The organism is Flavobacterium sp. FG68, from assembly GCF_057808895.1.
The window spans coordinates 57,672-115,342 of the sequence record NZ_JBMDIY010000005.1 but is presented as its reverse complement, the minus strand read 5'-3'; the positions used below and the strand labels follow the sequence as shown (position 1 = coordinate 115,342).

65 protein-coding genes (1 of these 65 only partly in view) are annotated in these 57,671 nt (G+C 32.3%); 59 read left to right on the top strand and 6 right to left on the bottom strand.

Annotated elements, in window-relative coordinates:
- From ACODSB_RS05045 to ACODSB_RS05025, 5 genes are all read right to left on the bottom strand, one after another.
- Nucleotides 1-595: the 5' portion of a DUF2490 domain-containing protein gene (locus ACODSB_RS05045; RefSeq protein ID WP_488936214.1), read on the bottom strand. The gene continues 206 nt to the left of window position 1, outside the view; the window shows 595 of its 801 coding nt (coding positions 1-595); it begins with the start codon at nt 593-595; its stop codon lies off the left edge, out of view.
- Nucleotides 596-636: 41 nt separating this feature from the next.
- Nucleotides 637-1,371, bottom strand: coding sequence for a 23S rRNA (guanosine(2251)-2'-O)-methyltransferase RlmB (gene rlmB / locus ACODSB_RS05040; protein WP_073486710.1), 735 nt, complete (start codon nt 1,369-1,371; stop codon nt 637-639).
- A gap of 85 nt (nt 1,372-1,456) precedes the next feature.
- Nucleotides 1,457-2,935 (bottom strand): SusD/RagB family nutrient-binding outer membrane lipoprotein, encoded by a 1,479-nt coding sequence (locus ACODSB_RS05035; protein ID WP_488936213.1) that lies wholly within the window; start codon nt 2,933-2,935, stop codon nt 1,457-1,459.
- A gap of 3 nt (nt 2,936-2,938) precedes the next feature.
- Entirely contained in the window at nt 2,939-6,235 is a 3,297-nt protein-coding gene (locus ACODSB_RS05030; protein ID WP_488936212.1) for a SusC/RagA family TonB-linked outer membrane protein, read from the bottom strand.
- Nucleotides 6,236-6,319: 84 nt separating this feature from the next.
- Complete coding sequence (locus tag ACODSB_RS05025) at nt 6,320-8,023, bottom strand: BamA/TamA family outer membrane protein (RefSeq protein ID WP_488936211.1); 1,704 nt, start codon at nt 8,021-8,023, stop codon at nt 6,320-6,322.
- 183 nt (nt 8,024-8,206) lie between these two features.
- On the opposite strand from ACODSB_RS05025, the gene rpsL reads away from it, so the two are divergent.
- The 37 genes from rpsL to ctlX all read left to right on the top strand — a co-directional run bounded on the left by rpsL (nt 8,207) and on the right by ctlX (nt 31,783).
- The gene (gene rpsL, locus ACODSB_RS05020) at nt 8,207-8,590 is read left to right on the top strand and encodes a 30S ribosomal protein S12 (protein ID WP_007136570.1); all 384 of its coding nucleotides are present in this window, start codon (nt 8,207-8,209) and stop codon (nt 8,588-8,590) included.
- Between the two features lie 23 nt (nt 8,591-8,613).
- Nucleotides 8,614-9,090 (top strand): 30S ribosomal protein S7, encoded by a 477-nt coding sequence (gene rpsG / locus ACODSB_RS05015; RefSeq protein WP_026727879.1) that lies wholly within the window; start codon nt 8,614-8,616, stop codon nt 9,088-9,090.
- A gap of 10 nt (nt 9,091-9,100) precedes the next feature.
- A complete protein-coding gene (gene fusA / locus ACODSB_RS05010; protein WP_053470826.1) occupies nt 9,101-11,257 on the top strand; it encodes an elongation factor G in 2,157 nt (718 codons plus the stop codon).
- Nucleotides 11,258-11,267: 10 nt separating this feature from the next.
- Complete coding sequence (gene rpsJ / locus ACODSB_RS05005; protein WP_007803605.1) at nt 11,268-11,573, top strand: 30S ribosomal protein S10; 306 nt, start codon at nt 11,268-11,270, stop codon at nt 11,571-11,573.
- A gap of 392 nt (nt 11,574-11,965) precedes the next feature.
- Nucleotides 11,966-12,583, top strand: a complete 618-nt coding sequence (gene rplC, locus ACODSB_RS05000; protein WP_007803612.1) for a 50S ribosomal protein L3 — start codon at nt 11,966-11,968, stop codon at nt 12,581-12,583.
- Nucleotides 12,583-13,212 carry a 50S ribosomal protein L4 gene (gene rplD, locus ACODSB_RS04995; RefSeq protein ID WP_053470827.1) on the top strand — a complete coding sequence of 210 codons (630 nt, stop codon included), beginning with the start codon at nt 12,583-12,585 and terminating at the stop codon, nt 13,210-13,212. Before rplC ends, rplD begins: the two co-directional genes overlap by 1 nt.
- A 7-nt stretch (nt 13,213-13,219) precedes the next feature.
- Nucleotides 13,220-13,510 (top strand): 50S ribosomal protein L23, encoded by a 291-nt coding sequence (gene rplW / locus ACODSB_RS04990; protein ID WP_012022489.1) that lies wholly within the window; start codon nt 13,220-13,222, stop codon nt 13,508-13,510.
- Between the two features lie 9 nt (nt 13,511-13,519).
- Nucleotides 13,520-14,344: a 50S ribosomal protein L2 gene (rplB, locus tag ACODSB_RS04985; protein ID WP_035650459.1), complete on the top strand. Its 825-nt coding sequence runs from the start codon at nt 13,520-13,522 to the stop codon at nt 14,342-14,344.
- A gap of 6 nt (nt 14,345-14,350) precedes the next feature.
- On the top strand, nt 14,351-14,629 hold the full coding sequence (gene rpsS / locus ACODSB_RS04980; protein WP_012022488.1) for a 30S ribosomal protein S19: 279 nt from the start codon (nt 14,351-14,353) through the stop codon (nt 14,627-14,629).
- Between the two features lie 6 nt (nt 14,630-14,635).
- Nucleotides 14,636-15,049 carry a 50S ribosomal protein L22 gene (rplV, locus tag ACODSB_RS04975; protein WP_007803631.1) on the top strand — a complete coding sequence of 138 codons (414 nt, stop codon included), beginning with the start codon at nt 14,636-14,638 and terminating at the stop codon, nt 15,047-15,049.
- A gap of 5 nt (nt 15,050-15,054) precedes the next feature.
- On the top strand, nt 15,055-15,813 hold the full coding sequence (gene rpsC / locus ACODSB_RS04970; protein WP_012022487.1) for a 30S ribosomal protein S3: 759 nt from the start codon (nt 15,055-15,057) through the stop codon (nt 15,811-15,813).
- A gap of 19 nt (nt 15,814-15,832) precedes the next feature.
- Complete coding sequence (gene rplP, locus ACODSB_RS04965; RefSeq protein ID WP_017495016.1) at nt 15,833-16,258, top strand: 50S ribosomal protein L16; 426 nt, start codon at nt 15,833-15,835, stop codon at nt 16,256-16,258.
- Nucleotides 16,259-16,270: 12 nt separating this feature from the next.
- On the top strand, nt 16,271-16,462 hold the full coding sequence (gene rpmC / locus ACODSB_RS04960) for a 50S ribosomal protein L29 (RefSeq protein WP_008464297.1): 192 nt from the start codon (nt 16,271-16,273) through the stop codon (nt 16,460-16,462).
- Between the two features lie 17 nt (nt 16,463-16,479).
- On the top strand, nt 16,480-16,740 hold the full coding sequence (gene rpsQ / locus ACODSB_RS04955; protein ID WP_007803646.1) for a 30S ribosomal protein S17: 261 nt from the start codon (nt 16,480-16,482) through the stop codon (nt 16,738-16,740).
- Nucleotides 16,741-16,742: 2 nt separating this feature from the next.
- Nucleotides 16,743-17,111, top strand: a complete 369-nt coding sequence (gene rplN / locus ACODSB_RS04950) for a 50S ribosomal protein L14 (protein ID WP_007803649.1) — start codon at nt 16,743-16,745, stop codon at nt 17,109-17,111.
- An 11-nt stretch (nt 17,112-17,122) separates the two neighbouring features.
- Nucleotides 17,123-17,437 (top strand): 50S ribosomal protein L24, encoded by a 315-nt coding sequence (rplX, locus tag ACODSB_RS04945; RefSeq protein WP_053470828.1) that lies wholly within the window; start codon nt 17,123-17,125, stop codon nt 17,435-17,437.
- A 2-nt stretch (nt 17,438-17,439) separates the two neighbouring features.
- The gene (gene rplE / locus ACODSB_RS04940) at nt 17,440-17,991 is read left to right on the top strand and encodes a 50S ribosomal protein L5 (RefSeq protein ID WP_017495015.1); all 552 of its coding nucleotides are present in this window, start codon (nt 17,440-17,442) and stop codon (nt 17,989-17,991) included.
- 3 nt (nt 17,992-17,994) lie between these two features.
- Nucleotides 17,995-18,264, top strand: coding sequence for a 30S ribosomal protein S14 (gene rpsN / locus ACODSB_RS04935; protein WP_008464305.1), 270 nt, complete (start codon nt 17,995-17,997; stop codon nt 18,262-18,264).
- 78 nt (nt 18,265-18,342) lie between these two features.
- On the top strand, nt 18,343-18,741 hold the full coding sequence (rpsH, locus tag ACODSB_RS04930; protein ID WP_029272051.1) for a 30S ribosomal protein S8: 399 nt from the start codon (nt 18,343-18,345) through the stop codon (nt 18,739-18,741).
- Nucleotides 18,742-18,759: 18 nt separating this feature from the next.
- The gene (gene rplF / locus ACODSB_RS04925; RefSeq protein ID WP_053470829.1) at nt 18,760-19,302 is read left to right on the top strand and encodes a 50S ribosomal protein L6; all 543 of its coding nucleotides are present in this window, start codon (nt 18,760-18,762) and stop codon (nt 19,300-19,302) included.
- Between the two features lie 11 nt (nt 19,303-19,313).
- Complete coding sequence (gene rplR / locus ACODSB_RS04920; RefSeq protein ID WP_053470830.1) at nt 19,314-19,664, top strand: 50S ribosomal protein L18; 351 nt, start codon at nt 19,314-19,316, stop codon at nt 19,662-19,664.
- A gap of 3 nt (nt 19,665-19,667) precedes the next feature.
- Nucleotides 19,668-20,192: a 30S ribosomal protein S5 gene (rpsE, locus tag ACODSB_RS04915; protein ID WP_085950926.1), complete on the top strand. Its 525-nt coding sequence runs from the start codon at nt 19,668-19,670 to the stop codon at nt 20,190-20,192.
- 12 nt (nt 20,193-20,204) lie between these two features.
- The gene (gene rpmD / locus ACODSB_RS04910) at nt 20,205-20,387 is read left to right on the top strand and encodes a 50S ribosomal protein L30 (protein ID WP_017495010.1); all 183 of its coding nucleotides are present in this window, start codon (nt 20,205-20,207) and stop codon (nt 20,385-20,387) included.
- Between the two features lie 11 nt (nt 20,388-20,398).
- Nucleotides 20,399-20,851: a 50S ribosomal protein L15 gene (gene rplO, locus ACODSB_RS04905; RefSeq protein ID WP_017495009.1), complete on the top strand. Its 453-nt coding sequence runs from the start codon at nt 20,399-20,401 to the stop codon at nt 20,849-20,851.
- A gap of 13 nt (nt 20,852-20,864) precedes the next feature.
- Complete coding sequence (secY, locus tag ACODSB_RS04900) at nt 20,865-22,211, top strand: preprotein translocase subunit SecY (RefSeq protein ID WP_053470831.1); 1,347 nt, start codon at nt 20,865-20,867, stop codon at nt 22,209-22,211.
- A gap of 7 nt (nt 22,212-22,218) precedes the next feature.
- The gene (infA, locus tag ACODSB_RS04895; RefSeq protein WP_007136545.1) at nt 22,219-22,434 is read left to right on the top strand and encodes a translation initiation factor IF-1; all 216 of its coding nucleotides are present in this window, start codon (nt 22,219-22,221) and stop codon (nt 22,432-22,434) included.
- A gap of 12 nt (nt 22,435-22,446) precedes the next feature.
- Nucleotides 22,447-22,563 (top strand): type B 50S ribosomal protein L36, encoded by a 117-nt coding sequence (ykgO, locus tag ACODSB_RS04890; protein ID WP_002987490.1) that lies wholly within the window; start codon nt 22,447-22,449, stop codon nt 22,561-22,563.
- 2 nt (nt 22,564-22,565) lie between these two features.
- Nucleotides 22,566-22,940 (top strand): 30S ribosomal protein S13, encoded by a 375-nt coding sequence (gene rpsM, locus ACODSB_RS04885; RefSeq protein ID WP_012022478.1) that lies wholly within the window; start codon nt 22,566-22,568, stop codon nt 22,938-22,940.
- Between the two features lie 8 nt (nt 22,941-22,948).
- Nucleotides 22,949-23,332, top strand: coding sequence for a 30S ribosomal protein S11 (gene rpsK, locus ACODSB_RS04880; RefSeq protein ID WP_053470832.1), 384 nt, complete (start codon nt 22,949-22,951; stop codon nt 23,330-23,332).
- Between the two features lie 89 nt (nt 23,333-23,421).
- Complete coding sequence (rpsD, locus tag ACODSB_RS04875; protein ID WP_029272055.1) at nt 23,422-24,027, top strand: 30S ribosomal protein S4; 606 nt, start codon at nt 23,422-23,424, stop codon at nt 24,025-24,027.
- A gap of 21 nt (nt 24,028-24,048) precedes the next feature.
- Nucleotides 24,049-25,041 (top strand): DNA-directed RNA polymerase subunit alpha, encoded by a 993-nt coding sequence (locus ACODSB_RS04870; RefSeq protein ID WP_008464329.1) that lies wholly within the window; start codon nt 24,049-24,051, stop codon nt 25,039-25,041.
- A 62-nt stretch (nt 25,042-25,103) separates the two neighbouring features.
- Nucleotides 25,104-25,595, top strand: a complete 492-nt coding sequence (gene rplQ / locus ACODSB_RS04865) for a 50S ribosomal protein L17 (protein WP_053470833.1) — start codon at nt 25,104-25,106, stop codon at nt 25,593-25,595.
- 241 nt (nt 25,596-25,836) lie between these two features.
- Nucleotides 25,837-26,955 carry a glutamine-hydrolyzing carbamoyl-phosphate synthase small subunit gene (gene carA, locus ACODSB_RS04860; protein WP_488936210.1) on the top strand — a complete coding sequence of 373 codons (1,119 nt, stop codon included), beginning with the start codon at nt 25,837-25,839 and terminating at the stop codon, nt 26,953-26,955.
- 102 nt (nt 26,956-27,057) lie between these two features.
- A complete protein-coding gene (gene eno / locus ACODSB_RS04855; protein ID WP_053470835.1) occupies nt 27,058-28,350 on the top strand; it encodes a phosphopyruvate hydratase in 1,293 nt (430 codons plus the stop codon).
- 156 nt (nt 28,351-28,506) lie between these two features.
- Nucleotides 28,507-29,784, top strand: a complete 1,278-nt coding sequence (locus tag ACODSB_RS04850) for a citrate synthase (protein WP_053470836.1) — start codon at nt 28,507-28,509, stop codon at nt 29,782-29,784.
- Nucleotides 29,785-29,847: 63 nt separating this feature from the next.
- Nucleotides 29,848-30,762, top strand: coding sequence for a dimethylarginine dimethylaminohydrolase family protein (locus ACODSB_RS04845; RefSeq protein ID WP_180861035.1), 915 nt, complete (start codon nt 29,848-29,850; stop codon nt 30,760-30,762).
- Between the two features lie 85 nt (nt 30,763-30,847).
- On the top strand, nt 30,848-31,783 hold the full coding sequence (ctlX, locus tag ACODSB_RS04840; protein WP_488936209.1) for a citrulline utilization hydrolase CtlX: 936 nt from the start codon (nt 30,848-30,850) through the stop codon (nt 31,781-31,783).
- Nucleotides 31,784-31,863: 80 nt separating this feature from the next.
- On the opposite strand, the gene ACODSB_RS04835 is transcribed toward ctlX, so the two are convergent.
- On the bottom strand, nt 31,864-32,490 hold the full coding sequence (locus ACODSB_RS04835; RefSeq protein WP_053470839.1) for a MarC family NAAT transporter: 627 nt from the start codon (nt 32,488-32,490) through the stop codon (nt 31,864-31,866).
- A 150-nt stretch (nt 32,491-32,640) separates the two neighbouring features.
- Here ACODSB_RS04835 and ACODSB_RS04830 point away from each other — a divergent pair, with 150 nt between their 5' ends.
- The 22 genes from ACODSB_RS04830 to ACODSB_RS04725 all read left to right on the top strand — a co-directional run bounded on the left by ACODSB_RS04830 (nt 32,641) and on the right by ACODSB_RS04725 (nt 57,630).
- Nucleotides 32,641-33,006, top strand: a complete 366-nt coding sequence (locus tag ACODSB_RS04830; RefSeq protein ID WP_053470840.1) for a CoA-binding protein — start codon at nt 32,641-32,643, stop codon at nt 33,004-33,006.
- A gap of 187 nt (nt 33,007-33,193) precedes the next feature.
- On the top strand, nt 33,194-33,814 hold the full coding sequence (gene recR / locus ACODSB_RS04825; protein ID WP_256636080.1) for a recombination mediator RecR: 621 nt from the start codon (nt 33,194-33,196) through the stop codon (nt 33,812-33,814).
- 70 nt (nt 33,815-33,884) lie between these two features.
- Complete coding sequence (locus tag ACODSB_RS04820) at nt 33,885-34,673, top strand: polysaccharide biosynthesis/export family protein (protein WP_488936208.1); 789 nt, start codon at nt 33,885-33,887, stop codon at nt 34,671-34,673.
- Nucleotides 34,674-34,689: 16 nt separating this feature from the next.
- Nucleotides 34,690-37,140 (top strand): polysaccharide biosynthesis tyrosine autokinase, encoded by a 2,451-nt coding sequence (locus ACODSB_RS04815; protein ID WP_488936207.1) that lies wholly within the window; start codon nt 34,690-34,692, stop codon nt 37,138-37,140.
- Between the two features lie 10 nt (nt 37,141-37,150).
- Nucleotides 37,151-38,134, top strand: coding sequence for an SDR family oxidoreductase (locus tag ACODSB_RS04810; protein ID WP_488936206.1), 984 nt, complete (start codon nt 37,151-37,153; stop codon nt 38,132-38,134).
- A gap of 22 nt (nt 38,135-38,156) precedes the next feature.
- Nucleotides 38,157-39,548, top strand: coding sequence for a UDP-glucose 6-dehydrogenase (locus ACODSB_RS04805; RefSeq protein WP_488936205.1), 1,392 nt, complete (start codon nt 38,157-38,159; stop codon nt 39,546-39,548).
- A gap of 86 nt (nt 39,549-39,634) precedes the next feature.
- Nucleotides 39,635-40,099, top strand: a complete 465-nt coding sequence (locus tag ACODSB_RS04800; protein ID WP_488936204.1) for a UpxY family transcription antiterminator — start codon at nt 39,635-39,637, stop codon at nt 40,097-40,099.
- 921 nt (nt 40,100-41,020) lie between these two features.
- Nucleotides 41,021-42,028, top strand: coding sequence for a mannose-1-phosphate guanylyltransferase (locus tag ACODSB_RS04795; RefSeq protein WP_488936203.1), 1,008 nt, complete (start codon nt 41,021-41,023; stop codon nt 42,026-42,028).
- An 11-nt stretch (nt 42,029-42,039) separates the two neighbouring features.
- Nucleotides 42,040-43,086: a dTDP-glucose 4,6-dehydratase gene (gene rfbB, locus ACODSB_RS04790; protein ID WP_488936202.1), complete on the top strand. Its 1,047-nt coding sequence runs from the start codon at nt 42,040-42,042 to the stop codon at nt 43,084-43,086.
- A 43-nt stretch (nt 43,087-43,129) separates the two neighbouring features.
- Nucleotides 43,130-45,553 (top strand): SLBB domain-containing protein, encoded by a 2,424-nt coding sequence (locus tag ACODSB_RS04785; protein WP_488936201.1) that lies wholly within the window; start codon nt 43,130-43,132, stop codon nt 45,551-45,553.
- Between the two features lie 6 nt (nt 45,554-45,559).
- The gene (locus tag ACODSB_RS04780) at nt 45,560-46,624 is read left to right on the top strand and encodes a lipopolysaccharide biosynthesis protein (RefSeq protein ID WP_488936200.1); all 1,065 of its coding nucleotides are present in this window, start codon (nt 45,560-45,562) and stop codon (nt 46,622-46,624) included.
- The gene (locus ACODSB_RS04775) at nt 46,624-47,592 is read left to right on the top strand and encodes an SDR family oxidoreductase (protein WP_488936199.1); all 969 of its coding nucleotides are present in this window, start codon (nt 46,624-46,626) and stop codon (nt 47,590-47,592) included. Before ACODSB_RS04780 ends, ACODSB_RS04775 begins: the two co-directional genes overlap by 1 nt.
- A gap of 50 nt (nt 47,593-47,642) precedes the next feature.
- Nucleotides 47,643-48,917, top strand: a complete 1,275-nt coding sequence (locus ACODSB_RS04770) for a nucleotide sugar dehydrogenase (RefSeq protein ID WP_256636073.1) — start codon at nt 47,643-47,645, stop codon at nt 48,915-48,917.
- A gap of 18 nt (nt 48,918-48,935) precedes the next feature.
- The gene (locus tag ACODSB_RS04765) at nt 48,936-49,334 is read left to right on the top strand and encodes a sugar 3,4-ketoisomerase (RefSeq protein WP_180860983.1); all 399 of its coding nucleotides are present in this window, start codon (nt 48,936-48,938) and stop codon (nt 49,332-49,334) included.
- A complete protein-coding gene (locus ACODSB_RS04760; RefSeq protein WP_073486661.1) occupies nt 49,331-49,753 on the top strand; it encodes a sugar 3,4-ketoisomerase in 423 nt (140 codons plus the stop codon). Before ACODSB_RS04765 ends, ACODSB_RS04760 begins: the two co-directional genes overlap by 4 nt.
- Nucleotides 49,746-50,303: an acyltransferase gene (locus tag ACODSB_RS04755; protein ID WP_180860981.1), complete on the top strand. Its 558-nt coding sequence runs from the start codon at nt 49,746-49,748 to the stop codon at nt 50,301-50,303. The genes ACODSB_RS04760 and ACODSB_RS04755 overlap by 8 nt, the downstream gene beginning before the upstream one ends.
- Nucleotides 50,304-50,323: 20 nt before the next feature.
- Nucleotides 50,324-51,427 (top strand): DegT/DnrJ/EryC1/StrS family aminotransferase, encoded by a 1,104-nt coding sequence (locus ACODSB_RS04750; protein ID WP_180860979.1) that lies wholly within the window; start codon nt 50,324-50,326, stop codon nt 51,425-51,427.
- Between the two features lie 2 nt (nt 51,428-51,429).
- On the top strand, nt 51,430-52,914 hold the full coding sequence (locus ACODSB_RS04745; protein WP_180860976.1) for an O-antigen translocase: 1,485 nt from the start codon (nt 51,430-51,432) through the stop codon (nt 52,912-52,914).
- Nucleotides 52,915-52,957: 43 nt separating this feature from the next.
- Complete coding sequence (locus ACODSB_RS04740; protein WP_488936198.1) at nt 52,958-54,178, top strand: glycosyltransferase; 1,221 nt, start codon at nt 52,958-52,960, stop codon at nt 54,176-54,178.
- Nucleotides 54,179-54,245: 67 nt separating this feature from the next.
- A complete protein-coding gene (wecB, locus tag ACODSB_RS04735) occupies nt 54,246-55,367 on the top strand; it encodes a non-hydrolyzing UDP-N-acetylglucosamine 2-epimerase (protein WP_180860970.1) in 1,122 nt (373 codons plus the stop codon).
- Complete coding sequence (locus tag ACODSB_RS04730) at nt 55,368-56,492, top strand: glycosyltransferase family protein (protein WP_180860967.1); 1,125 nt, start codon at nt 55,368-55,370, stop codon at nt 56,490-56,492. It abuts the gene before it with no gap.
- Between the two features lie 7 nt (nt 56,493-56,499).
- The gene (locus ACODSB_RS04725; protein WP_488936197.1) at nt 56,500-57,630 is read left to right on the top strand and encodes an EpsG family protein; all 1,131 of its coding nucleotides are present in this window, start codon (nt 56,500-56,502) and stop codon (nt 57,628-57,630) included.
- Nucleotides 57,631-57,671: the final 41 nt, after the last annotated feature.

The following is a 57,671-nucleotide window of genomic DNA, read 5'->3' as shown; positions in this document are numbered from 1 at the left end:
AAAAACTAAGACCGGTAACTTTTGTTCCCGATTTAAAAAATAATTCATCAGAAGCAATAGCATAAATAACACCTTCTCGTAAAACTTTACTGTTAATAGGTTGTAAGTATTTAATTTGCTGGCGATATCGAATTACGTTTTCGTAACTATCATCTTCATTTTTCATATGACGAAGTTCCGTTCGCATCCTTGTACTTAAAGTATATCCGGTTTTATGGAAGTAATAAATGCCCTGCAAAGCAAATCGCCATTCTGGAGATTCAAATTGACCTATTTCAGGAACATCTTTATTGTTAAAGTATGCTATAAATGATGACAACTTCCATCGTGGAGACAAGTAATAATGCCCCCAGGCTCTAAATGATCTTTGTGTGTTTTGCTCAAAAATATTTGGGGATGATTCTGTACTGCTGTAACTTGTTCCTAAATTAAGTTCAGTTGACCACTTTTTATTTATAGTTCGGCTAAATTGAATCTCACCCCAAAATTGATTGTACTTTGTTGTTTGCCCATAACTTATCATTGTAATTAGAAAAATTACAATTGAAGAACAGATTTTTCTAAGTACTATATTTTGAGCAAGTTTTGAAGACATTTAATAGTTATTAAGTTGTCATTCTACTTCGGTATGCTTTGTTAACTTCTCTGGCGAACTGTTTCGTATAAAAATGCACCGCATGCAACAGATACGTTAAGTGATCCTATGGAACCAAACATTGGTAATTTTGCTTTTTCATCTACAATTTTCAAAACAGAAGGATTTATACCTCTGTCTTCAGATCCCATTATAATAGCTAAAGGCTCATTTAATGATAAGTCATAAATATTTTGATCTGTTTTTTCAGTAGCGGCTACAGTTTTTATTCCAGATCCCTGAAGATAGAATATAGCATCTTTAATATGTTCAACTTTGCAAATAGGCACATTGAATACTGCACCCGCAGATGTTTTAACTGTGTCACCGTTTACTGGTGCAGAACCTGCTTTTTGAACGATAATTCCATTAACTCCTGTACATTCTGCAGTTCTGATAATAGCACCAAAATTTCTAGCATCTGAGATTTGGTCTAATATTAAAAATAAAGGTTTTGAACCCGAAGCAATAGTTGATTCTACTAAATGTTCTATATCAATAAATCCAATAGGGGAGATTGTTGCAACGGCACCTTGATGATTATTTGGTGTTAATCTATTTAGTTTTTCAACTGGAACATAAGAAAAATTAATGTTGGCACGTTTCATTACCTTCATTAAATCTTTCATTAATTCTCCAGAAATTTCTTTTTGTATAAATACTTTGTCAACTTCCTGACCAGCTTGTATCGCTTCTATAATGGCTCTAATACCAAATATTTGATGTTCTTTTTCCATGAGGCAAATATAGGTATAATGTTTATATAAAAAAAAACCACCCCGAATGAACGGAGTGGCTTTTAGTATTTGATTTAGAATAAAATTAGAATTTATCCCAGAAAATACGTTTTGAAGTACCATTACTTCCAAGTTTAGCTGCTGCTGCTGCGTAATTGACAGCATTAAGTGTTTGCTCGTTACCTGGATAAGAATAGCGTCTAGGAACAATAGTAGTTGGACCATCAGCATCATCAAATGTAACAGGAGGTGCTACTAATACAGGGAAGTCTAATCTTCTGTATGAAGTCCATGCTTCAAAACCTCTGTTGTATAATGCAATCCAAGATTGCTCACCAATTTTTTGTTTCCAAGTTCCTGTTGCAGTTGTATAAGCTACAGTTGGTTTAGCTAAATAAGTTGTAATGTCAGCTGCCGCTACACCCCAATCCTGCATAGATAATGTAATTGCAGAGTTGTAGTGAGATTCTGCAGTACCACCTACGGCAATACCTCTTTCTACAGCTTCAGCTAATAAGAATTGAACTTCAGAAGCAGTTAATAAAACTCCAGGGTATTCAGGATCTTTAAGTGTTGCTGCAATATGTGAATAATTAGTATAAACATTAAGAACACCATATACACCACCGGCATAATTTCCTGATCCTACTGGGTAGTCTGTGAAAAATTTAGGACGTCTTGGGTCAGCAAGAGTATTCATTTTGTTTACTAAAGTATTTGCAGGAACAAAGTCATCACGATTAGAAGCTACTAAATCAACATACAAAGGGTTAGCGTTTGGCTGAACGGCAGCATAGTTTAAATAAGCACTATCTGCATTGTTTATAATAACACCATCAGCAAGAGCAGCTAAGGCTTGTGTACTTGCATAAGCATGATCCACATCATCCATATTAATAGCCATTCTTAAACGAAGAGTGTTCGCAAATTTAGCCCATTTCGCAGTGTCTCCGCCATATACAAGATCTGCATCACCATAACTGTCGCTGCTTTGATCTAAACCATTAAATGCAGCTGTTAATTTCGATATAAGATCTTTGTAGATAGTCTGAGCGTCATCATATTTAGGCTGTGGATTACCAAGGATATCTAAAGCTTCTGTATAAGGAATGTCACCAAAAGTATCAACTAAAATCCCATAAGAATATGCAGTTAAAATATCAACTATGTATATCTTGTTTTCAAGAACCTTTAAATCAGCTGGGCTTCCTGTAAAATTAGCTTTTTGGTCTTGTAAAATACTTTTAGCTTCTTTAAAATCTTTTAATACATCACGATAGTATGTAGCCCAATGTCTGTCTGGGATACTACGACCAGTTAGATCATATTGAGATTCTTGTGGATATGATGTCTCAGTCCACTGTTGAGCATATAATCTAAATACATTAAAGTTTACACTTGTACTTGTTACTTGATCCATCATTGCATGTTCAGCACTAGTGAACAAGAACTCTGGCTTTGTAGTGGTAGGACGTTTAACATCCTGGTTTAGTCCTGTAATGTCATCAGTACATGATGCAAACAAAGCTAAAAGGGGGATAAATATAAGCAGTCTATTTTTCATAGCTTAGAATTTTATTGTTAAGTTACAACCAATATTTCTGGTTGTTGGTAAAGATCCGATAGATAGTCCCATAGAACCAGTATTTGAACCAAGTCCACTTTCAGGGTCTGCATCTGGAAGGTTTTTATGGATGATCCATAAGTTAGATCCAACAAGAGATATTTTAGCATCAACTAAATGGATTTTTTGAACTAAAGAAGTTGGTACATTATAAGTAATATTTACCTCTCTTAATTTTACAAAACTTGCATCATAAACATATCCTTTAGTAGCACCACCAGAGTAAGAGTTTGTGATTGCTCCAGCCTCAGGTCTGAAATAAGCAGTTCTACGTGTATTAACTGCTCCATCAGGAGTAACTCCGTCAAAAATTACACCACCACCATTTGCTACAGTATTTCTAATAGGATTACCTAAGTCGTTATTTCCAGCAGTTTGAACACCTAAACCAGTTCCTACACCGTACCATTGGTCAGTTGAGAAAATATCTCCACCTTTTTTCATATCAATTAAGAAACTTAAAGATAGGTTTTTGTAAGCAAATTTGTTACGGATACCACCAATCCAATCTGGATTAACATTTCCAACAATATTGTTTGTAGAAGTATTGATTACGTATCTTCCAGTTGTAGCACTTACAACTCTTGGGCCATTTTTATTAACTTCTCCTGGGTAGCTAGGAACGAAATTTGGATCATAGTATGTGTAATCTGTACCTTTTATTACTCCAAATGGTTGTCCAACTACTGCATTTAAAGTTCCTGAACCTGGGTAAGTAGTGATAAGTAAGTTTGAGATACCATCAGCTAATTTTGTTACCATGTTGTCATTTTTAGACCAGTTTACATTGATATCCCAAGAAAAATCATTTGTTTTAAGAGGGGTCAAATTAAATTGAACCTCAATACCTTTATTTTCTACAGTTGCAGCATTGATATAACGAGAAGTATATCCAGTTGCAGTAGAGTAAGGAACGTTTACAGCTTCACCATTGTTTACGTTTTTGTAAACACTCACATCAAATCCAACTCTTCTTTTTAAGAACTGCATTTCAAGACCAAGCTCTTGAGTTTTAGTTTTAATTGGCTCTAAGTTCGGATTGTTTTTGATGTTGTTAACAGAATATTGTTGCTGTTCATTAAAAGCATCAATTTTAGTATAAGTATCTACTAATGCTAATCCAGGAGTTCCAAGCGGGCTTTCAGAATAACCAGCTCTTACTTTACCAAAAGTTAACCAATCAGCTTTTAAATTGTTTGAGAATACCCAGCTGCCAGAGATAGAGTTACTCCATAAGTAGTTGTTGTCTACAGGAAGATTTGAGAATGCGTCTCTTCTTGTAGTACCGTCAACATATAAGAAATCTTTGTAGCCTAACGATGCTGAAGCATAGTAGCTATTTACACCAAGTTTTTGAGCTCTTTCATATGGGAAAGGGCTTGTTTGAAGCGAGTTTGATAAAGCATATAATCCAGGAACAATTAATCCTCCTTGTGTTGATGCTGTAATTGATGTGAATTCATTTCTTTTTACAGTACCTCCAATAATTCCAGTTAAACTAAAGTCTTCACCAAAATTCTTCTTAAAGTTAAGAAGTAAATCATAGTTTTGTTCAGAAAAATTACCATTATATCTTTGGTAACCAGATGATTCATCCAATAAGTTAATACCAAATGTTTTAGTTACAGATCCAACTGCTACTCTTTCTTCACGAAGCTCGGCATATGTATCTGTTGAAATTTTTCCAGTTACAGATAACCATTCTGCAACTTTGTATGTTAAGTTAGCATATCCAACAAAACGATTTCTGCTGTCATTTTGGTAATTTTGGTAACGTTCAAAATATGGGTTATTCCAATAGTTTGGTGCTCCATTAGCAGATGTTTTTCTATTCCAAGTAATGTTTTGGTGTCCAGAATTGTTGTAAGCTTCTTCTAATTGTTTGATGTCAACATTCGTCTGCCACCATTGACGGAATCCAGTAACAAAGTTATCACTGTATCCAGTAATGTTTCTACCTATAGTTGCCTGGTTAGAAAAGTTAGCAAATGTTGCAAGAGATAATCTGTCAGTAAATTGGTGATTCAATTTTAAACTGAAGTTGTTTTTGTTTAATTCACTATTTGGCAGAATACCAGTTTGTTTAGTGTTTGTGTAGTTGAAAACTACATTTGTTTTGTCGTTTGCATCTTCAAAAGAGATTCCATTAACTAAAGAAAGAGAATTTTTGAAGAATTTTGTTGGATCATTTTTAGCAGCTACCCATGGAGTCGCTTTTCCATAATTGTTGTTACCTGGGTAAGCAGAAAAAGCATCCCATTGGTATACATTTAATGATGGATCAAAAGCATCACCTGCAGAAGCATCATCCCCCATTGCAACAACTTGATCAGGAATACCATCACCGTTAACGTCTTCACTTCCAAAAGAAGCACCATATCCAGCTCCGTATTGTTTTTGGTATTTTACAAAAGTATCTTTGTCAATAGTTCCTGTTACAACTTCAGATGAAACTGTAATTCCAAGACCTTTTTTAGCTTTGCCTTTTTTAGTAGTAATCATCAATACTCCATTTCCAGCTAAGTATCCGTATAATGCAGATGCAGCAGCACCTTTAAGTACGTTAACGCTTTCTATGTCGTCAGGGTTGATGTCCATACCATTGTTACCATAATCATAACCAGTAGCTCCTCTTTGTTGATTTGTTGTTCCATCAACAGAAGTATTACTGTTGTTGATTGGCATACCATCTATTACGATAAGCATCTCATTACTTTGTCCGATAGCTTTAATACCACGAGAAACTGCACTTGTAGAACCTCCAAAGTTTTGGTTTCTTGTGATGTTAACACCGGCAACTTTTCCAGAAAGTTCATTTAAGAAGTTTCCACTTGAAGTTCCTGCTTTCAGGTCTCCACCTTTTACCTCTTGTGTTGCATAACCAAGAGATTTTTTCTCTCTTTTAACACCTAAAGCTGTTGTTACAACAACGCTTTCAAGTTCTTGCGCATCTCCAGCTAATTTTACGTTAACTGTTGATGAAGTTGCAGCTATTTCCTGGGTTTTCATCCCAATGTAGCTAAATACCAAAATTTGGCTTGATGAAGCTTTGATAGAATATTTACCATCAAAATCGGTTTGCGTTCCAGATTTCGTTCCTTTGACGATTACACTAACACCTGGTAAAGGCATTCCTGCATTGTCAGAAACTGTTCCCGAAACAGCTCTTTCTTGCGCAAAAGAAAGTTGCGCAACTAGTACTAATAAAAGCACTAAGAATCCATTGAACTTTAGTTTCATTTTTAAATATTTTGAATTAGTATCGCAAAACTCTTAATAATTTGTTAACTTTCCTAGTAAAATATTTTTTTTTTTCGTTAAAGGTCAAAATTTAACATTATAACATATGTTTATGATAGTGTTATATAATTGTAATTCCTGTGTTTTGTTTGCTCCGTTTGTGAGATTAATATTTATTAATCCGTTTGGTGTTTGTATTGAGGTTCCAATTCCAATTCCTATTAATTTTTTTATTTTGTTTGGGTCTGTAACGCTTGTCAGGTCTTGGTATATTCCATAATCCAAGATCGAATTAATGTAGAGATTCGAAGAAACAATATATCGGTACTCTGTAAGAATGGAGGCTGTGAAATTTGCCTGGAGACTATTTTCTAAAAAACCTCTTATTGACCTGATTCCCCCAAATCTGAATAATTCGTTTGAAATGTAGTTTTTGCTATGCAGGTAAAAATTTTGTGAATTTATGTTAATATAGTTTTTGTTGTTGAGTTCAAAATTATAACCGGCATTTAAATTTGTGTAAAATTGTTTGCTGGATCCTGCTGTTTCTAAATCATTATTTGTGTTCCTTTTTCCATAGCCAGCTGCTAAGTTTAAAAATGCTTTTTTGGGCATAAGGTAATTGTTGTAGTCTGTTTTTTTATATTCGTAAGTTGATGTGAAATACGAATTGTTAAAATCGCTAATGGTTGAGTTATTTGTGTTTTGGATATCGCTTGATTCTGTAGCTTGATATCCGAGATACACTTTGGAATTGTAATTAATGTAATACCCTAAATCGATAGCTGTTTTTGTGTTTTGAAAAGTACTGTCTTGTTTGAATATGTTTAATTGGGCTTTTATTCCGAGTGATGATTTGAATATATATGGAATTTCGAGTTTGGTGCTGAAAGTCTTTTGTTGGTTTCCATCGCTTTTCCAGTATAATGAAAATTGCTCTCCGGCATGGAGTGTGTTGATTAATTGAACATCAAGATATCCATTAAGCGTTACTTTTTTGTTTTCGTCATTTGAAAATCCAATAAAACCGTCAAAAGTGTTTGCTTTTCTTTTTTCTATGTAAATATAGATTTTAGTAGAGTCATTTGTAAAAAGTATTTCGGGGTATTTTGTTTGGGAAACAAACTCGAAATTATTAATGTCTTCGTAAAGCTGTTTTGTGATTTCCTGATTAAATGTTTTGTTCAGGTATTTTTTATTAAGCTGCTTTAAATGGCCTTTAGGGAAAAAGTTGCCAGAATTACTATTTGCATAATTTAGGATAATTGAATTTACATTGCGTTTTTTTTCGGATTTAAAATTTAAGTTGGCATAAATTGTCAAATTCTTTCTTCGAATATTTTCGAGTTTAATTTTGCTCAGCGCAAAACCTTCTTTTTCGGCTTGGATTATTTTGGTATTTAAATAATTTTCAATTTCAGAATAAGGGAGAATTATGGAATCATTTTGGTTTTTATGAGGGCTAAAAAAATGATTATTTATACCTATATATATATGTATACTTTTTATTCGCTTTTTTAGACTGAAAAGTACGGTATATGTGCTATCGTTTATTTTGTTGTTTTCTAGTGTTTTATTATCTAGAAAGCCTTTTTTTGAAAGTCTACCGGAAGTGTTTTTTATTTCGTCAAATAAAGATTTGATATTGGGATGGGTTATATTATAGTTTAAGGAGTCGATAATTTTATTTTCAACATCATTTGACCCATTTATTTTTAGATAAAAGGTTTGAGTATAGGCGGAAAAGCTTATAAGTAAAAAAAACAATGTATTAAAAAACTGTTTCAAGAGAAAATGTTTTATTTAATTAAAGTGTATGCAAATATCTATTGTTTGTTTGTAAAAACATACTAATAAATAATGTTGTTGAAAATTAATAGATTAACGTTTGTATAGTGAAAATTATTTTATACATTTGCAACCCCGTAAAAAGCGGGAATTTAATAAACATAATAATTTTTAGTATTAATTATGCCAACAATTCAACAATTAGTAAGAACAGGAAGAACTCAGATAACTAAGAAGAGTAAATCGGTTGCTTTAGATTCTTGTCCTCAAAGAAGAGGGGTTTGTACGCGTGTTTACACTACTACACCAAAAAAACCAAACTCAGCAATGCGTAAAGTTGCGCGTGTACGTTTGACAAATGGTAATGAGGTGAATGCTTACATTCCTGGAGAAGGACACAATCTACAAGAGCACTCGATAGTATTAGTTAGAGGCGGAAGGGTAAAAGATTTACCAGGTGTTAGATATCATATCGTTCGTGGAGCGCTTGACACGTCAGGAGTTGCAGGAAGAACGCAAAGAAGATCTAAGTACGGTGCTAAACGCCCAAAAGAAGCAAAAAAGTAATTTAAAACTTTTAAGAAAAAGACATGAGAAAAAGAGCGGCAAAGAAAAGACCACTTTTACCGGATCCAAGGTTTAACGACCAGTTGGTAACACGTTTTGTAAACAACTTAATGTGGGATGGTAAGAAATCTACAGCTTTCAAAGTATTTTATGATGCAATTGATATCATTGAAACTAAAAAGCAAAATGATGAGAAAACTTCATTAGAGATCTGGAAAGATGCTTTAACAAACGTTATGCCTCACGTAGAAGTACGTAGCCGTAGAGTTGGTGGAGCTACATTTCAAATTCCAATGCAGATTCGTCCAGATAGAAAAATTTCTATGGCAATGAAGTGGTTAATACTTTATTCTAGAAGAAGAAACGAAAAATCTATGGCACAACGTTTAGCGTCAGAATGTTTAGCTGCTGCTAAAGAAGAAGGTGCTGCGGTTAAGAAAAGAATGGATACTCACAAAATGGCAGAGGCTAACAAAGCATTCTCTCACTTTAGATTTTAATTCGTAAGAAATGGCTAGAGATTTAAAATATACAAGAAATATCGGAATTGCTGCTCACATTGATGCTGGTAAAACAACAACTACTGAGCGTATTCTTTTTTATACTGGAAAGTCACACAAAATTGGTGAGGTACACGATGGTGCTGCAACAATGGACTGGATGGCGCAAGAGCAGGAAAGAGGTATTACAATTACTTCTGCTGCTACAACTTGTACTTGGAATTTTCCAACAGAGCAAGGTAAAGCACTTCCAGAATCATTGCCTTACCATTTTAATATTATTGATACTCCTGGACACGTTGACTTTACTGTAGAGGTAAACCGTTCTTTACGTGTACTTGATGGTTTGGTTTTCTTATTTAGTGCTGTTGATGGTGTTGAGCCTCAATCAGAAACTAACTGGAGACTTGCTGATCAATATAGAGTTCCTCGTATGGGATTCGTAAATAAAATGGACCGTCAAGGTGCTAACTTTTTAGCTGTATGTGGACAGGTTAAAGATATGTTGAAATCGAATGCGGTTGCAATTACTTTGCCTATTGGTGATGAAGCTGATTTTAAAGGTATTGTTGACTTAGTGAAAAATCAAGCTATTGTATGGCATGATGAAACTCAAGGTGCTACTTTTGATATCGTTGATATCCCAGCGGATATGATTGATGATGTTAAGCATTACCGTTCTATTCTTATCGAAGAGATTGCAACTTATGATGAAAATCTTTTAGATAAATACATGGAAGATGAAAACTCTATTACAGAGGAAGAAATCAACAATGCATTAAGAGCTGCTACTATTGATATGGCTATTATTCCAATGCTTGCTGGTTCATCTTTCAAAAACAAAGGTGTTCAGTTTATGTTGGATGCGGTTTGTAAATATTTACCATCTCCTTTAGATAAAGAAGGTATTGAAGGAATTCATCCTGATGATGCTGATTTATTAGAAGAAGATCAAACGAAAATTTTACGTAAGCCAGATGTTAAAGAGCCGTTTGCTGCTTTGGCATTTAAAATTGCTACCGACCCATTCGTTGGGCGTTTAGCTTTTTTCCGTGCATATTCTGGACGTTTAGATGCAGGTTCTTATGTTTTAAATACTCGTTCTGGTAATAAAGAAAGAATTTCTCGTATTTACCAAATGCACGCTAATAAACAAAATCCAATTGAATTTATTGAAGCTGGAGATATTGGTGCTGCTGTTGGATTTAAAGATATTAAAACAGGAGATACTCTTTGTGATGAAAAGAATCCAATTATCTTGGAATCTATGAAATTCCCTGATCCTGTAATTGGTATTGCTATTGAGCCAAAAACAAAAGCTGATGTTGATAAAATGGGTATGGCTTTAGCTAAATTAGCTGAAGAAGATCCAACATTTACAGTTAGAACTGATGAGGCTTCTGGGCAGACTATTATTTCAGGTATGGGTGAGCTTCACTTAGATATCTTAGTAGATCGTATGAAACGTGAATTTAAAGTTGAAGTAAACCAAGGTGAGCCTCAAGTTGAGTATAAAGAAGCGTTTACAAGATCTGCAACACATAGGGAGACTTACAAGAAACAATCTGGAGGTCGTGGTAAATTCGGTGATATCGTATTTACAATCGAGCCTGCTGATGAAGTTGATGGTAAAGTTCCGGTTGGATTACAATTTATCAATGCTGTAAAAGGTGGTAACGTTCCTAAAGAATATATCCCTGCTGTTGAAAAAGGATTTAGAGAGGCTATGAAAACTGGTCCATTAGCAGGATATGCTGTGGATAGTTTAAAAGTAACTTTAACTGATGGATCTTTTCACCCTGTGGATTCTGATGCATTATCTTTTGAGTTAGCTGCAAGAATGGGTTATAAAGAATCAGGACGTGCTGCTGGAGCTGTTATTCTTGAGCCAATCATGAAAATCGAGGTTATTACTCCAGAAGAAAACATGGGTGATATCGTAGGTGACTTGAACCGTCGTAGAGGTCAGGTTAATGATATGGGTGATAGAAATGGTGCTAAAACTATTAAGGCTGATGTGCCTTTATCAGAAATGTTTGGATATGTAACTACATTAAGAACATTATCTTCTGGTAGAGCTACTTCAACAATGGAGTTTTCTCACTATGCAGAAACGCCTTCTAATATTTCAGAAGAGGTAATCAAAAAAGCAAAAGGTAACGCTTAATTTTAAGAAAATGAGTCAAAAAATCAGAATAAAACTAAAATCTTACGATCACATGTTGGTAGATAAATCTGCAGAAAAGATCGTAAAAACAGTAAAAACTACTGGAGCAGTTGTAACGGGTCCAATTCCGTTACCAACTCACAAAAAACTTTTCACTGTGTTGCGTTCTCCGCACGTTAACAAAAAAGCGAGAGAGCAATTTGAAGTAATGTCATACAAGAGATTGATTGATATTTATTCATCTTCATCTAAAACTATTGATGCTTTAATGAAGCTTGAATTGCCAAGTGGAGTTGAAGTAGAAATAAAAGTATAATTTTTTTTATTATATTTTATATATAAAAGCGAGACAGAAATGTCTCGCTTTTTTGTTTGTATATGGTGTATGATTAATTTATCAAAAGAAATGAATTATTGTGATTTTGTTTAAAATGTATACTGTTTTGTATTGGCGAAGAGGTTTTTTCTTTAGTAGATGAAGTAATTGTTAAGAATAATATATCTGTCAGTTAAGTGGAGAAAAAATATTTTTTACACATATGGCTTATTGCTGATAGTGGGTTTGATCGTTGGATTTTGATTATGAGCGATTTAATTTTTGTAACTGTTTGGTATATTCAATTTTAATGTATACTTTTGCACTCCCTGTTTGGAAATTTCTGTTATTTTCAAATTGAAGGGAATTTTAGTAATTAATAATTAATATTTATGTCTGGGTTAATTGGTAAAAAAATCGGCATGACTAGCATTTTTGATGAAAACGGGAAAAACATTCCTTGTACAGTAATCGAAGCTGGGCCGTGTGTTGTTACCCAAGTCAGAACCAAAGGTGTTGACGGGTACGAAGCGTTGCAACTTGGTTTCGATGACAAAAACGAGAAACATTCCACTAAAGCGGCTTTAGGTCACTTTAAAAAAGCTGGAACTGTTGCTAAGAAAAAAGTCGTTGAATTTCAAGATTTTGCAACTGAACAAAAATTAGGAGATCTTATCGATGTTTCTATTTTTGCTGAAGGAGAATTTGTAGATGTACAAGGTGTATCTAAAGGTAAAGGTTTTCAAGGGGTTGTTAAACGTCACGGATTTGGTGGTGTTGGACAAGCAACTCACGGTCAACACAACCGTTTAAGAGCGCCAGGTTCTGTGGGAGCTTCTTCATATCCATCTAGAGTATTCAAAGGAATGCGTATGGCTGGAAGAATGGGAGGAGACAATGTAAAAGTTCAAAACCTTAGAGTTTTAAAAGTAGTTGCTGAAAAGAACCTGCTTGTTATTAAAGGATGTGTTCCTGGACATAAAAACTCTTATGTAATCATTCAGAAGTAATGGAAGTAAAAGTATTAGATTTCAACGGAAAAGATACTGGAAGAAAAGTTCAACTTTCTGATTCAGTATTCGCAATTGAACCAAACAATCACGCTGTATACCTTGATGTTAAGCAATATCTTGCTAATCAAAGACAAGGAACTCACAAAGCTAAAGAAAGAGCTGAAGTGACAGGAAGTACACGTAAGATTAAAAAACAAAAAGGAACTGGTACAGCTCGTGCGGGAAGTATCAAAAATCCATTGTTTAAAGGTGGTGGAACAATTTTCGGACCAAGACCAAGAAGTTATTCATTCAAATTGAATAAAGGTTTAAAAAGATTGGCAAGAAAATCTGCTTTCTCAATCAAAGCAAAAGAATCAAATATTATCGTTGTTGAAGACTTTAATTTTGATGCGCCAAACACTAAAAATTTCATTAACGTTTTGAAAGCTTTAGGGTTAGAAAATAAAAAATCTCTATTTGTGTTGGGAGAGTCAAATAAAAATGTATATTTGTCGTCACGCAATTTAAAGGCTTCTAATGTCGTAACTAGCTCAGAATTAAGCACTTACGCTATTTTAAACACTAATAATTTAGTGCTTTTAGAAGGTTCTTTGGAGTTAATCGAAGAAAATTTAAGCAAATAATAGGAGTATGAGTATCATAATTAGACCTATAGTAACAGAAAAAGTAACCAAAGAAAGTGAAGTTCTAAACCGCTTCGGATTCGTTGTTGACAAAAAAGCTAACAAAGTTCAAATTAAGAAAGCTGTTGAGGCTGCTTATGGAGTAACTATCGTTTCAGTTAACACAATGAATGTGAGACCAGATAGATCTACTAAATACACTAAAAGTGGTTTAATCAGTGGAAAGACAAATGCAATTAAAAAGGCAATTGTTCAAGTACAAGAAGGAGAAACAATTGATTTTTACAACAATATCTAAGATAGAAAAATGTCAGTAAGAAAATTAAAACCTATTACCCCAGGTCAGCGATTTAGAGTTGTGAATGGTTATGACGCCATTACAACTGATAAGCCGGAACGCTCTTTGATAGCGCCGATAAAAAACTCTGGAGGTAGAAATAGTCAAGGAAAGATGACCATGCGTTATACGGGTGGTGGTCACAAGCAGAGATATCGTATTATTGATTTCAAAAGAACTAAAGATGGAATTCCAGCTACAGTGAAATCAATCGAATACGATCCAAATCGTACTGCATTTATCGCTTTATTAGCTTATGCTGATGGAGAGAAAACTTATGTAATTGCTCAAAACGGATTGAAAGTTGGTCAGAAATTAGTTTCTGGTCCAGAATCTCAACCTGAAATTGGTAATACATTACCTTTAAGCAGAATTCCTCTTGGAACTGTTATATCTTGTATTGAGTTACGTCCAGGACAAGGAGCGGTTATTGCTCGTTCAGCTGGAACTTTTGCTCAGTTAATGGCAAGAGACGGGAAATACGCAACAATTAAAATGCCATCTGGTGAAACAAGATTAATCTTGTTGACTTGTTCGGCTACAATTGGAGCTGTTTCTAATTCTGACCACCAATTAGTTGTATCTGGAAAAGCAGGTAGAACAAGATGGTTAGGAAGAAGACCTAGAACTAGACCAGTAGCGATGAACCCAGTTGATCACCCTATGGGAGGTGGTGAAGGACGTTCTTCTGGAGGGCACCCACGTTCAAGAAACGGATTGCCAGCTAAAGGTTACAGAACTCGTTCTAAGAAAAACCCGAGTAACAAGTATATCGTAGAACGTAGAAAGAAATAATAAGATATGGCACGTTCATTAAAAAAAGGACCTTTCGTTCATTATAAATTAGACAAGAAAGTTCAGGAAAACGTAGAAAGTGGTAAAAATAGTGTAGTAAAGACTTGGTCTAGAGCTTCTATGATTACTCCGGATTTCGTTGGACAAACTATCGCAGTTCATAACGGTCGTCAATTTGTACCAGTTTACGTAACAGAAAACATGGTAGGTCACAAATTAGGAGAGTTTTCACCAACTAGATCTTTTAGAGGTCATGCTGGAGCAAAAAATAAAGGTAAAAAATAAGAAGCAATGGGAGTTCGTAAAAGAGAAACAGCAGATGCGAGAAAAGAGGCTAATAAGTCTATTGCTTTCGCAAAATTGAATAACTGCCCTACTTCACCTAGAAAAATGCGCTTAGTAGCGGACTTGGTAAGAGGTCAGAAGGTAGAAAGAGCACTTAACATTTTAAGATTCAGTTCTAAAGAAGCTTCAAGAAAATTAGAAAAACTATTATTATCTGCAATCAACAACTGGGAGCAAAAAAATAGTGAAGGTAATTTAGAAGAAGCTGGATTATTTGTTAAAGAGATCAGAGTAGATGGTGGAATGATGTTGAAAAGACTTCGTCCAGCTCCACAAGGTCGTGCACACAGAATAAGAAAACGTTCTAACCACGTTACAATCGTGCTTGGAGCTATCAATAACACACAAAGCAATTCTTAAGCAGCATGGGACAAAAGACAAATCCAATTGGAAATAGACTTGGTATCATCAGAGGGTGGGACTCAAACTGGTATGGTGGAAATGATTACGGTGATAAACTTGCCGAAGATCACAAAATCAGAAAGTATATCCACGCTCGTTTATCAAAAGCTAGTGTATCAAAAGTAATCATCGAGAGAACTTTGAAACTTGTAACCGTTACTATCACTACTGCTAGACCTGGTATCATTATCGGAAAAGGCGGACAAGAGGTAGACAAGTTAAAAGAAGAACTTAAGAAAGTTACTGACAAAGAGGTTCAAATTAACATCTTTGAAATTAAAAGACCTGAGTTAGATGCTTATCTTGTGGCGACAAGCATCGCTCGTCAAATCGAAAGCCGTATCTCTTACAGACGTGCAATTAAGATGGCTATTGCAGCTTCTATGCGTATGAATGCAGAAGGTATTAAAGTTTTGATTTCTGGTCGTTTGAATGGTGCTGAAATGGCACGTTCAGAAGGTTTCAAAGAAGGTAGAATTCCTCTATCAACTTTCAGAGCTGATATTGATTATGCTTTGGCTGAAGCTCACACTACTTACGGTAGAATGGGTATCAAAGTATGGATCATGAAAGGTGAAGTTTATGGAAAGAGAGATCTTTCTCCACTTGCTGGAATGGATAAAAAACAATCTGGTACTGGTGGTGGTAAAGGTGGAGATGCCCCTAGAGGTAAATCTAACTTTAATAAAGGTGGAAAACCAGACGCTCGTAAAAGAAAGTAAATTTTTAAACTAAAGAAAAATGTTACAGCCTAAAAGAACAAAATACCGTAAGGTACAAAAAGGTAAAATGAAAGGTAACTCTCAAAGAGGGCATGAACTTTCAAATGGAATGTTTGGTATTAAATCTGTACATGAAGATGGAATGTTCTTAACTTCTCGTCAAATCGAAGCTGCACGTATCGCTGCAACTCGTTACATGAAGAGAGAGGGACAATTATGGATTAAAATATTTCCAGACAAACCTATCACTAAGAAACCTCTTGAAGTACGTATGGGTAAAGGTAAAGGAGCAGTTGAGTATTGGGCTGCTGTTGTTAAACCAGGAAGAATTATGTTTGAAGTTGGAGGAGTTCCATTATCAGTTGCAAAAGAGGCTTTACGTCTTGCAGCTCAGAAACTTCCAGTAAAAACTAAATTCGTCGTTGCTAGAGATTTCGAAGCATAATTTATATTTATTATGAAACAATCAGAAATAAAAGATCTTTCTGCAGCGGAGTTGCAAGAAAAGCTTAGTCAAACTAAGAAAGTATATGCTGACCTAAAAATGGCTCACGCTATATCTCCAATTGCTAACCCACTTCAAATTAGAAGCGTTAGAAGAACAGTTGCAAGATTGGCTACAGAGTTAACTAAAAGAGAGTTACAATAATTGTATTCTGCTGAAAGATGGAAGAAAAAAGAAATTTAAGAAAAGAAAGAATAGGTGTTGTTACTTCAAATAAAATGGATAAATCTATTGTTATTGCTGAAGTAAGAAAAGTAAAACACCCATTATACGGTAAGTTCGTGTTGAAAACTAAGAAATATGTTGCACACGACGAAACAAACGACTGTAACATTGGAGATACTGTAAGAATTAGCGAAACGCGTCCTTTAAGTAAAACAAAATGTTGGAGATTAGTTGAAATCTTAGAAAGAGCTAAATAATTATGGTACAACAGGAATCAAGACTAAAAGTAGCAGATAACACGGGAGCAAAAGAAGTTTTAACTATCCGTGTTTTAGGAGGTACCAAAAGAAGGTATGCCTCTGTTGGTGACAAGATTGTAGTATCTATTAAAGATGCAACTCCAAACGGTAACGTGAAAAAAGGAGCTGTTTCAACTGCAGTTGTTGTACGTACCAAAAAAGAAGTGAGAAGAGCTGATGGTTCTTATATCCGTTTCGATGACAATGCATGTGTTCTTTTGAATGCTGCAGGGGAAATGAGAGGAACTCGTGTTTTTGGTCCGGTAGCAAGAGAACTTCGTGAAAAACAATTCATGAAAATTGTATCATTAGCACCAGAAGTGCTTTAATTCGTTTTAAGATGATAAAGCTAAAAATAAAATCAGGAGATATCGTAAGAGTTATTGCTGGAGACCATAAAGGTGCTGAAGGTAAAGTTTTACGTGTTTACCGTGAGAAAAATAAAGCGATAGTTGAAGGTGTAAACCTGGTTTCAAAACATACAAAACCAAGTGCTAAAAACCCTCAAGGTGGTATCGTTAAGAAAGAGGCTTCTATTCAAATTTCTAACATTTCTCTAATTGATCCTAAAACTAAGGAAACAACTAGAGTAGGTATTAGAGTAGAAGGAGATAAGAAAGTAAGATTTTCAAAAAAATCTAATCAAGTACTATAGTAATGGCATATACACCTAGACTAAAAGAAGAATATAAGAGTAGAGTAATCTCTGCTCTTAAAGAAGAGTTCGGATATACAAACGTTATGCAAGTTCCAAAACTTGAAAAAATCGTTTTGAGCCGTGGAGTTGGTGCAGCTGTATCTGATAAAAAACTAATTGACTATGCAGTTGATGAGTTAACAAAGATCACTGGACAAAAAGCAGTATCTACAATTTCAAAGAAAGACGTTGCGTCATTCAAATTGAGAAAAGGGATGCCTATTGGAGCAAAAGTTACTTTACGTGGTGAAAGAATGTATGAGTTTTTAGATAGACTTATTACTTCTGCTTTACCGCGCGTTAGAGATTTTAGTGGTATCAAAGCTACTGGTTTCGACGGAAGAGGTAACTACAATCTTGGAGTTTTGGAGCAAATCATTTTCCCGGAAATTGATATTGACAAAGTAAACAAAATCTCAGGAATGGATATTACATTTGTTACTACTGCAAAAACAGACAAGGAAGCAAAGTCATTATTGGCTGAATTAGGATTACCTTTTAAAAAGAATTAAGATATGGCTAAAGAATCAATGAAAGCCCGTGAGGTGAAAAGAGAAAAAACGGTAGCTAAGTATGCTGAAAAGAGAAAAGCTTTATTAGAAGCTGGAGACTATGAAGGTTTACAAAGATTACCAAAAAACGCTTCACCTGTTCGTTTGCACAACCGTTGTAAATTGACTGGAAGACCAAGAGGTTATATCCGTCAATTCGGTATTTCACGTGTAACTTTCCGTGAAATGGCTAACAATGGATTAATTCCAGGTGTTAAAAAAGCCAGCTGGTAATTTAAAAAAGTTTATAAATTGATTAAAGGTTCAGGAGGCAGAGTGCTTCCTGAAAACCATAATCGCAATCAAATACATATGTATACAGATCCTATTGCAGATTATTTGACTAGAGTTCGTAACGCTGTGGCTGCAAACCACAAAGTTGTTGAAATTCCAGCTTCTAATCTTAAAAAAGAAATAACTAAGATCTTATTTGATCAAGGTTATATCTTAAGTTACAAATTTGAAACGAACACTGTTCAAGGTTCTATCAAAATTGCTTTAAAGTACGATAAAGATACTAAAGAGCCTGTAATTAAAGATATCCAAAGAATTAGTAAACCAGGTTTACGTAAGTACGCTGGTGCTGCCAAATTACCAAGAATCCTTAACGGATTAGGAATTGCTATTGTTTCTACTTCAAAAGGTCTTATGACTGGAAAACAAGCGAAACAATTAAATGTAGGTGGTGAAGTAATTTGTTACGTATACTAATTTTAAACACTAGATAAGATGTCAAGAATAGGTAAAAGCCCAATTGTAATCCCTGCTGGTGTAACTGTAGAAGTTAAAGACGGTATTATTACAGTAAAAGGAAAAAAAGGTCAATTAGTTCAGGAGTTTTCGGACGTTAATGTAACTGTTGAAGGCGATCAAGTTTTAGTTGAAAGATCGTCTGATCATAAAGACCACAGAGCAAAACACGGATTATTCAGATCTTTGATCAATAATATGATTGTGGGTGTTTCTGAAGGTTTCACAAAAGAACTAGAATTAGTTGGAGTTGGTTATAGAGCTTCAAACCAAGGTCAAAAATTAGATTTAGCTCTTGGATATTCTCACAATATTGTTTTAGAAATTGCTCCAGAAGTATCTTTAGAAACAATATCTGAAAAAGGTAAGAACCCAATCGTAAAATTAACATCATTTGATAAACAACTTTTAGGACAGGTTGCTGCGAAAATCAGAGGTTTCCGTAAGCCTGAGCCATACAAAGGAAAAGGTGTTAAATTTGTGGGTGAAGTATTAAGAAGAAAAGCAGGTAAATCAGCTTAAAAAATAAGATTATGTCATTAACAAAATCTGATAGAAGACAGAGAATTAGATTCAGAATTAGAAAATCGATTAGTGGTACTGCTGCTAACCCAAGACTATCTGTATTTAGAAGTAACAAAGAAATTTACGCTCAACTTATTGATGATGTAAATGGAGTTACTATTTTAGCTGCATCTTCAAGAGAAAAAGAAATAGGAAAAGGTACTAACGTTGAAGTAGCTGCTGCTGTTGGAAAATTAGTTGCAGAGAAAGCGTTAAAAGCTGGGATCGAAACAATCACTTTTGATAGAGGTGGTTATTTGTATCACGGTCGTATTAAATCATTAGCAGAAGGCGCAAGAGCGGCTGGACTTAAATTCTAATATATTATGTCTAAATACAAAAATGTAGAATTGGTAAAACCAAGTGGTCTTGAACTTAAAGATCGTCTGGTAAGTGTTAATCGTGTTACTAAAGTTACAAAAGGTGGTAGAGCTTTCGGTTTTTCTGCTATTGTAGTTGTAGGTGATGAAAACGGAGTAGTTGGTCACGGATTAGGAAAATCTAAAGACGTTTCTGAAGCAATTGCGAAAGCAGTAGAAGATGCTAAGAAAAATTTAGTAAAAATTCCTTTGAATGGACAATCTGTTCCTCACGAACAAAAAGGTAAATTTGGTGGTGCGCGTGTATTCTTAATTCCTGCTTCTCATGGTACAGGAGTTATTGCTGGTGGAGCTGTTCGTTCAGTTCTTGAATCAGTAGGTATTCACGACGTATTATCTAAATCTCAAGGATCATCAAATCCTCATAACGTAGTTAAGGCAACTTTTGATGCTTTATTACAAATGAGAAGCGCTCACACTGTTGCAAAACAAAGAGGTGTTTCTTTAGAAAAAGTTTTTAAAGGTTAATTCAAGGAAATTATGGCTAAATTATTAGTAAAACAAGTAAGAAGCAAAATCAACTGCCCTCTTTCTCAAAAAAGAGGATTAGAAGCTTTAGGTCTACGTAAAATGGGTCAAGTTGTAGAGCATGATTCAAACCCTGCTATCCTTGGTATGATAAACAAAGTTAAACACTTAGTTTCTGTTGAAGAAGCTAAATAACAAATACTGTTATGAATTTAAGTAACTTACAACCAGCTGAAGGGTCAACGCACAATCAAAATAAAAGATTAGGTAGAGGAGAAGGTTCTGGAAAAGGTGGTACTTCTGCAAGAGGTCACAAAGGAGCAAAATCTCGTTCTGGTTATTCTAAAAAGATTGGTTTTGAGGGAGGACAAATGCCACTTCAAAGACGTGTACCTAAGTTTGGTTTCACAAACATCAATCGTAAAGAATACGAAGGTGTTAATTTAGATACGCTTCAATTATTAGTAGACAATGGTGTGATTACTGATTCTGTTTCTATGACAGATTTCGTAGCAAATCGTCTAGCTACCAAAAATGAAATCGTTAAGATTTTAGGTAGAGGAGAATTGAAAGCAAAATTAAAAGTAACTGCCCACAAATTTACTGCTACTGCAAAAGCTGCTATTGAAGCTGCTGGTGGAGAAGCTGTAACTATATAACTTATCTATTAAGATGAAGAAATTTATTGAATCAATAAGTAATGTTTGGAAAATCGAAGAACTGAAAAATAGAATCTTAATTACATTAGGATTGCTTTTGGTATATCGTTTTGGTGCACATGTAACGCTGCCTGGAATTGACGCAACTCAATTAACAGGTTTAGCGGGACAAACTAAAAATGGTTTAGGATCTATCCTAGACATGTTTACAGGAGGTGCTTTCTCTAAAGCTTCAGTTTTTGCTTTAGGTATTATGCCTTATATTTCTGCATCTATTGTTGTTCAGTTAATGGGAATTGCGATTCCTTATTTGCAAAAACTTCAAAACGATGGAGAGAGTGGTAGAAAAAAGATTAACCAAATCACTCGTTGGTTGACTATAGCTATTACACTGGTTCAAGGTCCAACTTATATCTATAATTTATACAGAACGTTACCTGGAAGTGCATTCTTACTAGGATTTAATTCACCTGAATTTTTGTTCTCTTCTGTTATCATCTTAGTTACTGGTACAATTTTTGCTATGTGGCTTGGGGAAAAAATTACAGATAAAGGTATTGGAAATGGAATTTCATTATTAATTATGGTTGGTATCCTAGCTCGTTTACCGCAAGCTTTTATTCAAGAGTTTACAACGAGAGTTACCAATAACAATGGAGGTCCAATGTTGTTAGTTATTGAAATTATTGTGTGGTTATTGGTAATCATTTCTTGTGTATTGCTTACAATGGCAGTACGTAGAATCCCGGTTCAATACGCTCGTCGTACTACAACTGGTGACTATGAGCAAGATTTAGCAGGTGGTAACAGACAATGGATTCCTCTTAAGCTTAATGCTTCTGGAGTTATGCCTATCATTTTTGCTCAGGCAATTATGTTTATCCCTGCAGCAGTAGCTGGATTGTCTAAATCAGACACATCACAATCTATTGTTGGTGCATTTAGTAATATGTTTGGTTTCTGGTATAATTTTGTTTTTGCAACTTTAATTATTGTATTTACATTCTTTTATACTGCGATCACTGTACCTACTAACAAAATGGCTGATGATTTAAAAAGAAGTGGTGGTTTTATCCCGGGAGTTCGTCCTGGAGCTGAAACTTCTGAATTTCTTGATAAAGTGATGTCTTTAATAACTTTCCCAGGATCTTTATTCCTTGCTTTGATTGCTGTGTTCCCAGCTATTGTTGTAAGTATTATGGATGTACAACAATCTTGGGCAATGTTTTTTGGAGGTACCTCATTAATAATTATGGTTGGAGTTGCGATAGATACTATTCAACAAATCAATTCATACTTGTTAAACAAACATTATGATGGTTTAATGAAGACTGGTAAAAATAGAAAAGCAGTAGCTTAATATATTTATGGCAAAACAATCAGCAATAGAACAAGACGGATCAATCATTGAAGCATTATCTAATGCGATGTTCCGTGTGGAGTTAGAAAATGGACATATTGTAATTGCTCATATTTCTGGAAAAATGCGTATGCATTATATCAAGTTATTACCTGGTGATAAAGTGAAACTAGAAATGAGTCCTTACGATTTGTCAAAAGCAAGAATTACTTATCGATATTAAAGGATATTCACTATGAAAGTTAGAGCATCAGTAAAAAAGAGAAGTGCCGAGTGCATTATCGTGCGTAGAAAAGGAAGATTGTACGTGATAAACAAAAAGAATCCTAGATTTAAACAAAGACAAGGATAATTATGGCAAGAATAGCAGGGGTAGATATCCCAAAAAACAAGAGAGGTGTTATAGCACTTACCTACATCTTCGGATTAGGAAAAAGTAGAGCTATTGAGATTTTAGAGAAAGCTCAAGTTAGCCAAGATAAAAAAGTTCAAGATTGGAATGATGACGAGATCGGAGCGATTCGTGATGCTGTTTCATTTTACAAAATTGAAGGAGAGTTACGTTCTGAAGTTTCTTTGAACATCAAACGTTTAATGGATATTGGTTGTTATAGAGGAATTCGTCATAGATCTGGTCTTCCATTAAGAGGTCAAAGAACTAAAAACAACTCTAGAACTAGAAAAGGAAAAAGAAAAACTGTTGCTAACAAGAAAAAAGCAACTAAATAATAAGTAATATGGCTAAAGCAACTGCAAAAAAACGTAAAGTTATCGTTGAATCAACGGGTGAAGCTCATGTTTCTTCTACTTTTAACAATATTATTATTTCTTTGACAAATAAGAAAGGTGAAGTTATTGCTTGGTCTTCAGCTGGGAAAATGGGTTTCAGAGGTTCTAAAAAGAATACTCCGTACGCAGCTCAAATGGCAGCAGAAGATTGTAGTAAAGTAGCTCTTGAGGCTGGACTTAAAAAAGTAAAAGTTTATGTAAAAGGACCAGGAAACGGACGTGAGTCTGCTATCCGTTCTATTCATAACGGTGGAATTGAAGTTACTGAGATTATCGACGTTACTCCAATGCCTCACAACGGATGTCGTCCTCCTAAAAGACGTAGAGTTTAATACTCAAAATTTATAGTATAACCTAGATTGAAAATAGATTATCGAAGGATAAGACCTGAATTCATAATCTCAATCTTAAACAATTCAAAATGGCAAGATATACTGGTCCTAGCACAAGAATCGCCCGTAAATTTGGCGAAGCAATCTTCGGAGATGATAAATCTTTCGAAAAAAGAAATTACCCACCTGGACAACACGGGATGGCTAAAAAAAGAGGAAAAAAATCTGAGTACGCTGTTCAGTTAATGGAAAAGCAAAAAGCTAAATATTCTTATGGAATTTTAGAAAAACAATTCAGAAATTTATTCGAAAAAGCATCAGCTACTAAAGGAGTTACTGGTGAAGTTTTATTACAACTATGTGAAGCAAGATTAGATAATGTTGTTTTTAGAATGGGAATTGCTCCATCTAGAAGAGGTGCTCGTCAAATAGTATCTCACAGACACATTACAGTAAACGGTGAAGTTGTTAATATTCCTTCTTACCACCTTAAGCCTGGTGATAAAGTTGCAGTTCGTGAAAAATCTAAATCTTTAGAGGCTATCGAGCGTTCTTTATCAAATTCAAGTCATGTTTATGAATGGATTACTTGGAACAATGATCTTAAAGAAGGAACTTTTGTTTCTGTACCTGCGAGACTTCAAATTCCAGAAAACATTAAAGAACAATTAATCGTAGAGTTGTACAACAAATAATAATTGACTTAGTCGAAATTTATGGCAATATTTAATTTTCAAAAGCCCGATAAAGTTATCATGATCGATTCAACCGATTTTGAAGGTAAATTCGAATTTAGACCTTTAGAACCTGGTTATGGATTGACAGTTGGTAATGCACTTAGAAGAGTTTTGCTTTCAGCGTTAGAAGGTTATGCAATTACATCTGTTCGTATCGAAGGTGTAGATCATGAGTTTTCTACTATTTCAGGTGTTGTTGAAGATGTTACCGAAATTATCCTTAATCTAAAGCAAGTACGTTTCAAACGTCAGATAGAAGATATCGATAATGAATCAGTTACTATTTCTGTTTCTGGTAAAGATCAATTAACAGCAGGTGATTTTCAAAAATTTATCTCAGGTTTTCAAGTTTTGAATCCAGACCTTGTTATCTGTAATTTAGATTCTAAAATCAAATTGAACTTCGATTTAACAATCGAAAAAGGTAGAGGATACGTTCCTGCTGAGGAGAACAAAAAACAAAATGCTGCAATTGGAACGATTTTTACAGATTCTATTTTTACTCCGGTAAAAAATGTAAAATATGCAATCGAAAATTTCCGTGTAGAGCAAAAAACAGATTACGAAAAATTAGTTTTTGAAATTAAAACTGATGGATCTATTAATCCAAAAGATGCTCTTACTGAAGCTGCTAAAGTTTTAATTCACCATTTCATGTTGTTTTCTGATGAAAGAATTACACTTGAGGCTGACGAAATTGCACAAACAGAATCGTATGATGAAGAGTCATTGCATATGAGACAATTGCTTAAAACTAAGCTTGTTGATATGGATTTATCTGTAAGAGCATTAAATTGCTTGAAAGCGGCTGAAGTTGATACACTTGGTGATTTAGTATCGTTCAATAAAAATGACCTAATGAAATTCCGTAATTTTGGTAAAAAATCTTTAACTGAACTTGATGAACTTGTTGCAGTGAAGAATTTAACTTTCGGAATGGATTTAGCTAAATACAAATTAGATAAAGAATAATTTACTTCATATTTTGCTCTCCATAGTGGATTGTAGCAAGATGAAGATAAAAAAAACACGTCATGAGACACGGAAAAAAATTCAACCACTTAAGCAGACAGACTGGACATAGAAAAGCTATGTTAGCTAATATGGCTTGTTCTCTTATCGAGCACAAACGTATTAACACTACTGTTGCTAAAGCTAAAGCGCTTAAACAATTCGTTGAGCCTTTAATCACAAAATCAAAAGAAGATACGACTCACAATCGTCGTATTGTTTTTGCATACTTACGTAGCAAATATGCTGTTACTGATTTGTTCAGAGATGTAGCTGCTAAAGTTGGTGACCGTCCAGGTGGATACACTCGTATCATTAAAGTTGGAAATCGTTTGGGAGATAACGCTGATATGGCGATGATCGAACTTGTAGATTTCAATGAACTTTACAATGGAGGTAAAAAAGAAGTTAAAAAAGCTAAAAGCCGTCGTGGTGGTAAAGCTAAGAAAGCTGAAGGTACTGCTCCTGAAGCTCCTGCTGCTGAATCAGAATCGACTACTGAAGCTTCTGAATAATTATGAAAGTAATGATTCTATAGAAATCAAGGATAAGCTAATTTTTAGTTTATCCTTTTTTTTTGATTTTTTTTAGAAGAGTAAAATTTAACTTATTTAAGTGTCAAGGTTTTATTTTTATGAATGAAAAATTTAAAAAATCTTGGCAGCACTCTTTTAAAGAAGTAAATTTGCAAAATATCTAATTACAAATGAAACATTAAAGTTTCATAAGACGATTAAAAACAATACAAATTAAAGAATGAAATACACAACACGACAAAGCGCCATTTTATTACTAAGTGATGGAACTATTTTTCATGGTAAATCTATCGGAATCAGCGGTAAAACTTTTGGTGAAGTTTGTTTTAATACTGGAATGACCGGATATCAGGAAATTTTTACAGACCCTTCTTATTTTGGTCAAATTATGGTTGCGACTAATCCGCATATTGGTAATTATGGTGTTAATGATTTAGAAGTAGAATCAGACAGCATCAAGATTGCTGGTTTGGTTTGTAAAAACTTTAGCTTTAATTATTCTAGAGAAGGTGCTTCTGGAAGTTTAGAAGATTATTTTACTAAACAAAACCTGATTTGTATTTCTGATGTTGATACAAGAGCTCTTGTAAGTTATATTCGTGACAATGGAGCTATGAATGCTGTCATTTGTACAGATGGAACTTCAATTGAAGATTTGAAAAAGGAATTAGCAAATGTTCCTGACATGGAAGGTTTAGAGCTGGCTTCAAAAGTATCTACAACTGAACCTTATTTTGTTGGAGATGAAAATGCAACATATAAAATTTCGGCACTTGATCTTGGAATCAAAAAGAACATTTTAAGAAACCTAGCTAAGAGAGATTGTTATATAAAAGTTTTTCCATACAATTCAACTTATGAAGATTTGAATTCTTTTAATCCAGATGGGTTTTTCTTGTCAAATGGACCTGGAGATCCAGATCCTTTATTTGGAGCCATTGAAGTTGCAAAGAAAATCATTGCCGAGGATAAGCCTTTATTTGGAATCTGTTTAGGACATCAGGTAATTGCTTTGGCAAATGGTGTTCAGACTTATAAAATGTTTAATGGACATCGTGGGATTAACCATCCGGTAAAAAATATCATTACAGGAAAAGGTGAAATTACTTCTCAAAATCATGGTTTTGCTGTAAAGAAAGAGCAATTAGATAATCACCCTGATTTAGAAATCACACATTTACATTTAAATGATGGAACTGTTGCAGGTATGAGAATGAAAAATAAGAATTGTTTTTCAGTACAATATCACCCAGAAGCAAGTCCGGGACCGCATGATTCGTCATATTTATTTGATCAATTTGTTGAGAATATAAAACTGACTGTGTCTAAAACGATGTAGTTAATAAATAAAGGTGTTTAGTAAAGAAAATTCGTTTTTAATATTAAATATTTTTCTAATTTCGAAAAAAAATCTATAATCTATTAATAAAAAACAAAAATAATGAGTATTATAATTAAAGTTCACGCAAGACAAATTTTGGATTCCAGAGGAAATCCTACTATTGAGGTTGATGTAGTAACTGAAAACGGAGTTTTAGGAAGAGCTGCAGTTCCATCTGGAGCATCAACTGGAGAACACGAAGCTGTTGAATTACGTGATGGAGGTAAAGCTTATCTTGGAAAAGGAGTTTTGAATGCAGTGAACAATGTAAATACTGTTATTGCTGAGGAATTAGTTGGAACTTCTGTTTTCGAACAAAATACAATTGATCAATTAATGATCGATTTAGATGGGACTCCAAATAAATCTAAATTAGGAGCTAATGCAATTTTAGGTGTTTCTTTGGCTGCTGCAAAAGCTGCTGCTAACGAACTTGGGTTACCTTTATACAGATATGTAGGTGGAGTTTCTGCTAATACCTTACCTGTTCCAATGATGAATATCATCAATGGAGGTTCTCACTCTGATGCGCCTATCGCATTCCAGGAATTTATGATTTTCCCTGTAAAAGCAACTTCTTTTACACATGCTATGCAAATGGGAACTGAAATTTTCCACAGCTTGAAAAAAGTTTTACACGACAGAGGTTTAAGTACAGCTGTTGGTGATGAAGGTGGTTTTGCTCCAAATTTAGCAGGTGGTACTGAAGATGCTTTAGATACTATCAAATTAGCTGTTGAAAAAGCTGGATATACTTTTGGTGACGAAATTATGATTGCTCTTGACTGTGCAGCTTCTGAGTTTTATGTAAACGGTAAATATGATTACACTAAATTTGAAGGTGAAACTGGAAAAATCAGAACATCTGAAGAGCAAGCGGATTATTTAGCTGAACTTGCGGCTAAATATCCAATTATTTCTATCGAAGATGGTATGTATGAAGATGACTGGGATGGATGGAAATATTTAACTGAAAAAATTGGAAATAAAGTACAATTAGTAGGTGATGATTTATTTGTTACTAATGTTGCTCGTTTGTCAACTGGTATTGAAAAAGGAATCGCTAATTCAATCCTTGTAAAAGTAAACCAAATTGGAACTTTGACAGAAACTATCGCTGCAGTAAATATGGCTAAGAATGCTGGTTATACTTCAGTAATGTCTCACCGTTCTGGAGAAACAGAAGATAATACAATTGCTGATTTAGCAGTTGCTTTAAACTGTGGACAAATTAAAACAGGTTCTGCTTCTCGTTCTGATCGTATGGCAAAATACAATCAATTATTAAGAATCGAAGAAGAGTTAGGAAGTACTGCTTATTTCCCTGGATTAAACGCTTTCAAGATCAAATAATCGTAAGAGTTATATGTTGAAAAGAAACCATTCGTGTTAACGAATGGTTTTTTTTTGGAGTTTTAACAAATTCATAGCAGGATTCTTTTTTTAGTTAGTCTTAAATTCCTTAGATTTGATAAATTATTATTTTATAGAATTATTTCCGATTATATTATGTCAAAAATAGCTACATTAGAAGTAGATGGTCAAAAAATTGAACTTCCGGTAATCACAGGAAGCGAAAATGAATCAGCTATCGATATTAACAAATTACGTGATTTAACAGGTATTATTACAATTGATCCGGGATATAAAAACTCTGGATCTTGTAAAAGTGAAATCACTTTCTTAGACGGAGAATTAGGAATTTTACGTTACAGAGGATATTCAATCGAAGACTTAGCTGAAAAGGCTAGTTTTTTAGAAGTTTCTTATCTTTTGATTTTCGGAGAATTACCAACAGCTCAGGAATTAGAGCAGTTTGAAAATGGTATTAAAAAACATACTTTGGTAAACGAAGAAATGAAAAATATCATTGATGGTTTTCCAAAAACAGCTCACCCAATGGGAGTTTTATCTGCTTTAACAAGTGCTTTAACGGCATTTAACCCAAAAGCAGTTAATGTAGACAATGAAAAAGAAATGTACGAAGCCATTTGTAAAACAATGGGTAAATTTCTTGTAATTGCTACTTGGACTTATAGAAAATCTATGGGTTATCCATTAAATTATTACGATAACACAACAGGTTATGTAGATAATTTTATGCAGTTAATGTTTAAATTACCTACAGGACCTTATTCAGCAAATCCTGTTGTAGTTGATGCTTTAGATAAATTATTTATTCTTCATGCAGATCACGAACAAAACTGTTCAACATCTACAGTAAGAATGGTAGGTTCGTCTCATGCTGGTTTATTTGCTTCTATTTCTGCAGGAGTTTCTGCTCTTTGGGGACCGCTTCACGGAGGGGCTAACCAAGCAGTACTTGAAATGCTTGAGGAAATTAATAAAGACGGTGGAGATACGGATAAATTCTTGGCAAAAGCTAAAGATAAAAATGATCCTTTCCGTTTAATGGGATTCGGTCATAGAGTTTATAAAAACTTTGATCCAAGAGCAAAAATTATCAAAAAAGCAGCTAAAGAAGTTTTAGAAACTTTAGGTGTTGAAGATCCGATTTTAGAAATTGCTAAAAAATTAGAAGCAGCAGCCCTTGAAGATGATTACTTCAAATCAAGAAATTTATATCCAAACGTTGATTTCTACTCTGGAATTATTTACAGAGCATTAGGAATTCCAACAGATATGTTTACGGTTATGTTTGCTATCGGAAGACTTCCAGGCTGGATTGCACAATGGAAAGAAATGCGTGAAAATAAAGAGCCAATAGGAAGGCCAAGACAAATTTATACTGGACATCCTTTAAGAGACTTTAAGTCTAACAAATAAAAAAACTAAAGCTTTACTTAACTGTAAAGCTTTTTTTATCTTTGTCAAAAATATAATAAAGTTATGTTGCAATTAAATGTAAAGAACGAAACTTCAAGATTGCGTGCTGTAGTTTTGGGTTCAGCCGTTCATAATGGGCCAACTCCTTCATTAGAAGAGGCCTATGATCCTAAATCATTGGAACATATTAAAGCTGGAACATATCCAATCGAAAAAGATATGGTTGCTGAGATGGATGCTTTTAATGCTGTTTTTCAGAAATACGATGTAACTGTTTATCGTCCTGAAATGATTGAAAATTACAATCAGATTTTTGCCAGAGATATAGGATTTGTAATTGATGATGTTTTCATAAAATCAAATATTTTACCAGATCGTGAACGCGAGTTAGATGCAATTCAATATGTGATTGATCAAATTGATGCAATAAAAGTTGTACGCCCGCCAGAAGAAGTTCACATTGAAGGCGGAGATGTTATGCTTTGGAACGATCATATTTTTATTGGAACATACAAAGGAAGTGATTACAAAGATTATATTACTGCCAGAACAAATATGCATGGCGTAAATTATATTAAAGAATTGTTTCCAAATAAGATTGTGAAAGAATTTGATTTAGTTAAATCGAAGTTAGAAGCTCGTGACAATGCGTTGCACTTAGACTGTTGTTTTCAACCTGTTGGAAAAGACAAAGGAATCATTTATAAAAGAGGTTTCCGTGAAGAAGCAGATTATTTGTATTTGGTAAATCTTTTCGGAAAAGAAAACTTATTTCATATTGAAAGAGAAGAAATGTACAATATGTTTTCAAATGTTTTTTCGATTGATAAAGATGTTGTTGTTTCTGAAAAAAACTTTACCAGATTAAATAACTGGCTTCGAGCAAATGGTTTTACTGTAGAAGAAATTCCGTATGCTGAAATTGCAAAACAGGAAGGTTTGTTAAGATGTTCAACTTTGCCATTAATTAGAGATTAAAATAGTTGTTTCAAGTTCTAAGTTTCAGGTTTCAAGTTGTTGTAACCTGAAACTTGAAACCTGAAACAAAATAAAAATATAAAAAATGAAACAAACAACAAATGCAATTGTAATGATTCGGCCTGTTGCTTTCAGAATGAATGAGCAGACAGCTGTAAATAATTATTACCAAAAAGTATTAGACGGATTATTACCAAGTACAGTGAATGCAAAAGCACAGCAAGAGTTTGATACTTTTGTTGAAAAACTAAGGGCTGTTGGTGTTGACGTGACCGTAATTGAAGATAATTTGGAAACTGATACTCCAGATAGTATTTTTCCAAACAATTGGGTTTCATTTCACGAAAACGGAGATGTCGCACTTTATCCTATGTTTGCAGAAAATCGTCGTTTAGAGCGCCGTGAAGATATTTTAGATACTTTAGAAGAAAAAGGTTTCGAAATTTCTAATATAATGGATTATACATCTGCAGAAGATGATGGTTATTTTTTAGAAGGAACCGGAAGCTTACTTTTAGATCGTGCCAATGCAAAAGCATATTGTGCATTATCTCCTCGTGCTGACGAAGAATTGTTTATTGAGTTTTGCGAAGATTTTGATTATGCTCCAGTAATTTTTGAAGCTTTTCAAACTGTTGACGGTGAGCGTAAATTGATATATCATACAAATGTTATGATGTGTTTGGGTGAAACTTTTGCAGTTATTTGTGCAGATTGTATCGATGACAAAAAAGAACGTAAGATGGTTCTTGATAACCTTAAAGATGATAAAAAAGAAATTATTTTAATTACAGAAGATCAGGTTAATAATTTTGCTGGAAACATGCTGGAAGTTAGAGGGAAAAACGATAAAAAATATATAGTTATGAGTGCATCAGCTCATCAAAGTTTGACTCCGAAACAAATTCAACAATTAGAAAAACATGCAGAGATTTTAAGTTCAAGTTTAGATACAATTGAAGCTTGCGGTGGCGGAAGCGCAAGATGTATGATGGCTGAAGTGTTTTTACCAAGAAATTAAAATTAGTCTATAAAATAAAAAAAGGGATATAAACACTAAGTTTTTATCCCTTTTTTGTTTTGTATAAATATGGAAACATTTTAAAAATTTCCTTTTATAATATTTACGATCGAACTTACGATATATTGAATTCCGATAGAAATTACAATAAAACCAACAATTCTGGAGATTGCTACAATTCCTGATGCTCCTAAAATTCTTGCCAGATAATGTGCGCTTTTAAGAATAACAAAAATAACGACGGCAATTGCTAAAATTGCAAGACAAGAAAAAATGATTTCCTCCACTTGATGATGTTCCTGATAAAATGCAATTAATAAAGAAATAGATCCTGGTCCAGCAAGCATTGGGATTGCTAATGGAGTTAAAGCAATGTCATTTCTTTGCTGTACTTCGTTTTCAATTTTTTTATTGATCCCTCGTTTTTTATTGAATTTACCGGAAAGCAATGAAAAACCAGAATTAACAATCACGATTCCGCCTGCAATTCGAAGTGCATCAATACTTATTCCGAAAAAAGTTAAAACGTATTGGCCAATAAAAAAAGAAACCAATAAGATAATACCAACATTTATGGCAGTCCATAAAGAAATTCTAGAGCGTTCTTTTTGAGAATCATGCTGCGTTAATCCAACAAAAATGGGAACTGTCCCAATTGGGTTTAGTACTGAGAAAAGTGCAGCAAATAGATAAATAAATAAATCCATATAATATTGGTTAGTGAAGTAAAAATAGTCAAATTTAATACTTGGGTGTAAATTTATATTATGATATTATTTTTTACAGTCAATATTCTAAATCAATAGAATAAATTATGCTCGTCCTTTTTAACTACTTTTGTGAAATATTCTAATATAATGAAAAATAAAAAAACATTGTTGCTTGGAGCAACCACAAAACCTGATCGCTATGCTTTTAGAGCAATAAATGCATTAACCCAAAAAGGGCATACTGTTCTTGCAATTGGACAAAACACTGGGGAAGTGGCAGGGGTAAAAATTCATACCAAAGCCGTTCCGGTTAAAAATATAGATACAGTAACTTTATATCTAAATCCTACTCGTCAGCGTGATTATTATAATTACATCGTTGAAGCACAGCCTAAAAGAGTAATCTTCAATCCCGGAACAGAAAATCCTGAATTATATCAATTGTTGGAATTAAATAATATTGAAGTTGAAGTTGCATGTACTTTGGTTTTATTGGCTACGAATCAATATTAATTTTTTCGTGAGCTAATATCGGCTATCCATTATATCTTTTATGGCTTCCGAAATATCGGGATCGCCATAAAAGAATATCGTTTTTATTGATGCTAAAATAAATTCAGTAATAATATATAATCTTTTGAATGCTGATTTTAGATGTGTCAAAGCCGGCTATACCATTAAAAGTATTACTTTTGTCGTCATGGAATTTTCATCAAAACTTATTGAAAAAGCGGTCAACGAGATGTCGCAATTGCCAGGAATTGGTAAGCGTACAGCATTGCGTTTAGTTCTTCATTTGTTAAAGCAGCCAAAAGAACAAACAGGATTTCTGTCACAAGCGTTATTAAATATGCGTGAAGACATTAAATTCTGTCAAAATTGCCATAATATATCAGATACGAAGATTTGTGAAATTTGTGCAAATACTAGCAGAAATCATCAAACGATTTGTGTTGTAGAAGACATACGCGATGTCATGGCGATTGAAAATACTGGACAATACAGAGGGATTTATCATGTTTTAGGAGGTAAAATTTCTCCAATTGAGGGAGTTGGTCCAAGCCAGTTAAATATTTCTACTTTAGTTGAAAAAGTAAAATCAGGAAAAGTGGTTGAAATAATCTTCGCCTTGAGTTCTACAATGGAAGGAGATACCACAAATTTTTACATTTATAAACAAATCGCCGATTCAGAAATTGTGATTTCTACTATAGCAAGGGGAATTTCCGTTGGAGATGAATTAGAATATGCTGATGAAATTACACTTGGAAGAAGTATTTTGCATCGTGTTCCGTTCGAAAAAACTTTCAAAAGCAATTAAATGCCAGTAAATAATATATAGATTTCCTGAAAACTAAAGGAAAAACTATATTTGCGTTAAAATTTTCAAAATGACAAAAAACAACCTCTATATATTATTGCTGATTAGTACATTATTTACCTCTTGTATCCCACTAAATGATCTTGTGTATCTGCAGGATAAAAATACTTCATCAGAGCAAAATAAGATTGCATCAGTAGAATCTAAGCCTTATAGATTACAAGCAAATGATGTTTTAAGCATAAACATAAAAGCTATTGATCCTAAATTAGTATCTATTTTTAATAAAACAGAAAGTAATATTGAAGGAAAGTCTGAGTCAACATTGTATTTTGATGGATTTACAGTAGATGATCATGGAAATATTAGAATTCCAATTTTAGGGGAAATAAATGTCATTGGGTATACTCTTGAAGAAGTTCGCATAAAAATTGAAAAAAAACTGCTTGAAGAATATTTTAAAAGCGAGGCCAATATTTTTGTTACAGTTAAATTGGCAGGTTTTAGATATACTATAAATGGAGAAGTGGGGAGTACCGGTACAAAAACATTATTTAAAGATAATGTAAATATAATGGAGGCAATTGCGAATGCTGGTGATATTACCACTGTTGGTAATAGGAAATCTGTAATGGTTATTCGCCAAACTCCAACAGGAGTTCAAATGAATGAGATAGATCTAACGGATGTTAATGTCATGAAATCACCCTATTATTATTTACAACCAAACGATTATATTTATGTAAAACCGTTGAAGCAAAAAACATGGGGGACTGGACAAACGGGGATTCAGTCTATAGGCACAATTATAACTTTATTGTCATTAGCTACAACAGTTTATTTGATAATCAGAAATTAAAAAATAATTTATTAAGATGTTAGATATAAAAGATTTTTCCATTTTTGAGAATCATTCAAATTTTGATTTTAAGGGATTTTTATTAAAAATCTTAAGTTATTGGAAATGGTTTTTGGCAAGTTTAATTATTGCTTTTACAATTGCATATCAGGTAAATATCCGAAAAGAAAAAATTTACGGAATGCAAACCATGATTTCTATAAAAGAAGAAAGCAATCCGTTTTTTACATCTAACACAAGCTTAGTTTTTAATTGGGGCGGAATCTCAGATCAGGTTAATGGAATTTCGACCATATTGCAATCAAGGTCACATAATGAGTTGGTTGTTGATAAGTTACAGTACTATATTGATTATCTTGAACAAGGAAAATACAATTTAATTGATTCATATGGAGCAGTTCCTTTTTATATTGATATTGATAAAACAAAAGGACAGCTTGCAAATACTTTAATTAGTATTAAATTTCTAAGTGAGAATGAATATCAAATTCAAATACCATTTGAAAGTAATTCAGTTTCGTTAATTACTTATTCTACCAATACTTATAGTAATACTTCTGTACAGCCTTTAACCTTTATTAAAAAATATAAAGTTGGAGAGCACGTTTCTCTGCCTTTTTTAAATTGGAAATTAAAAATTAATGATAATCCCGGATTTTATAAAGGGAAAGAATATTTTGTAAAATTTAATGATTTTGACGGAACAGTTTCTCGTTACAAAGGAATAAGTGTAGATAGTGATAAAAATGGAGGGTCTCTTCTTACTTTAGGAATGCAGGGGACTAATAAAGCCCGTATGGTTGAATATTTAAACGCTACAGTTAAAATGCTGATAAAGATTCAATTAGACGGTAAGAATCAGTTTGCAACTAATACAATAAGATTTATAGACAGTACCCTTGTTGCTATGGAGGGGCAGTTGAAGGAGACTGGTAACGAATTGAAAACTTTTAGAAAAGATAAAAATATTTATGAAATTGAAGGAGGCGCTGCTAAGTTTTCAGATAAAATAATGGATTTTGATGTTGAAAAAGATCTAGTCACAAGAAAAATTGCATATTATAATTCTTTAAAATCTTATTTAAATAATAGCGTTGATTATTCTAGACTCCCGGCACCTTCTGTAGCAGGTATAGAAGATCCTAATATTGTCACAAATATCTCTAAGCTTATTGCCCTTTCTACACAAAGATCAGAGATGGCTTATGCCGTAAAAAGTGATAAAATTTTCAAAGATTTTGATAATCAAATGCAAGCTGTTAAAAGTGTTTTGTTAGAAAATATTATTTCTGCTAAAGCTTCCTTGCTTTATGACCTATCGCTGGTAAATGCAAAAATTGGACAGGCAGAAAGTACGGTTAAAAGACTTCCAGAAGAACAACAAGAGTTGTTGAAAATTAAAAGGAAATACGATTTAAATGATAATATTTATACCGAATTTCTTCAGAAACGAAATGAGGCAGAAATCGTAAAAGCTTCAAATTTATCAGACATTCACTTTATTGACCCTGCAAAAGATATTGGTGAAGGCTTAATTGGACCAAAAACTTCTGCTAATTATATCCTGGCTTTATTTTTGGGGATATTAATCCCGTTAATAATTGTATCTATAATTTTCTTTATTAATAATTCAATTCAAAATACTGATGATATTAGTAAGTTGACAGAAATACCAATAATAGGAGTAGTAGGATTAAATAAAGACGCAGTAAGTTTAGCTGTGTTTGACAAGCCAAAATCTGCTCTTTCGGAAGCTTTTAGAGGTATACGATCATCATTACAATTTTTATATAAAAGACAACAGCTTTATGGTTCAAAAACTTTGATGATCACTTCATCTATAAGTGGTGAAGGAAAAACATTTTGTTCAATTAATATTGCCACAGTTTTTGCTTTAAGTGAAAAGAAAACAGTTATCGTTGGCCTGGATTTAAGAAAACCAAGATTAGCAGATGAATTCTCTTTAGTAAATCAACAATTAGGAGTTGTTAATTATTTAATTAAACAAAATACTTTGGATGAAATTACAAATTCAACACAAGTTCCAAATCTTGATGTAATACTTTCCGGACCAATTCCTCCAAATCCGTCAGAATTAATTCTAAGTGATGCAATGAAAGAGTTAATAGATGAATTAAAACAAAAATATGATTATATAATTCTTGATACTCCTCCAGTTGGTTTAGTTTCAGATGCATCAGAACTTGTTCAATATGCAGATGTTACTTTATATATTGTTAGACAGAATTATACAAAAAAAGATATGATAACGTTGCTTAATAATAAAGTAAAAAGAGGGGAATTAAGTAATACAAGTATCGTTTTTAATGGTTTCGAAAACAAAGCAAAATACGGTTCTACATATGGCTATGGATACGGTTACGGAGCTTACTCGAATGGATATCATGAAGAAGAGAAACAAAGCGGACTTTGGAACTTGATTTCTGGTAAATTTAGAAAAAAATAATTTTGAACAAATGAACATTCCAAATCAAAATACAATACTAATTACTGGTGGAGCTGGTTTTATAGGTTCGAATCTATCAGAACATTTTCTGGGATTAGGCCATAAGGTAATTTGTTTAGATAATTTTTCTACCGGTCATCGTCATAATTTAAAGCATGTTATAGAAAATCCAAACTTTAAATTAATTGAAGGTGACATAAGAAATATCGAAGATTGTATTCTGGCAGTTGAAGGTGTTGATTATGTTTTACATCAGGCGGCATTAGGATCTGTTCCAAGATCAATAAATGATCCTATAACAACCAATGAAGTAAATGTTTCAGGTTTTCTAAACATGTTAGTTGCTTCCAGAGATGCAAAAGTAAAACGTTTTGTATATGCAGCCAGTTCGTCGACTTATGGAGATTCTGAAGGATTGCCAAAAGTTGAAGATGTAATTGGAAAACCATTATCTCCTTACGCAATAACTAAATATGTAAACGAATTATATGCTGAAATTTTCAGTAAAACTTATGGTTTAGAAACAATAGGATTACGTTATTTTAATGTTTTTGGAAGAAAACAAGATCCAGATGGAGCTTACGCTGCAGTAATTCCAAAGTTTGTTAAACAATTAATGAATCATGAAAGTCCAATTATTAATGGTGATGGTAATTATTCACGCGACTTTACATATATAGACAACGTGATTCAAATGAATGAACTGGCAATAACGACTCAAAATCAATCTGCTTATAATACGGTTTATAATACTGCTTTTGGAGATCGGAACACATTAAATGACTTGGTAAAATATTTAAAAAAATATTTGTCTGAATTTGATCCAAAAATTGCTGATGTAGAGATTATATATGGCAGAAATAGAGCAGGAGATATTCCACATTCATTGGCAAGTATCGATAAGGCAAAAAGTCTTTTAGGATATAATCCGAAATATTCTCTTCAGGAAGGATTAAAAGAAGCAGTAAGCTGGTACTGGAATAATTTGAAATAAATAAAGATAATAATTATAGTAAATGGAAATTACAAAAATTTGCTGCATAGGGGCTGGTTATGTTGGAGGTCCTACAATGGCCGTAATTGCACAAAAATGTCCACATATTCAAGTTACAGTTGTAGATTTGAATGAACAAAGAATTAAGGATTGGAATGATCCAAATACTGATAATATTCCTATTTATGAGCCAGGACTTGCAGAAATTGTTGCAGAAGCTAGAGGAAGAAATTTGTTTTTTTCAACAGAAGTAGAAAAAGCAATTGACGAAGCACAGATAATCTTTATTTCAGTTAATACCCCAACCAAAACTTATGGAAAGGGAAAAGGTATGGCAGCTGATTTAAAATATATTGAGTTATGTGCCAGACAAATTGCAAAAGTTGCGAAACAAAATAAAATTGTTGTCGAAAAATCTACTTTACCAGTTCGTACTGCCGAAGCTATAAAAAGTATATTAGATAATACTGGTAACGGTGTACAGTTTCAAATTTTATCAAATCCCGAATTTTTAGCAGAAGGAACGGCAGTTACAGATCTATTAAACCCGGATCGAATTTTAATTGGAGGAGATACAACTCCAGAAGGAGAGATTGCAATTATTGCTCTTGTAAATGTTTATGCAAATTGGGTTAATAGAGACAAGATTTTAACAACAAATGTTTGGTCATCAGAATTGTCTAAATTAACAGCTAATGCATTTTTAGCACAGCGTATTTCGTCTATCAATGCAATGTCTGAATTATGTGAAAAAACTGGAGCAGATGTAAATGAAGTTGCAAAAGCAATTGGAATGGATAGCAGAATTGGACCGAAGTTTTTAAAAGCTTCTGTTGGTTTTGGAGGGTCTTGTTTTCAGAAAGATATCTTAAATCTAGTTTATATTGCTAAGACTTATGGCTTAAATGAAGTAGCAGATTATTGGGAGCAGGTTATAATTATGAACGATCATCAAAAAAGAAGATTTTCAAATAAAATTGTTCAGACTTTATATAATACTGTTGCCGATAAAAAAATTACTTTTTTAGGTTGGGCTTTCAAAAAAGATACAAACGATACACGCGAATCTGCGGCAATTTATGTAGCAGATGATTTAATAAACGAGCAAGCGAAAATTTCTGTATATGATCCAAAAGTGTCAAGAAATAAAATGTTAAGCGATTTAGATTATTTAGAAACCAGAAGCGTTGAAGAAAATATTAATTCGTTAACCATATTTAATGATGCTTATGATGCTTGTAAAGATTCACATGCTATTGCCGTATTAACTGAATGGGATGAATTTACAACTTATGATTGGCAAAAAATTTATCAATCAATGCATAAGCCGGCATTTGTTTTTGATGGAAGAAATATACTAGATGCTAAAAAGTTAGAATCAATTGGTTTTGTTTATAAAGGAATAGGTTCTTAATGAGAGTGTGTTTATTGAGATGAAATTTAATATGAAGTGAGAAAAAGTGGTTGGTTTAAGATTTATTTTCAATATAAATAGAAATTATGAATTGGTATGTGATTTATACAAAACCGAAATGGGAGAAAAAAGTAGCTGAAAGACTTATTCAGATGGGGATTGAATGCTATTGTCCTTTAATAACAAAAATAAAACAATGGTCAGATAGAAAGAAGAAAGTTGAAATGCCGCTTTTTAATTCTTATGTTTTTGTTCAATTGCCCGATAGTGAAAGAAATTCTGTTTTTGAAATAGCAGGTGTTGTGAGATATTTATTTTGGCTTGGAAAACCTGCAGTGGTTCGTGATGAAGAAATTAATATAATAAAAAACAGTTTAAAAGCTCCGAATATTGCCGATGCTTCTGTTATTCCATTTCATGTTGGTGACAAAATTAAATTAGAATCAGGGGTTTTTAATAATCAAAATGCGATTGTTCAGGAAGTTTTAAATACACATTATATTTTAGTTCTTGAATCATTGGGATGTGTATTAAAAATTAAATATAAGTAAAATTAAGTCGCTTTATTTAGTTTTAGATAGCATCTTTTTATTATCTTTCTAAGTTATACAGAGAATAAAATTTCAGTTTATGAGTTTTATTCTCTGTTTTTATTTTGTAAATATTTTATTACATATTGATTATTAAGGTGTTAGTGTTTTAAATGTCTCTAATTCTATGTTTTACTAAGTATTACGAAAAACTGTAGTGAATAAATTGACTTTTATCTTATATTTGCCGAAAATAATTTTACGTAGTCTGATCTCATTTTTTGTGACTCGGAAAGGCGAAGCCGTGAATTTAAATGACTTGAAGCTTATGTTAAAGTAAGAATATATTTAGTATTAACTGTGTTTTTATTTTCTTAACCATGACGTTTGCAACATATTAATGAGGTTGAAGTTGAGTATTATATAGGTATGTTGTCACAGGATATTTATAAGTCAATCTAAATTCAATAATGGTTATGTCAGTAATACAGTTTATTTGATTGTATTGAAGGCAAAAATTGGAAGATCTTTCTGAAATAATTTTAATATGACGACGTTTAAATGACAGTAAATGGAATTTTGCTTCGCATATTTATCAAGCTAGAATAAAAAAATCAAGTAACCTAACTAGAGTTTTTAATTTTCTGTATATCTATATGTTAGAGACAATTAAATGATGCTAAAACATAAAGATAATATTTACAATATCTGACTCTTTAAACTATTATCAAAGAAGCCAAAAGAATATAGAAATTAGATACTAAATTCTTTGCCAGAAAAAAAATTGATGCTATAGTTTTGGAGTAACGTATGAGGAATTTTAAATTAATTTTTTTGAATTGGAAAAGAAAGCAGTATATTATATGATTTAAAAGGGAGTCTAAAGATTGCTGACCATAATGGCTGTAGTGTTTTTTGAGTCTTTAGTTAATTAAAAAAAAAATGAAAAAAAGTAATTCGATTATACATGTAATTTTAACAGGTGGAGTAGGAAGTAGATTATGGCCTCTTTCTCGTAAAAGCCAGCCAAAGCAATATTTAGAAATTTTTGAAAACAAATCATTGTTTGAGATGACAGTTGAGCGTAATAGCCATCTTGCAGATAAGGTAATGGTAGTTGGGAATGTAGATAATCATCATTTGAGTGGGAAAGTGATGGATAAAACTAAGACTGTATATGTAAATATTGTTGAGGCTACTCCAAGAAATACTGCAGCAGCAATTGCTTTTGCGGCATTTGCTTCAAATCCAGCAGATATCTTAATTATAACGCCATCTGATCACATTATAGATAAGATAGATGCATACAATGATGCTATTCAAGCAGCAGTTTTTAAAGCACAGGATGGTTTTATAGTTACTTTTGGAATTATTCCAACTAAGCCAGAAACGGGTTACGGCTATATAGAATCAAAAGGAGATAAAGTATTATCGTTTAGAGAAAAACCAAATGAAACTACTGCAAAAGAATTTATAGCAAGAGGTAATTTTTTATGGAATAGTGGAATGTTTTGTTTTAAAGCTGGAGTCCTATTAGAAGAATTGAAACAATTTCAGCCTGACGTTTACGACAAATCTAAAGCTGTTTGGGAATCAAGTAAAGATGGTTTTCTAGATTTAGATTTATCGTTAGAAATTCCATCCATTAGCATTGATTATGCTGTTATGGAAAGGAGTAAAAAAATTAAAGTTGTTCCGGCTTCTTTTTCGTGGTCAGATTTAGGTTCTTTTGAATCTGTTTATGAATATTTGGTGTCAAAGGGACATCCAATAGATAAAAATGGCAATATGGTTATAGGTTGTGAAAATCATACAACTTTTTTAGGTTTAAGTAATACTATATTTGTTCATACTAATACAGCTAATTTAATTTTACAAAAAGAAAATTCACAAGATGTAAAAGATGTATATAATGAACTAGAAAAGCAAAATTCAGATTTATTAAATTAATTGAAGTTTAAATGAAAAAAATTCTTATAACTGGCGGTGCTGGCTTTATTGGTTCCCATGTAGTAAGGCGTTTTGTGAATAAATATCCAAATTATCAAATTTTTAATCTGGATGTTTTAACTTATGCAGGAAATCTTGAGAATATAAAAGATATTGAAAATAAATCAAATTATACTTTCGTGAAAGGTGATATCGTTGACGAAAGATTTATTAATGATCTTTTTTCAAAACATAATTTTGATGGGGTTTTACATTTAGCAGCAGAATCACATGTTGATCGTTCTATTGAAGATCCTTTAGCTTTTGTAAAAACAAATGTAATTGGAACCATGAATCTTTTAAATGCTGCAAAAAATCAATGGAAAAATAATTTTGATGGGAAAAGATTTTACCATATAAGCACTGATGAAGTATTCGGATCTCTAGGAGCTGAAGGTTTTTTTACAGAAACTACTGCATATGATCCAAATTCGCCTTATTCTGCTTCAAAAGCTAGTTCTGATCATTTTGTTAGAGCATATGGAGAAACATATGGGTTGCCATACGTTTTAACGAATTGCTCAAATAATTATGGATCGTATCATTTTCCAGAAAAACTAATTCCTCTTTTTATTAATAATATTATTAATAATAAACCTTTGCCAGTTTATGGTGATGGAAATTATACTCGTGACTGGCTATTTGTAGAAGATCATGCTATTGCAATAGATTTAGTTTTTCATAATGGTAAAAATCATGAGACTTACAATATTGGAGGTTTTAATGAATGGAAAAATATTGATTTGGTTAGATTATTATGCCAAATTATGGATAAAAAATTAGAAAGAATTGAAGGGACTTCTCAAAAATTAATTACTTACGTTAAAGACAGACCAGGGCATGACTTAAGATATGCAATCGATGCTACAAAAATTAATAAAGAGTTAGGCTGGAAGCCAACAGTTACTTTTGAAGAGGGATTAGAAAGAACAATCAATTGGTATCTAAATAACGAAAAATGGCTAGAAAGTGTTACTTCTGGGGCATATAAAGATTATTATAAAAAACAATATTCTTAAAATATTTGAATAGTTTAGGTTTAATTAAATTAATAATTAATTTATGAAAAAAATAAGATACGTTCTTACTTTAATTTTTATTATAGTCTCATTTAGTATAAATGCACAGAATATTTTTAAATCAAAAGATTTAAGTACTATAAATGTAGATAACTTATCCCAAGATGATATTGTTAAAATTGACGCACAATTAAAGAGTAACAATATGACTGTTGATCAAGCAGAACCAATGGCTATATCAAAAGGTATGAGCCAGAATGACTTTAATAAATTACGAACTAGGTTGAACAATTTGTCAAATGGATCCATAAATAATGCTAACAACACTAATCAAGAAATTGAAAATAAAAATAAATTTGGAAGGAATCAAGAAAAAATCTCAAATAACAAAGTAAAAGATTCCCTAAATTCATTAATTTTTGGGTCTGAACTTTTTGATAACCCTACATTAAATTTTGAACCTGATTTAAAATTGGCAACCCCAATGAACTATATATTAGGACCTGGTGATGAATTGCAAGTAAGTATTTATGGAGTGCAAGAATATAATGCAAGTATTGCAGTAAATGTTGAAGGTAAAATTACGATTCAAAATGTAGGACAAATTGCTGTTTCAGGAATGTCAATTGAGGCTGCAACTCAAAAAATTAAATCAGCTATAGCAAGAGTTTATAGTACCGTTCAATCTGGACAATCTCAAGTTAGTATTAGTTTAGGCCAAATACGTACTATTAAGATAACAGTAGTTGGTGGTAAACAACCTGGGAATTATTCAATATCATCTTTAGCTACTGTATATAATGCTTTGCATTTGGCTGGAGGTCCTGGAAAAAATGGTAGTTATAGAAATATTGAATTAATTCGAAACAATAAAATTTACAAAAATATTGATATCTATAGATTTTTAGTTAAAGGTGATCAGTCTGATAATATTAGTTTAAAAGAAAATGATGTTATTCGAATTCCGGCATATAGTCATCGAGTTATTGTTGAAGGCGAAGTGAAGCGTCCAGGAATTTTTGAAATGAAAAACAACGAAACGTTTTCTGATTTATTAAATTTTGCTTCAGGTTTTAACGAGTTTGCTTATACAGCTGCTGTCAATGTTATACAAAAAACAGGGAAAGAGTTTAAAGTTCATGATATAAATGAAAATGATTTTAATACTTATATGCCACAATCAGGAGATGTATTTAGAATTACTAAAATTCTGAATCGATTTGAAAATCGTATTAAAATTGAAGGTGCAGTTTTTAGACCTGATTATTATTCTTTCACAGAAGGAATGAGGATTTCAGATCTTATTGCGCGTGCTGAAGGGCTTAAAGAAGATGCATATACAAAAAGAGCCAGAATAATTCGTTTGAAACCAGATTTAACAACAGAAATTGTAAATATTGATTTGAGTACAGCATTAACGGGTAATCTAGATTCAGATATTGAATTAAAGAGAGAAGATATTATAACAGTTTACTCAGTTTTAGATTTTAAAGAGGACTATAAAGTAACTATCGATGGGGAGGTGAAGAACCCTGGTGTATATGATTATTTTGAAAATATAACATTAAATGATTTAATAGTTCAGGTCGGTGGATTAACAGGTTCTGCATCTAAACGAGTTGAAATTGCAAGAATGGTTAAGTCTGATGCAATAAAAGATTCTGATTTAAATAGAATAGAATTACTTCAATTCGAAATGACCTCTGATAGTAATGAACAAGTCAATAATTTTATTATAAAACCTTTCGATGTTATTAATATTAGAAGATTGGCTGTATATGAAAAACCTCAAATGGTAACTGTTAGTGGAGCTGTTATATATCCCGGAAAATATGTTTTGGCGAATAAAAAAGAAACGGTTTATAATATTGTAACAAGAGCTGGTGGATTAACTTCGGTAGCAAACATCGAAGGGATGAAGATTAAAAGGCCTATTAAACAAGAACAAATAGATAAGATAAAAAGTATTGATTTAAATTTATCTCAAAATGATACTTTAAGCGAGAAATTGACAAAAAAATTGGAGGAGGATTTAAAGTTTTCTACAATTCCTGTTAATTGGGAAAAAATTGTTAAAGACAAGAATCACTTTTCCAATGTTACCTTATTTCCTGGAGATGAAATTATAATATCTACTTACAGTGAAGGAGTTAAAGTTACAGGAAATGTATTGCTTACATCTGAAATTCCTTACCAAAGAGGAAAGGGGTTTAAATATTATATTAATGCTGTTGGTGGTGTTGACAGTAAAGGCTGGAAGAAAAAAGCCTATATTATATATCCTAATGGTAATGCATCTGTTACAAAATCTTTTTTATTTTTTAGAACGTATCCAAAAGTTACACCAGATTCACAAATTGTTGTTCCAGAAAAACCAGAAACCAAAAAGATGTCAACAGGTGAATGGGTTGGAATTGGCAGTGTACTAACTAGTTTAGCCTTACTAATTGTTACAGCTTTTAAATAATTTTTTATGAATAATGTAATTGATGAAAGTAACGAGATTTCGTTAAAAGAATTAATAGAAAAAATAAAGGAAGGGTTCTTTTTTTTGTTATCAAAATGGAAAATTATACTGTTGGCTGGATTTATTGGGGGTTGTTTAGGGATTACTTACTCTATTTTAAAAAAACCTATTTACACAGCTACCCTTTCTTTTGCCTTAGAAGATGAAAAAACGGGAGGAGGATTAGGTAATGCATTAGGTTTGGCTACTTCACTAGGTTTGGATGTTGGTGGTGAAGGAGGAGGTATTTTTACAGGTCCAAACTTGACAGAGTTATTTAAGTCTCGCAGTATGGTCGAACAAACGTTATTGAGTCCTGTTAAAGTTGATGGAAAATTAATTTCTTTGGCTGAGATGTATATTCAAAACAATAACTGGAGAAAAAAATGGGAAGATGATAATAAATTTAAGTCATTAGAATTTTTACCTAATGGAAAAAGAGTAGGTTTTACCAGAATACAAGATAGTATTTTAGGTAAAATTTATGAAAACCTATCTAAAGGAAGTTTAAATGTAGGTCAAAAAGATAAAAAAGTTGCGATTATTACTATAGACGTTTCTTCAAAAAACGAATTATTTGCTAAATACTTTTGCGAAGCATTAGCCAAACAAGTGGGAAATTTTTATGTTGAAACCAAAAGTAAAAAAGCAAGGTTAAATATGGATATACTTGAAAGGCAAACAGATTCTGTTAGAAGAGAGCTTAATAGCGCTATTACTGGAGTAGCTATTGCAAATGATAATACTTTTAATTTAAATCCAGCTTTAAATGTAAGAAGAACCCCGTCTGCCAGAAGACAGGTTGATGTTCAGGCAAATACCGCAATACTGACAGAATTAGTAAAACAAGCCGAATTAGCCAAAGTTGCCCTACGCAAAGAAACTCCTCTTATTCAGATAATTGATTCACCTATATTACCATTAGCAAAAGAACATTTAGGAATATTAAAAGGATTGATTTTAGGAGCTTTTATTGCATCTTTTTTGACTGCTGGTTTTTTATTATTAAAAAAAACTATAAATACAATTTAATGAAAATTTTAATAACAGGAGGAGCTGGGTTTATAGGCTCAAATTTATGTGAATATTTTTTAGCAAAAGGAAACCAAGTTATTTGCCTTGATAACTTTTCAACAGGACATAGACATAATATCGAGCCTTTTTTTGCTAATAATCAATTTACTTTAATTGAAGGAGATATTAGAAATCTTGAGGACTGTACAGCGGCAGTAGAAGGTGTTGATTATGTTCTGCATGAAGCAGCTTTAGGCTCTGTCCCACGATCTATAAATGATCCGATAACAACTAATGATGTAAATGTTAGTGGGTTTTTAAATATGTTAGTTGCTTCAAGAGATGCTAAGGTGAAACGTTTTATCTATGCTGCAAGTTCATCAACTTATGGAGATTCAGAATCATTACCAAAAGTTGAAGATAAGATTGGTAATCCGCTATCTCCATATGCAATTACTAAATATGTAAATGAATTATATGCTAACATTTTTAGTAAAATATATGGATTGGAAACAATAGGGTTGAGATATTTTAATGTTTTTGGTCGACGTCAAGATCCAAATGGAGCATACGCAGCAGTAATTCCTAAATTTGTTATGCAATTTATGAATTATGAAAGTCCTTTGATTAATGGAGATGGTAACTATTCTAGAGATTTTACATATATAGATAATGTAATACAAATGAATGAAAGAGCCATTTTAACTCAAAATAGTGAGGCTGTTAATACAGTTTATAATACTGCATTTGGAGATAGAACAACTTTAAATGAGTTAGTATATATGTTGCGTGATAAACTTTCAGAGTTTGATTCAAATATAAAAGATGTTGAAATTCTTTATGGGCCAAACCGTGCAGGTGATATTCCCCATTCTTTAGCAAGTATTGAGAAAGCAAAAAGATTATTGGAATATAACCCGGAATATTCAATGGAAAAAGGGGTTAAAGAAGCCGTTAATTGGTATTATAAAAATCTAAGAAAATAAACTAATAGTAAAATAGTTTCATTTACTAATTTAAAAGAATAATTACAAATATGAAAAAAATTGCCATTATTGGTTTAGGTTATGTGGGCTTACCACTAGCAAGATTATTTGCCACGAAATACCAAGTAATTGGATTTGATGTTAATAAGAAAAGAGTTGACAAACTAAATGCAGGTCATGATTCTACACTTGAAGTTTCTGATGATGTTTTGAAAGCCGTTTTAGTAGACAATCCTAATAGTGAATCGGGTCTTTATTGTACTTATGATTTAGAAAATTTAAAAGAATGCAATATATTCATCGTAACTGTACCTACCCCAGTTGATAGAAATAACAGACCAGACCTGACCCCGCTTTATAAAGCAAGTGAAACGGTAGGTAAAGTTTTAAAAAAAGGGGATATTGTTATCTATGAATCTACTGTTTATCCTGGTGTTACAGAAGAAGAATGTGTTCCAGTATTGGAGAGAATTTCAGGGCTAATTTTCAATGAAGATTTTTTTGCGGGTTATTCACCAGAAAGAATCAATCCAGGAGATAAAGAACACACTGTTGAAAAAATCTTAAAAGTTACAGCAGGTTCTACTCCCGAAATAGGAATTGTAGTGGATAACTTATATAAAAGTGTAATTACAGCGGGTACACATCTAGCACCGACTATTAAAGTTGCCGAAGCGGCTAAAGTTATTGAGAATTCACAAAGAGATATCAATATTGCTTTTGTAAACGAATTAGCAAAAATATTTAACTTAATGAACATCAATACAAATGATGTATTGGAGGCAGCTGCAACAAAATGGAATTTTTTACATTTTAAACCTGGTCTAGTTGGGGGACATTGTATTGGTGTAGATCCTTATTATTTGGCACAGCGTGCACAGGAATTTGGGTATCATCCAGAAATTATTTTAGCAGGACGAAGATTAAATGATAGTATGGGAGAATATATTGCTTCTCAAATAATCAAATTGATGATTAAAAAAGGGATAGCTATCAAAGGGACAAATCTATTAATGCTGGGACTAACATTTAAGGAAAATTGTCCTGATATACGTAATACTAAAATTGTTGATGTGATAAGGGTTTTAGGTGAATACGGTATTGAAGTAGTTATATATGATCCTTTAGCAAATCCTTTAGAAGTTAAACATGAATATGATTTAGATGTCTATTCTGATATGCCAAATCAAAAATTTGATGCAATAGTTTTGGGGGTAGCACACAATGAATTTCTAAATTTAGATTTATCTAATTTTCAAAAAGAATTAAGTGTTATTTATGATGTGAAGAATTTTTTAAAATCTCATGTAGATGCTAAATTGTAAATATTTAAAAAGCAATTAATGAAGCCAGAAATTATTGATTTTCCTAAAATTCAAGATCCTAGAGGTAATCTTACATTTATGCAGTATTCTAGCCAAATTCCTTTTGAAATTCAAAGGACTTTCTGGACCTATGATGTTCCGGGAGGCGAAATAAGAGGGGGGCATGCATATCATCAGCAAGAAGAAATTTTAATTGCACTAAGCGGAAGTTTTGATGTTATAATTACAAAGGAAGACGGCACTACAGAAAAATTTTCCTTAAACAGAAGTTATTATGGGCTTTACTTGCCAGCAAAAACATGGAGACATATTGAAAATTTTTCTACAAATGCCCTTGCTTTGCATATTTCTAGTAAAAAGTATTTTAAGGAGGATTATATAAGAGATTTTGAAGATTTTAAAAATCTATTTAAATGATAAAACAAATAAGTGTTTTTGAATGTGATCTTTTGCATTTAAAACAAATAGGAGATCGTAGTGGGCATATTACTTCGATCAATAATAGCCTGGAGATACCTTTTGATATAAAACGAATTTTTTATCTATATGATATACCTGGAGGAGAATCTAGGGGGGCACATGCACATAAAGAATGCCACCAATTTTTAGTTGCTGCCAGTGGGAGTTTTGAGGTTTTATTAGATGATGGTGCAACAAAAAGGCAAGTTTTATTAAACAGACCTGATTTAGGTTTACATATACCACCAGGTATTTGGGCTTCTGAAATCAATTTCTCTAGCGGGTCTATATGCTTGGTGCTTGCTTCTCATGAATATAGTGAAGATGATTATCTAAGAGAGTATGACGATTATTTAAAATATATAGGAAATGTATAAAGTTCATCCATTAGCAGATGTTCAAACAAAGGATATTGGAGACAATACTACGGTCTGGCAGTTTTGCGTAATCTTAGGTAGTGCTTCAATTGGAAAAAACTGCAATATTAATTGTAATGTCTTTATCGAAAATGACGTTAAAATTGGAGATAATGTTACAATCAAGTCAGGTGTGCAAATCTGGGATGGAGTTTATATTGAGGATAATGTTTTTGTAGGTCCAAATGTAACGTTCACTAATGATCTGATACCCAGGTCTAAATCATATCCAATAGAGTTTTCTAAAACAATAATTGAAAAAGGAGCTTCAATTGGAGCAAATGCTACAATAGTGGCAGGGAATAACATAGGTTCGTATGCAATGATTGGTGCGGGTAGTGTAGTAACAAAATCAGTATTACCCTATCATCTTTTTTATGGTAACCCAGCAAAACATAAGGGATATATAACAGAAGAAGGTATCATTTTAGATTTAAACTTAAGAGATGCGGATGGAAATGTTTATGTTTTTTTTAAAGATAAATTATCTCTAAAAGAAAACCTTATTTAAGAGACTTAAAATAAAATATTATGATTAAATTTTTAGATTTACAAAAAATAAATCTTATACATCAACAAGAAATTGAAGAAAAATTAATTAATACTTTTCGCAGTGGATGGTATCTATTAGGAAGAGAAGTTAAAAATTTTGAAGAAAATCTTAAAAATTATATTGGCTCAAATCATGCTATAGGGGTAGCAAATGGGTTGGATGCTTTAAGATTAATTTTTAGAGCATATTTGGAGCTTGGGTTGATGAAAAAAGGAGATGAGGTTTTAGTTCCTGCTAATACGTACATAGCTTCCTTGTTGGCCTTATCAGATAATGGTTTAGTTCCAGTATTAGTTGAACCAAACTTAGATAATTATAATATTGATATTTCAAAAATAGAATCTAAGATTACTTCTAAAACTAAAGCGATTTTGATTGTACATCTATACGGGCAAATTGTTTTCTCTGAAGAGTTAAAAGAAATCGCAAAAAATAATAATTTAAAAATTGTAGAAGATAATGCACAAGCTATAGGGGCTTCATGGAATAAAATTAAAGCTGGGAATTTAGGTGATGCTGCGGGGTTTAGTTTTTATCCTGGGAAAAACCTTGGAGCTTTAGGAGATGCCGGTGCAGTTACCTGCAAAGATGATGACTTAGCCAAAGCAATTAGAGCAATTGCAAATTATGGGTCAAATTTAAAATACGTGAATATATATCAAGGATTAAATAGCAGATTAGATGAAATTCATGCTGCAGTATTGGATGTAAAATTGAAATACATAGATAACGAAAATCAAATTCGTAGAGAGATTGCGAACCGATATTTGAAAGAAATTAAAAATAATAAAGTAATTCTTCCAATAGAGCCTGTTGATAAAAAAGAACATGTATGGCATATTTTTGTAATTAGAACAAAAGAAAGAGATGCTCTGCAATCCTATTTACAAGAAAATGAAATACAAACTTTAATTCATTACCCTATCCCTCCTCATAAACAAGAGGCTTATAAAGACTTGAATCACTTAAGTTTACCTATTACTGAAGCTATTCATGAAGAAGTCCTTAGTTTGCCAATTAGTCCTGTGATGAGTGTAAATGAAGTTTCTAAAGTTATTGAGATCATTAATAAATTTATTTAGATTTGAAAGAAAAGCATTCTTCTTATCAACAGATATTTAAAGCAACCTCAATTTTAGGAAGTGTACAAGTATTTAATATCATTATATCTATTTTAAGAAGTAAAATTGTAGCAGTACTATTAGGTCCTGCCGGTATGGGAATCGTTTCCATTTTTACATCTACAATAGGATTGTTAGGACAAATAACCAATTTAGGATTAGGAACTTCTGCTGTTAAGAATATTTCCAAAGCTTCAGAGACCCATGATCAAGAGAAACTTGCAAAAACAGCAACGGTTTTTCGTAAACTCGTATGGATAACAGGTTTATTTGGCTTTATTGTTGCTTTAATATTATCTCCATTTTTAAGTGAAATTTCGTTCGGGAATAAAAAATATACATTTGCTTTCGTATTATTATCTATAACATTACTTTTTACACAGGTTAGTGCTGGACAAAATGTTATTCTGCAAGGAATGCGCAAAATACAGTATATGGCAAAGGCTAGTGCATTAGGGGCATTATTTGGATTGATAATATCAATACCTATGTATTATTATTGGAAAGAAGATGGAATTGTTCCGGCAATGATATTAAGTTCAATTAGCATTGTGGTAATTTCGTCATATTATGTTAAGAAAATTGCTATACCAAGTATTTCGGTAAATAGTTCTGATTTTAAAAATGAAGGAATGGATATGCTAAGAATGGGGTTTTTGATAAGTTTCAGTTCAATTATCTTATTAATAGTAGGGTATATAGTTCGTATATATATAAATAAAATTGGAGGAATAAAAGATGTTGGTTTATATACAGCTGGATTTGCTATTATTAATACTTATGTTGGAATGGTCTTTACTGCTATGGCATCTGATTATTATCCTAGATTAGCAAGTGTTTCTGACGATAAAATTAAAACAAAGAAAACAATAAATGAGCAAGCAGAAATTGCAATACTTATTTTGTCACCAATATTAGTCGTTTTTTTGGTGTTCATTCATTGGGCAATAATATTGTTATATTCAAATGATTTTATTGAAGTTATTCCAATGGTGCATTGGGCAACTCTTGGTGTTTTTTTTAAGGCACTAAGTTGGACAATTGCATTTTTATTCTTAGCAAAAGGCGAGTCAAAAGTTTACTTTTGGAATGAAGTAATAGTGAATGCATACATGTTGATTTTGAATATGTTGGGTTACTATTATTATGGGCTAACAGGTCTTGGGATTTCTTTTTTGATTAGCTATTTTTTATATTTCATACAAGTTTTTTTTATTTGTAAGATATTTTACGAATTTGATTTTAATAAAGAAATTATTAAAATTTTTTCAATTCAATTTACATTAGCGATATTCTCTTTTATAGCAGTTTACTTTTGTAATGTTTATGTAGCTTATTCCGTGGGTTTAGTAATTATCCTGATATCTAGTTGTTTTTCGCTAAATGAATTAGATAAGAAATTAGATATTAAAGGTATAGTTAGTAATAAATTTAAGAAGAAGGTTTAATTTTATAAATCGATTGATTAGTAGTTAAATGAATAATGAGAAGATGACAATTGCTTTCATAACTCCGTTAATGATTATTGGAGGTGCAGAAACCTATATAATTAATAAATGTGAATGGTTAATAGCTAATAATTTTAATGTAATAGTTATTTCACAAGGTGGCGAAAATGTCTCAAATTTACCTCAAGGTACAATTCATATAACGTTGGAAGGAATAAGTTTACCTCCTTTAGTATTTACAAATGCTCAATACAACAGCTTTAAACAAAAGCTAAAGACAATTTTATTAGATAATAAAGTAAATGTTATTGAGGCTCATAATTCATACCCAATTGTTCACGTGGCTTCTTTGTATAATGAAACTGGAATTCCTTTTTGCGTAAATATATTGTCAGAGCTTTCTTATAGGCGTAATCCTTTGTTGAAAATTATCACTAAGAAAATGGATAGGTTTGGGCTATTTTATTCACTAACGCCACAAATGCATGAATATATTGAAGGAGTTACAAAATTAAAATTAAATCCCAATATAATACCCATTCCAGTTAAAGCAATTGAGACCGATAGTTCTGTTTCTACTCAAAAATATATTTTATCTGTCAGCAGGTTATCTGAAGATAAAGACTACGTAAAATATTTAATTCAGGATTTCTATGAAATATATAGAAAAAATGAAAGTTTTAAGGAATACAAATTAGTTATTGTAGGCGATGGTAATTTGTTCAATGAATTAAATCAATTAGCGCTTCATATAAATGGAGAATTGGGTCAGGAAATTATTCAATTAAAAGGAACTGTAGTTGGTAAAGATTTAGAAAAATTGTATCAGGGATGTACAATGTTTGTTGGTATGGGAACTACTCTTTTGCTAGCTGCTTCGTGTGCTAAGCCTTCAATAATTGCTGGATTTACTCCTGAAACAAATAAATCTGCTTGGGGTTTTTGGGGCGAGAATAACTTAGATAAAGATATAATAGTCATTAATTCTCCAAAGGATCGATCTCCGGTAAGCTTTCAATTAGCAATACAAAGTATAATAGAATCAGATTCACGTCGAACTAGTGCTGGTAATGCAGCTATTAAAATGTTTAATGAAAATTACGATTATAATTCTATAATGACCTTATGGAAAAGTGAATATGATAAGATTATAGATGTTTGCAAAAAAAATGAGATAATGATAGAAAAAGAACTTAAAAATTATGAATGGCCAATTCATTTTTATCGCCAAATTCGTAGAATAGTTAAGTTTTTTAAGATATAATCGTGCTTAGAATTTTCTTCAAATAAAAAGATAATATAAAGTAATTTAAATAGTTGTAAATATTATAATGAAAAAAAATTTAATTGTTTTTGGAACAAGGCCTGAGGCTATAAAAATGGCTCCTCTGGTTCAAGAGTTTAAAAAACATTCAGATATTTTTGAAACCAGAGTTTGTGTTACCGCTCAGCATCGGGAAATGTTAGATCAAGTTTTGGACTTTTTTAATATTCAGCCAGAGTACGACCTGAACTTAATGAAGGCAAATCAAAACTTATATTCACTAACAGCAGATATTATAATCGGCTTAAAAGAAGTTTTAGAGGATTTTAAACCAGATTATGTTTATGTGCATGGTGATACAACGACAACAATGGCAGCTAGTTTAGCATCATTTTATTCTGGAGCTAAAATTTGTCATGTTGAAGCAGGACTTCGTACAAATTTTAAGCGAACACCTTTCCCTGAAGAAATGAATAGACAATTGACAGGAAGAATTGCTGATTATCATTTTGCCCCAACAGAAGCATCTAAGGAAAACCTCTTAAAAGAAAATATAGCATCTGAAACAATATTGGTAACAGGTAATACGGTTATTGACGCGTTGATTGATAGTTCTAAAAGAGTAGAAGATATCTATAATTTGGAAATTGAAAACTTAAAGAAGATTGTAAAAAAGGATGTAAAAACAATTCTTGTTACCGGCCACCGTAGAGAAAATCATGGAGATGGTTTTATTCGAATTTGTGAAGCTTTAAGAGAAATAGCTTTAATTAATCAAGATGTAGAGATAATTTATCCAGTACACTTAAACCCTAATGTAAAACGACCAGTTTATGAAATACTATCTGGAATTGATAATATTAAGTTAATAGAGCCTTTGGCTTACCCTGCTTTTGTATGGTTGATGGATAAATCGTATTTAATCATTACTGATAGCGGTGGAGTTCAGGAAGAAGCACCAAGTCTTGGAAAACCTGTGCTGGTTATGCGTGAATCGACAGAAAGACCTGAGGCAGTAGTTGCTGGAACAGTAATATTGGTTGGGACTAACAAAGAACTTATAGTGAATGAAGCAAATAAATTGCTGAATGATGAGGATAAATATACAAGGATGAGTGTACTACACAACCCTTATGGTGATGGAAAAGCGTGTGAAAGAATTGTAAACTATATATCAAATTTAGAATAAATGAGCAATATCTTAGTATATAATCATGACATACAAAAATACCCGCCTATTCTAACTACAGTGAAAATATTACTCTCTTTAGGTAAGAAAGTTGTTATTGTAGGTTATTGCAGTGATAAAAATACGATTTCTGATTTAGAATCCCAAGGGGTAGTTTATTTTGAAACAATTATAAACGATATCAAAGAAAATAAAATTGTAAAATTTTTTAAACTATATTCATATAAGAAAAAAGTTGAGAAAATTGTAAATGAAGAATTTAAAAAAGACTCAATTTTATGGTTATACGGAAATCAAAATATATGGCTTCTTTATAATTTAGTTTTTAAATTTAAATCAATATTGTATTTATTTGAAACTCCACAACTAAAAGTAGGATTGAGATATAAGCTTTTAAGTCCATTTCTTAATTATGCAGACACTATGCAAAAAGCATGGAAAGTGGTTTGCTGTGAATACAATAGAGCTCATATCACAAAAGCTTATTTTAATTTGGTAAAATTACCAATTGTAATTCCAAACAAACCTGATTTTGATCTTTCTAAATTAAAAAATATACTTGATGATGAGACTGAAGCTCTTTTCAAGAATAAAAAGCTGATCTTATATCAGGGAATTTTTAACTATCCTGAAAGAAGATTAGATGAGTTATGTGAGTCCATACAATATTTACCAAGCGAATATCTGATTTGCATTATGGGAGGAGACGATAATAATAAGGCTAGGCTTATCAACAAATACGAATCAGAGCGTGTTGTATTTTTGCCTTTTAAATCGGCGCCATATCATCTGGAGATTACTCAAAAAGCATATATAGGCTTTCTGTCCTATTTTTCGCAACAAGGATCAATCGAAACAGCAATAAATACGCTTTACTGTGCACCCAATAAAATTTTTGAATATTCATGCTTTAGTGTACCCATGATTTCAAATGATGTTCCTGGCTTGTCCAATTTATTTAATAAATACAACGCGGGAAAAGTAGTTGCTGAATTTGAACCTAAGGAAATGGCTAATATCATTTTAGAAATCGATAAAAATTACGATGAGTTTAGTAAAGGTTCTTTGTCTTTGTATAATTCAGTAAATATTAAATCTTTGGTGAGTAAATTAATAGAAAAATAAAAGGGCAATGAATTTTTTTAGTTTACCATATCTTGCCCTTATACTATGTTATGTTTTTTTATACTTTTATGAAAAAAGTAGTCAACAGTCAAATAATAAAAGTGTAGCTGGATTTTGGGGTGCTTTTATTTTTGTTTTATTTTTTGGATTTAGAGGTTTTATAGGAAGCGATTGGTTTAATTATGAAAATTATTATTCAGAAGCAACTTTAGATATGTGGACAGCTTTTGACTATGAGATTGGATTTTCATTTTTGGTGAAATTATTCCATGATTTAGGCTTTGAGTATTCGTTTTTTGTGTTTTTTATAACGTTAATACAAGTCGTTTTATGGCATAGGTTCTTAAAAAAAGAATCATATAATATTTCGCTAGCCTATATTGTTCTTATAAGTTGTTTTCCGCTTTTAATTATTGATTTATTAAGAAATTTTACAGCTATCCTGATAGCAGTTCAATCGATAGAATACATTAATAAAAATAAAAAAATAAAGGCCTTCCTGATTATCTTATTTTCTATGAGTTTTCATTTGACAGGTATTACCTTTCTCCTTCTTTTTTTCCTAAAGCGAAATTATTTCAATAAAAAAGTATTGGTTATTTTATTAATTTTTGGCATTATAGTTTATTTTCTTCAGATTCGCTTTATAGATAGTATTATGGCTTCCTTAGGAGCAGTACTAGGCGGTAGATTTGAATATTTGGCCGGCACTTTAACCGAATCAGATGTGTCTTATGGAATACGATTTGGAATCCTTGAAAAGATTTTCCTGTTTATATTAGTACTAAGTAATTATAAATATATAGTAAATAATAAAGTAATTTCCCCAATATACTTTAACAGTTTTTTTTGTTACTGTTTTATTCAACTATATTTTAGTACTTCAGATGCCATGATAAATAGATTTGCACTGTTGTTTTTTTGGGCATATTTAATGATATTATGTAATTTAAAAGATTTAATTAAGCATCGAGAGTTGAGAAAAACCGTTGTATTTCCAGTTATATTATTTTGTTTTTTGAAAACTTACATTACTTTTAATAACCCACTATATAGATACACGAGCGTAATTTTTGGTAAGGAATCGTATTATGATCGAGCACTAATTAGAGATGAGTTTTATGAATCAAAAGAATAGATTGAAAGATAATTTAATATCACAGCTTAAGAAAAGAAAAT

Excerpts from the sequence above, each read along its gene's own strand:
- rplF (WP_053470829.1), top strand. The coding sequence starts at position 18,760 with ATGTCAAGAATAGGTAAAAGCCCAATTGTAATCCCTGCTGGTGTAACT.
- rpsH (WP_029272051.1), top strand. The coding sequence starts at position 18,343 with ATGTATACAGATCCTATTGCAGATTATTTGACTAGAGTTCGTAACGCT.
- ACODSB_RS04845 (WP_180861035.1), top strand. The coding sequence starts at position 29,848 with ATGTTGCAATTAAATGTAAAGAACGAAACTTCAAGATTGCGTGCTGTA.
- ACODSB_RS04830 (WP_053470840.1), top strand. The coding sequence starts at position 32,641 with ATGAAAAATAAAAAAACATTGTTGCTTGGAGCAACCACAAAACCTGAT.
- rplW (WP_012022489.1), top strand. The coding sequence starts at position 13,220 with ATGAGTATCATAATTAGACCTATAGTAACAGAAAAAGTAACCAAAGAA.
- ACODSB_RS04850 (WP_053470836.1), top strand. The coding sequence starts at position 28,507 with ATGTCAAAAATAGCTACATTAGAAGTAGATGGTCAAAAAATTGAACTT.
- rpsQ (WP_007803646.1), top strand. The coding sequence starts at position 16,480 with ATGGAAGAAAAAAGAAATTTAAGAAAAGAAAGAATAGGTGTTGTTACT.
- ACODSB_RS04750 (WP_180860979.1), top strand. The coding sequence starts at position 50,324 with ATGATTAAATTTTTAGATTTACAAAAAATAAATCTTATACATCAACAA.
- ACODSB_RS04755 (WP_180860981.1), top strand. The coding sequence starts at position 49,746 with ATGTATAAAGTTCATCCATTAGCAGATGTTCAAACAAAGGATATTGGA.
- rplC (WP_007803612.1), top strand. The coding sequence starts at position 11,966 with ATGTCTGGGTTAATTGGTAAAAAAATCGGCATGACTAGCATTTTTGAT.
- rplX (WP_053470828.1), top strand. The coding sequence starts at position 17,123 with ATGATAAAGCTAAAAATAAAATCAGGAGATATCGTAAGAGTTATTGCT.
- rpsN (WP_008464305.1), top strand. The coding sequence starts at position 17,995 with ATGGCTAAAGAATCAATGAAAGCCCGTGAGGTGAAAAGAGAAAAAACG.
- ACODSB_RS04780 (WP_488936200.1), top strand. The coding sequence starts at position 45,560 with ATGAATAATGTAATTGATGAAAGTAACGAGATTTCGTTAAAAGAATTA.
- rpsC (WP_012022487.1), top strand. The coding sequence starts at position 15,055 with ATGGGACAAAAGACAAATCCAATTGGAAATAGACTTGGTATCATCAGA.
- recR (WP_256636080.1), top strand. The coding sequence starts at position 33,194 with ATGGAATTTTCATCAAAACTTATTGAAAAAGCGGTCAACGAGATGTCG.
- ACODSB_RS04800 (WP_488936204.1), top strand. The coding sequence starts at position 39,635 with ATGAATTGGTATGTGATTTATACAAAACCGAAATGGGAGAAAAAAGTA.
- rpsG (WP_026727879.1), top strand. The coding sequence starts at position 8,614 with ATGAGAAAAAGAGCGGCAAAGAAAAGACCACTTTTACCGGATCCAAGG.
- ACODSB_RS04725 (WP_488936197.1), top strand. The coding sequence starts at position 56,500 with ATGAATTTTTTTAGTTTACCATATCTTGCCCTTATACTATGTTATGTT.
- ACODSB_RS04810 (WP_488936206.1), top strand. The coding sequence starts at position 37,151 with ATGAACATTCCAAATCAAAATACAATACTAATTACTGGTGGAGCTGGT.
- ACODSB_RS04760 (WP_073486661.1), top strand. The coding sequence starts at position 49,331 with ATGATAAAACAAATAAGTGTTTTTGAATGTGATCTTTTGCATTTAAAA.
- ACODSB_RS04815 (WP_488936207.1), top strand. The coding sequence starts at position 34,690 with ATGTTAGATATAAAAGATTTTTCCATTTTTGAGAATCATTCAAATTTT.
- ACODSB_RS04870 (WP_008464329.1), top strand. The coding sequence starts at position 24,049 with ATGGCAATATTTAATTTTCAAAAGCCCGATAAAGTTATCATGATCGAT.
- ACODSB_RS04740 (WP_488936198.1), top strand. The coding sequence starts at position 52,958 with ATGACAATTGCTTTCATAACTCCGTTAATGATTATTGGAGGTGCAGAA.
- rplN (WP_007803649.1), top strand. The coding sequence starts at position 16,743 with ATGGTACAACAGGAATCAAGACTAAAAGTAGCAGATAACACGGGAGCA.
- rpmC (WP_008464297.1), top strand. The coding sequence starts at position 16,271 with ATGAAACAATCAGAAATAAAAGATCTTTCTGCAGCGGAGTTGCAAGAA.
- ACODSB_RS04835 (WP_053470839.1), bottom strand. The coding sequence starts at position 32,490 with ATGGATTTATTTATTTATCTATTTGCTGCACTTTTCTCAGTACTAAAC.
- ACODSB_RS04770 (WP_256636073.1), top strand. The coding sequence starts at position 47,643 with ATGAAAAAAATTGCCATTATTGGTTTAGGTTATGTGGGCTTACCACTA.
- rplO (WP_017495009.1), top strand. The coding sequence starts at position 20,399 with ATGAATTTAAGTAACTTACAACCAGCTGAAGGGTCAACGCACAATCAA.
- fusA (WP_053470826.1), top strand. The coding sequence starts at position 9,101 with ATGGCTAGAGATTTAAAATATACAAGAAATATCGGAATTGCTGCTCAC.
- rpsM (WP_012022478.1), top strand. The coding sequence starts at position 22,566 with ATGGCAAGAATAGCAGGGGTAGATATCCCAAAAAACAAGAGAGGTGTT.
- ACODSB_RS04805 (WP_488936205.1), top strand. The coding sequence starts at position 38,157 with ATGGAAATTACAAAAATTTGCTGCATAGGGGCTGGTTATGTTGGAGGT.
- ACODSB_RS05030 (WP_488936212.1), bottom strand. The coding sequence starts at position 6,235 with ATGAAACTAAAGTTCAATGGATTCTTAGTGCTTTTATTAGTACTAGTT.
- ACODSB_RS04795 (WP_488936203.1), top strand. The coding sequence starts at position 41,021 with ATGAAAAAAAGTAATTCGATTATACATGTAATTTTAACAGGTGGAGTA.
- wecB (WP_180860970.1), top strand. The coding sequence starts at position 54,246 with ATGAAAAAAAATTTAATTGTTTTTGGAACAAGGCCTGAGGCTATAAAA.
- infA (WP_007136545.1), top strand. The coding sequence starts at position 22,219 with ATGGCAAAACAATCAGCAATAGAACAAGACGGATCAATCATTGAAGCA.
- ykgO (WP_002987490.1), top strand. The coding sequence starts at position 22,447 with ATGAAAGTTAGAGCATCAGTAAAAAAGAGAAGTGCCGAGTGCATTATC.
- rplP (WP_017495016.1), top strand. The coding sequence starts at position 15,833 with ATGTTACAGCCTAAAAGAACAAAATACCGTAAGGTACAAAAAGGTAAA.
- rplD (WP_053470827.1), top strand. The coding sequence starts at position 12,583 with ATGGAAGTAAAAGTATTAGATTTCAACGGAAAAGATACTGGAAGAAAA.
- eno (WP_053470835.1), top strand. The coding sequence starts at position 27,058 with ATGAGTATTATAATTAAAGTTCACGCAAGACAAATTTTGGATTCCAGA.
- rpmD (WP_017495010.1), top strand. The coding sequence starts at position 20,205 with ATGGCTAAATTATTAGTAAAACAAGTAAGAAGCAAAATCAACTGCCCT.
- ACODSB_RS04785 (WP_488936201.1), top strand. The coding sequence starts at position 43,130 with ATGAAAAAAATAAGATACGTTCTTACTTTAATTTTTATTATAGTCTCA.
- rplV (WP_007803631.1), top strand. The coding sequence starts at position 14,636 with ATGGGAGTTCGTAAAAGAGAAACAGCAGATGCGAGAAAAGAGGCTAAT.
- rlmB (WP_073486710.1), bottom strand. The coding sequence starts at position 1,371 with ATGGAAAAAGAACATCAAATATTTGGTATTAGAGCCATTATAGAAGCG.
- ACODSB_RS04730 (WP_180860967.1), top strand. The coding sequence starts at position 55,368 with ATGAGCAATATCTTAGTATATAATCATGACATACAAAAATACCCGCCT.
- rpsK (WP_053470832.1), top strand. The coding sequence starts at position 22,949 with ATGGCTAAAGCAACTGCAAAAAAACGTAAAGTTATCGTTGAATCAACG.
- rplB (WP_035650459.1), top strand. The coding sequence starts at position 13,520 with ATGTCAGTAAGAAAATTAAAACCTATTACCCCAGGTCAGCGATTTAGA.
- ACODSB_RS04820 (WP_488936208.1), top strand. The coding sequence starts at position 33,885 with ATGACAAAAAACAACCTCTATATATTATTGCTGATTAGTACATTATTT.
- rpsL (WP_007136570.1), top strand. The coding sequence starts at position 8,207 with ATGCCAACAATTCAACAATTAGTAAGAACAGGAAGAACTCAGATAACT.
- rplR (WP_053470830.1), top strand. The coding sequence starts at position 19,314 with ATGTCATTAACAAAATCTGATAGAAGACAGAGAATTAGATTCAGAATT.
- carA (WP_488936210.1), top strand. The coding sequence starts at position 25,837 with ATGAAATACACAACACGACAAAGCGCCATTTTATTACTAAGTGATGGA.
- rpsJ (WP_007803605.1), top strand. The coding sequence starts at position 11,268 with ATGAGTCAAAAAATCAGAATAAAACTAAAATCTTACGATCACATGTTG.
- ACODSB_RS05035 (WP_488936213.1), bottom strand. The coding sequence starts at position 2,935 with ATGAAAAATAGACTGCTTATATTTATCCCCCTTTTAGCTTTGTTTGCA.
- rplQ (WP_053470833.1), top strand. The coding sequence starts at position 25,104 with ATGAGACACGGAAAAAAATTCAACCACTTAAGCAGACAGACTGGACAT.
- secY (WP_053470831.1), top strand. The coding sequence starts at position 20,865 with ATGAAGAAATTTATTGAATCAATAAGTAATGTTTGGAAAATCGAAGAA.
- ACODSB_RS04775 (WP_488936199.1), top strand. The coding sequence starts at position 46,624 with ATGAAAATTTTAATAACAGGAGGAGCTGGGTTTATAGGCTCAAATTTA.
- rpsD (WP_029272055.1), top strand. The coding sequence starts at position 23,422 with ATGGCAAGATATACTGGTCCTAGCACAAGAATCGCCCGTAAATTTGGC.
- ctlX (WP_488936209.1), top strand. The coding sequence starts at position 30,848 with ATGAAACAAACAACAAATGCAATTGTAATGATTCGGCCTGTTGCTTTC.
- rplE (WP_017495015.1), top strand. The coding sequence starts at position 17,440 with ATGGCATATACACCTAGACTAAAAGAAGAATATAAGAGTAGAGTAATC.
- ACODSB_RS04765 (WP_180860983.1), top strand. The coding sequence starts at position 48,936 with ATGAAGCCAGAAATTATTGATTTTCCTAAAATTCAAGATCCTAGAGGT.
- rfbB (WP_488936202.1), top strand. The coding sequence starts at position 42,040 with ATGAAAAAAATTCTTATAACTGGCGGTGCTGGCTTTATTGGTTCCCAT.
- rpsS (WP_012022488.1), top strand. The coding sequence starts at position 14,351 with ATGGCACGTTCATTAAAAAAAGGACCTTTCGTTCATTATAAATTAGAC.